We start from the raw sequence: 57671 nt of genomic DNA, 5'->3' as shown, positions 1-57671 counted from the left end.
CGACCGCATCGTGCAGTTCGACCGCCGGCAGCGGCTGCTGCGCGACGAGGCCGGGGTCATCGAGAAATTCGGCGTCCCTCCGGCCGCGATCCCCGACTGGCTGGCCCTCGTGGGCGATTCCGCGGACGGCTTCCCCGGCATTCGCGGCTTCGGCGCCAAGACGGCGGCGGCGGTACTCGCGCGCTATGGCCGCATCGAGGACATCCCCCCGGACGGACGAGACTGGGACGTCTCCGTGCGCGGCCCCGAACGCCTCGCTCAGACGCTGCGCAACGGGTTGGACGACGCGCTCCTCTTCCGCCGCCTCGCGACGCTCGTCCGCGACGCCCCGGTCTCAGCGAGCGTCGATGACCTCGAATGGACGGGCCCCCGCGACGACTTCGACCTCGTCGCCACGATCCTCGACGCCCCGGACCTGGCCCCCCGCGCGCAGCGCATCGCGGCGGCCCTCCGGGAGTCGCCGGGCTAGTCGCCGATCGGGGGGACGGCCTCCATCAGGAGGGCGATCGCGGCTCGCAGGTTCTCTCCGCCCGGCCCCTGGCCCGTGTACTTGCCGAGGCGCGTGATGACGAGGCCGCGCGCGGGGATGAACACGGTGTACTGGCCGCCGGCGCCCGCGAAGGCGCCGTAGTCGTCCTCGATCGGGAAGCCGAGGTCCTTCCACACGAAGCCGCCGCCGTAGACCGGCCGTCCGTCCGTGACCCAGGCCGGGGCGACCTCCATCGCGTAGTCGACGTAGCCCTCGGGGAGGATGCGCTCGCCCTCCCACACGCCGTCCTGCAGGTAGAGATTGCCGAGCCGCGCCCAGTCGCGCGCCGAGCCGAACTCGTAGCCCTGCGTGAGGAAGTTCCCGTTCGGGTCCGTCTCCATGATGAAGTTCCGGATCCCGAGCTTGTCGAACAGGTTGCGCTGCGGGAAGGCGTGATAGTCGTCGCCGCGGCCCTCGACGCCGAGGCGGACCAGGTAGTTCGTCAGCGCCGGGTCGGTGTTCCGGTACCGTCCCACCGTGTTCGGCTCCCACTGCTGCGGGCGGGTGGCGGCCCACTCGAAGGCGTTCTCTCCCGTGTAGAGATAGAGGTGGTCGGGATACCCCATCTCTTCCGTATAATCCGGGTCCTGCGGCGCGACGATCCGGATCCCGCTCGACATGCGCATGATGTCGGCGATGCGGATGTTCTTCCTCTCATCGTCCTGCCATTCCGGGATCGGAGCGCGCTGCCACAGGCCGTATACGCCCTGCTGGATCAGGACGGCCATCATCGTCCCGGTGAGCGACTTCCCCTTCGACCAGCTCTCGAACGGGGTGTGCATGTCGACGCCGGGGCCGTAGCCCTCGCCGATGATCCTCCCCTGGTAGGTGACGACGAAGCCGAGCGTCATCCCCTCCTGGTCCATCGCGATCTGGACCGCCTCCCCGACCTTCTCCATGTCGATCTCGGGCGGATACGGCTCGTCCGGGAGCACGTCCCCCATGGGCCACGGCGTGGTGGCCGGATCCGGGGTCATGGGCTCGACCACGGAGGGCGTGAAGTAGATCGAGTCACGGCCCAGAGGCTGCGTGATGCAGCCCTGGCTGCCGTACAGCTTGGCCGTGCGCGTGATCCCCGAGCCGAGGGTGAGGCTCACGGTCTGCGCCTCCATGTCGACGACGGTGTCGACGACCGCGCCGCGGTGCTGGAAGGGCGCCGTGAAGCCGCCCACGTTCGCCGCCGCGTCGCGCCAGTCGAGTCCGGTGATGAACGTCCCGGAGCAGAGCGTCTTCGCGAAGCCCGCCGTGTGGTGCACGATGGGCTCGCCCGGGGGCGGATCCCACTCGGTCGGAAGCTCGAGCGCTTCCCCGCGCGCGATCAGGCTCTCGTCGGAGCCGTCGCCGGGCGGGACCTCCTGCGTAGACCCCGTGGCCTCGTCGCCGCCGTCCTCCGGCGCGCAGGCCAGAAGGCCGAACAGGGAGATGGAAAGCGCACAGGAGAGGTGCGTCACGAACGTTCGATCGGGGGCGCGGCGCATGGAGTCCTCCGGATAGGGGTCGGCGCTGTCCGGCTGAACGTGCGGCGGACGAGGGAGGCTGACAAGCGGGTCGCCCGGCCCCTCGGCGGAGGCCGGGCGTTCCCGCGGGAACGTGCTACGGCTGCACGATCCTGTAGTCGACGGGCGGCCGGGCGCCCATGAGGTGTTCGACGAAGTAGTCCCAGGTGCGCCGGATGAGGTACGGCTCGCGCGCGTAGCCGTGGTTGCGGTTCGGGAACACGAGCATGTCGAACGTCTTGTTCGCCTCGATGAGGGCGTCGGCCACGAGCAGCGTCATGTTCGGGTGCACGTTGTCGTCGAGCGACCCGTAATGGAGCAGCAGCTTCCCCTTCAGGTTCGAGGCGATGTTCTGGTTCGCCTGCGAGTCGAAGCTGTCCGTCCCGTCCGGGTAGCGCTCCAGCAGCCCCTGGTATTTCTCACCCCACGGAAAGTGGTAGCCCCGCTGGTCGTGATTCCCCGCCCCCGACACGGCGACCTTGAAGAAGTCGGGGAAGCTCAGGATGGCGTCCGTCGAGGAGAAACCGCCGCCGGAGTGGCCGAAGATCCCCACCCGGTCGATGTCGATGGGGTAGCGGAGCGCCAACGCCTTGAGCGCCGACACGTGATCGGGGATCCCGTTGTCCCGCATGTTTCCGTAGTAGCTCTCGTGGAACGCCTTGGAGCGGTACGGCGTGCCCATGGCGTCGACCGCGAAGGTGATGAACCCGAGTTGCGCGAGCGCGTGGCCCTGGCCGCGCGGCCCCGTCGTGAAGCCCGGGGAGCGGATGGGACCGATCTGAGGTCCCGGATAGATGTAGTCGATGACGGGATAGACCTTGCCGTCTTCCATGTTCGCCGGCAGCCAGAGGAAGCCGTACACGTCGGTCACCCCGTCCCGGGCCTTGGCGGAGAACCGCACCGGGGGCTCCCAGCCGGCCTCGAGGAGCGGGCCGATATCAGCCTCTTCGACCGTCATCACGGCACGGCCCGAGCGGTCGCGGAGGACCGTGACGGGGGCCGTCGCGCGCGTGGAGTAGGTGTCCACGAAGTGGCGGCCGTCGGGCGAGACGGTGACGGCGTGGTGCATGTCCTCGGGTGAAAGGAGCGTCACGCCTCCGCCGTCGAGCGAGGCCCGGTAGAGGTGGTGCTGGTAGGGGTCGCGTCCGGGCTCGCGGCCCACGGCGGTGAAATAGACCTGCCGCGCGTCCTCGTCGACGGCCAGGAGCTGGACGACGAGCCAGGACCCCTGCGTGATCCTGTTCTTCATCTCCCCGGTGGCGAGGTCGTGCAGGTAGAGGTGCCCCCAGCCCTCGCGCTCGGAGAACCAGACGAACTCGCGCCCATTGTCGAGCACGCGCCAGTTGTACGGCGTGCGGAGCTGGTTCAGTTCCACCCACGTATCCCCGCTCTCGACGATCACCTTGCGGGCCGCGCCGGTTTCCGCGTCGACCTCGACCAGCGTCTGATTCTTGAAGTCGCGCGAGTGGTGCGAGAACCAGACGCGGCCGCCGTCCGGCGACCACTGGGTGGCGTGCCAGGTCGTGTCCGCGCTGCCGAAGTAGCCGGGCACGGGATCGTAGTCGGCCTTCACCGAGGCGCCGGTCTGGGCGTCGAACACGTACAACTCCCACGTCGGGACGATGGAGTCGCCGGGGAGCGCGTAACGGTAGCTGTGGAGGACCGGGCGACCGGTGGCCGTTTCGAGCAGGTGCAGCGATTCGACCTCCTGCTCGTTGTAGCGGTGCGTGGCGATGCGGCGTCCGTCCGGCGACCACTCGGCTACAGGCGGCGGCTTGAACCCCCTGCGACGGTTCGAGATCTCCGAGCAGCAACCCTCGGGCGCGACGCCGTAGCCCCAGTGCGGCTCGCCATCGGTCGAGAGCTGGCGTTCCTCGTCGGTGTCGGTGTCCCGCACCCACAGGTTCTCGTCACGGGAGAAGACGGCGCGGCCGCCGCCGGAGTACTCGATCTCGTGCGTGGCCTGCGCGACCGAGTCCGGGCCGGTGCAGCGGTAGGCGCCGACGTCGCAGTCCCAGCGCTCGTACGTGTCCGTCCAGAAGCGGATCCCGCCGGAGTCGTTGAATTCGAACTCGTCGAAGGGGAGGTCCGTCGCCTCGTGGCTCCGGTCGGAGGCCTCGGAGAGCGCGGCCGCGAGCCGGTCGTGGTCGAAGGCGGGCGCCCGGGTGCGGGCCGCTGCGTCGACCATGATGAACTCGTGGCCTCCGAACACCTGGTTCCGATACCAGAAGCGGTTCGCGTCGACCCAGCGCGGGGCGACCGTCGCGCCGGAGGTGAGCTTCTCCGCGTTCCAGAAGAGAAACTGTTCCGCGCGTGCGTATTCGCTCGCCGTCACCGCGTCGGGGGCGTGGGGCCGCGACTGGGCGTGAGCTGCTGGTGGCGCGGCAGCGAGCGCGATCGCGGCGAAGGCGGCAAGAACGGCGAGCGCGAGGGATGATGGGGCCGAGATCGAGAGGCGTTTCACGGGATCCTCCTGGGTTTCCTGGCTGGCAGCCCGCGGCAAAGGCCCTGCCGCGAGCCGTTGGGAACAGAATAGATCGAAGCGTTCGCCCGCCGGTAGGGTCGCGGGGTTCGCGGGAGTCGCCGCGCCGTTGCGGACGGCGACGAGGCGGCGCTAGCGTGCCCGCCGACCCCATCCGAGGAGTTTTCCGTGAATGCGACCTCGCCCGCCGTCCGTCCGCGGCGGCTCTTCCTCGCCAGTTGCGTGTCGCTGATCGCGACCTCCGTCACCTTCGCGGTTGTCGGCGCGGTCATGCTTACGCTGAAGAGCGAATTCACGCTCACGAACTACGAGGTCGGTCTCATCGGCGGGGCTGCGATCTGGGGCTTCGCGGTGTCGCAGGTCCTCTTCGCGCCCTTCTGCGATACGCTGGGGATGCGCCGCCTGCTCCGACTCGCCTTCGCGTGCCATCTCCTCGGGGCGCTCGTCCTGATCACGGCCGGCGGCTTCTGGCAGGCGTTCAGCGGAGCGTTGACGCTGGCGCTGGGGAACGGACTCGTCGAGGCCGCCTGCAACCCGCTGGTGGCGGCGCTCTATCCGGACCGGAAGACGGTCAAGCTGAACCAGTTCCACGTCTGGTTCCCGGGCGGGATCGTGATCGGCTCCGTGCTCGCCTTCGGCCTCGAATCGGTGGGGCTCACCGCGTGGCAGCTGAAGATCGGCCTCATCCTCATCCCCACCCTCATCTACGGCCACCTGATGTGGCGGGAGGAGTTTCCGCCGACGGAGGGCGTGCGCGCCGGAGTCGGCATGATGGAGATGTTCAGGGCCACGTTCATGACGCCACTGATGCTCCTGATGCTGTTCTGCATGGCGATCACGGCCTCGACGGAACTGGGGCCGAACCGGTGGGTGCCGCCGGTGCTCGAGGCGGGCGGGATTCCGGGGATCCTCGTGCTGGCATGGATCAACGGCCTGATGGCGGTGCTCCGCTACAAGGCGGGGTTCGCGGTGGAGCGGCTGTCGCCACCGGGGGTGCTGGCAGCCAGCGCGGCGGTCTCCGTCGTGGGACTGCTATGGCTCAGCTACGCGGAGACGACGGCGATGGCGTTCGCCTCAGCGACCGTGTTTGCGGTGGGCGTGTGCTACTTCTGGCCGACAATGCTCGGCTTCGTGTCTGAGCGGGTGCCGCGTTCCGGCGCCCTCGGGCTGGGGATGATGGGGGCGACGGGGATGGCGGTCGTCGGGCTGTGGACGACGCCGTGGATGGGAAGGATCGCCGACGAGGTGGGGCACGAGCGGCTTCCGGCGGTCGAGACGCGGGCGCTCTTCGCCGATGCGGCGGCGGCCTTCGCGGGAGCTGACGAGAGCACCGCGCCGGATCTGGCGGCGGCGGGCGAAGCGGTGGGCGAGGCGCTCGCGGGGGTGGGGCCGGACGGCGCGCTACCGGAGTCGGTCACGGCGAACGCGCTGCGGGCGATCATCAACTCCGGGGGGGATGAGGCGCTGGCGGAGCGAGCCAACGCCATTCTCGGACCGGCGGACAACTACGGGGGACGGGTCTCGTTCCGGTACATCCTTCCGTTCACGGGAGCGCTCATCCTCATCTTCGGTTTCCTCTATTCGCGCGACCGGCGGGCCGGCGGATACCGGGCCGTCCGGATCGGGACGGAGTCGGGCGACGGATGACGCGCCGTCTCAGCTACGGCATGGTCGGGGGCGGGCCGGGCGCCTTCATCGGCGACGTGCACCGGATGGCGGCGGAACTCGACGGTCTGGCGCGGATCGCGGCCGGCGCCTTCTCGTCGGACGCGGAGCGGTCGGCGGCCAAGGGGGCCGAGATCGGGCTGGACGCGGATCGCGTGTACGGCAGCTACGGCGAGATGGCGGCGGCCGAAGCGGCGCGCGTCGGAGACGACAGGCTGGACTTCGTGATCGTCGTCACCCCGAACCACCTCCACTTCGATGTCTCGCGGACTCTCCTCCAGGCGGGCTTCCACGTCGTGTGCGACAAGCCGTTGACGACGGACCTCGGAGACGCGGAGGCGCTGTGCCGGCTCGTGGCGGCGGGGGATCGCGTGTTCGCCCTCACGCACAACTACGGCGGCTATCCGATGGTCAAGGACGCGCGCCACCTCGTCCGCGGTGGGACGCTGGGGGAGATCCGCCGCATTCAACTCGAGTACTTCCAGGGGTGGCTGGCGACGCCGCTGGAGGAGACGGGACACCCGCAGGCGGTGTGGCGCACCGATCCGGCGCGGGCGGGGGTGGCCGGGGCGCTGGGAGACATTGGGACGCATGCGCACCACCTGGCCCGCTACGTGACGGGGCTGGAGGTCGAGGCGCTGTGTGGCGAGCTGACGACGTTTGTGCCCGGGCGGCGCCTCGAGGACGACGCGAGCCTGCTCATGCGGTGGAGTGGCGGGGTGCGGGGGACGCTCACGGTGTCGCAGGTCGCGGCGGGCGAGGAGAACGGGCTCGCAATCCGCGTGTTCGGGAGCGAGGGCTCGATCGCCTGGCGGCACGACGACGCGGAGACGCTGTGGCACCGGACGCCGGACGGGCAAGCGCGGGCCCGGCGGCGGGGGCACGGCTGGATCTCGCCCGAGGCCGCGCGGGCGTCGCGGGTCCCGCCGGGGCATCCCGAGGGGTTCATCGAGGGGTTCGGGAACCTGTACCGTAACGTGATCTCGACCATCGGAGCGCTCGACGAAGGACGGACGCCGGACGGGGCGGAGCTCGACTTCCCCACGGTATGGGACGGGGCGCGCGGGGTTCATTTCCTCGAGCGGGCGGTGGAGAGCGGGCGGCGCGGCGCGTGGGTGGACGCGCGCTACGAACCGCCGGGAGAGCCGGCGGAGCCCGGGGAGTCGACGCGATGAGTGCACGACCGATCACGTTGTTCACCGGCCAGTGGGCGGACATGCCGCTCGCGACGCTCGCCGAAAAAGCGGCCGCGTGGGGCTACGACGGGCTGGAGCTGGCCTGCTGGGGGGACCACTTCGACGTGGTGCGGGCGACGGAGGAGGACGGCTACGCGGCCGAGCAGCGGGACCTGTTGGCGGCCCACGGCCTCGAGGTACACGCGATCGCCAACCACCTCGTCGGCCAGGCCGTGTGCGACCCGATCGACGCCCGCCACCAGCTCATTCTGCCCGAGCGCGTGTGGGGGGACGGCGACCCCGAGGGCGTGCGGCGGCGGGCCGCGGCGGAAATGAGCCGGTCGGCGGCTGCGGCGGCCGCCCTCGGCGTCCCGGTCGTGAACGGCTTCACCGGCAGCTCGATCTGGGCAGCCGCCTACGCCTTCCCCCCGCACCCGCCCGGCTTCGTGGAGGCCGGCTTCGCCGACTTCGCGGACCGCTGGACTCCGATCCTCGACGCCTTCGACGCGGCGGGCGTGAAGTTCGCCCTCGAGGTGCACCCGACGGAGATCGCCTTCGACGCCGCGAGCGCGGCGCGGGCCGTGGAGGCCGTGGCGGGGCACGCCGCGTTCGGCTTCAACTACGACCCCAGCCACCTCGCCTACCAGGGCGTGGACTACGTCGGCTTCATCCTCGAGTTCGGCGACCGCATTCACCACGCGCACATGAAGGACGTGTGGTGGTCCGATACCCCGCGCCGCTCCGGCGCCTTCGGCGGCCACCTCGACTTCGGGCACACGAACCGCGGCTGGGACTTCCGCTCCATCGGGCGCGGGCGCGTGGACTTCGAGGAGGTCCTGCGCGCCCTCGACCGGGTCGGCTACGACGGCCCCCTCTCGATCGAGTGGGAGGACAGCGGCATGGACCGCGAGCACGGCGCCCGCGAAGCGTGCGAACGGCTCCGCGCCATGACCTTCCCCCCCTCCGCCACCGCCTTCGACGCCGCCTTCTCCGAGGACTGATCTCAACGTCGCGACGGGGGCGGAACCCCGGAGACTCGTTGCGGCATGACACGTCATGAGCATAATATACTTATATTATGAGTACGAGACTGCAGGTGGTGATGCCGGAGGCGGAGCTGGATGAGATCCGCGATGCGGCGCGGCGCAACCGCGTCACGGTGTCCGCGTGGGTCCGGCGAGTGCTGCGGGACGCGCGGGAGCGCGACTTGCGGGGTGGAGGCGCCAATGCCGTCCGGGAGACGGGCCCACAGTACGGAGCGGCCGATGTGGGGCTCCTGCGGTTCGTGGATCTCGAAGTGAGGTTGCCGGAGCGCGATCTGGAGGCGGTGCGCAAGCGGTACGGACTGGCCAATTGGTCGGCGGCCGTTAAGGAAGCGGTGTTCCGCCAGTCCTTCGTCCCGATGACGAAGGAGGAGGCACTCGCCATGCAGGGTGTGGGATGGGCGGGAGATCTGGATGAAATGCGAGACGGGAACACGGTCGAGCCCCTGTGATCGTCGACACGTCCGCGTGGATCGAATACCTGCGCTGCACGGAAAGTCCCGTTCACCTTGCTTTGAGACACGCCGTACGGACCGGGAGCGCGATCGCCACGCCCGCTCCCGTGGCCATGGAACTCCTTGCAGGCTGTCGCGACGAAACCGAGGAGTTGGATCTGTTGAAGCTGCTCGGCCGCTTCGAGATCCTGGTCCCCGACTCGCTGGGCCAGTTCCAGAGCGCGGCGCGGATCTACCGCACGTGTCAGCGGGCGGGACGTACGATTCGGTCCCTGGTAGACTGCCTCGTCGCCGCCGCGGCCCTGGATGCGCGCCGCCCGCTGCTGGCCCGGAATCGCGATTTCGACGCCATCGCCCGCCACACGGAACTCGAACTCGTCGTTCCGACGGCGCCGGCATCCCACGCCTGAGTAGGTCGCGCGGCCATTCGAGGCACCCTTCTGAACGCGGCGGAGCTTTTCCGCGGGCTGCTACGGGGGCGTAGGCCCCCAGAGTGCATCCACCCCCATCCGGTAGGGGACCACCAGGCCGTCGCCCCTGCCTTCACCGTCGGGCATGGCGAGGAGCGGCGTTCGATCGGGGTAGGCTTCGATGAGGCGTGCGTTCGCCTCCGGCCCGAGGTCGCGGGTCCACAGTACGCCGGCGCCGCCGAGGCCCGGCAGGTCCCCACGCCACAGGTAGTCGGTGAGGCCGAGACGGCCGAGCCGATCCGAGCCGATCTCCCGCTGGCAACGATCCACGACCTCTTCCGGCCGCTGCGCGCCCACGAGGGCGCCCTCCAGTCGGCACGGATCGAACTGGTTGATGAGCGCTCGCACGCTGTCGAGGCGCATGGGCCGGGCGGCGAGCCGGGCCCCGATCCGGTCCTGCCAGGATTCGTGCACGAACACGAGCGACGGGCCGGGCTCCGTGACCTCGGGGACGGGTACGACGCGGCCTGTCAAGCGCACGACGCGCCCCCACCCCCCAACAGCGAGACCGTAGCCGATGGCGATGAGCACGAGTACGGCCACCGCGTCCGAGAGCCAGTCGCGACGCGCCGCGCGGGCGAGGCCGATCGTCGCGAGCACGAGGAGTGCCGACCAGGCGGGGACGGCTTCGCCGAGCATGCGGGGGCCGACGATGAGGTCGTGATGCCAGTACAGCGCGCTCGCCAGGACGGGTAGCAGTGCCCACGCGGTGAGGATGCGCTCGCCGCGCTCCAGGCGGCGCGCGACGAGAAGGTAGAGTCCGATAAGCGCGGCAACCGGCAGCACCGTACCGAGAAGTTCGCGCCCGAGCGAAATGAGTTCCGTCGACGTGTAGCCGAGCGCCTGCGTAAACCCGTACACGCGGCCCCAGGGGTCGACGTGGAAGCCGAGGCCGTGGCTGGGGCCGGCGGCGGCCGTGTAGCCGAGGGTGAGCGGGCTGCCGAAGAAGCGGGCGTTGAACCAGCCGAAGCCGACCGCGAACGGAAGGCCGCCCAGGGCCCACCAGGCGAAACGGCGCAGAAGCCACGGCCGGTGCAGGCCCGGCTCCTGCCGCGGCGCGGTGAGCCACACGCCGGCCGTCACGGCGGCGCCGATGAGCAGGCCGGAGATGGGGCGCGTCGCGACCATGACGCCCATCGCGCCGCCCGCCGCCAGCGCCCACACGGCCCGGCCCGTCTCGGCCCGGAGCGACAGCCAGAGGGCGAGCGCGGCGAAGGCCGCGACCGTGGCGTGGTTCATGTAGGTCCCGGCGAGGGCCAGCAGCATGGGGCTCGTGACGGCGAGCAGGGCGCCGAGCCGCGCCGCCGCAATCCGGTCCGGCAGCAGGCGCTCGAACGAGAGGACGGAGAAGACGCCGAGCACGCCCATGGTCGCGGCCACCGCGATCCATGGACCACCCAGCTTGATGCCGGCGGCAAGCCATAGGGCGTGGGCCGGCGGATACTGGGACACCCACCCGGCCGCCGTTTGCACCATGAACTGGATCGTCCAGAACTCGGGCATCGCGAGGGGGGGTCCGGAGAGCTTTCCGCCGGCAAAATAGCGGGCCTGCACGAGTTGCACGTTCGCGTCGTTGAAGATCGCGCGTCCATCGAAGACCAGCAGCACAACCGCCGCCGTGAGCGCGGCGCCGAGGAGTCCCATGAACGCGGCCACCGACCATGTGGGCGGACGTGCGATGGCCCGACCGATCCGCGACAGGACGCGGGACACCCTCCCCTTCGCGATCACCCCGGCAAGGATGGCGGCTCCGAGGACGAGGAGGGTCCAGACAGCGGTCGACGCGCCCCACGTGTGCGACCAGTACTCCCACCCCGCGCGGCGCATGGGTACATCGAGCGGCGTGGTGGATCCGTCGGGATCGAGAATCAGAAACACGGGGAAGGCGACAAGCACGACCAGACAGAGTCCCAGGATCCGCCGACCCGCATCGAGGAATACGTTCATGCCGGAGAAGCTACACCCGCGCAGTCCGTCTGTCTGCGATCCCTGGCGGCGCTTGACTCGCACCGCACCCCATCTACCTTTCCCGCCCCGTCGCACACCTCCAACCCGGATCCGTTGTCACTCGCATGTCACTCGTATCGCTGACCGATGTCGTGAAGAGGTTCGGCGAGACCGTCGCGGTCGATTCCGCGACCTTCTCGATCGACCGCGGCGAAGTCGTCGGTTTCCTCGGGCCGAACGGCGCGGGCAAGACGACGACCATGCGGCTTCTCACGCAGTATCTCGAGGCTGATGGAGGCACGATTTCCGTCGATGGCCTGTCCATCGAGGACCACCCCGTCGAACTGCGGCGCCGCATCGGCTACCTGCCCGAGACGAACCCGCTGTACCGGGACATGCTTGCCGGCGAGTACATCACGTTCATGGGCCGGCTGCGCGGGATGAGCGCCGGCGAGATCCGCGCGCGGACCGACGATGTCGTCGCGCAGACCGGCATCGAGGCCGTTTATTTCCGCCCGATCAACCAGCTCTCGAAGGGGTATCGGCAGCGCGTCGGCCTCGCGCAGGCCATCCTCTCGCAGCCGGAGATCCTCATCCTCGACGAGCCGACCGAAGGGCTCGACCCGAACCAGCGCGTCGAGATCCGCAGCCTCATCCGCGACGTGGGGACCGACCGCACCGTCCTCCTCAGCACGCACGTGATGCAGGAGGTGCGGAAGACGTGCTCGCGCGTCGTCATCATCAACGAGGGACGCATCGTCGCGGATGGCTCCGTCGATGCGCTCGTCGCCGGACATGGCGGCGCCCGGGTAATGGTCGAACTCGAGGCTCCCACGGACGCCGCCGGGGAGGCCATGGGCGATCTCCCCTCCGTTGCCCGGACCGACGCCGTCGAAGCGGACGCGGGAGGGCGCGCCCGGTTCGCCGTCGAAGGCGCTTCCGGCCAGGACCCGCGGCCGGACATTTCGCGACTCGCCGCGGCGCGGGGCTGGCCGCTGTGGGAACTGCACCTCGCCCAGGCGAGCCTGGAGGATCTCTTCCACCGGCTCACCGCCGAGAGCGCGGGGCCGGCCGACGAGGCCGGCGACGAGCCCCCCCATGGGACGTCCGACGAGGAGCCGGAAGCCGGCGAGGAGGTGGACGGATGATCGGCCGCATCCTCACCGTGGCGAAGCGGGAGTTCGCGGGCTACTTCGACCACGCGACCGCCTACATCCTCCTCGTCATCTTCCTCGGGATCAACTTCTATTTCTACTTCCAGGAGGCCTACGTCCTGGGCGAGGCTTCGCTGCGGCCGATGCTGTCCCTCCTTCCCTGGCTCCTGCTCTTCTTCGTTCCGGCCGTCTGCATGCGGTCGTTCGCGGAGGAACGGAACGCGGGGACGCTGGAACTCGTGCTCTCGCAGCCGATCCAGGTCGTGGAGTTCCTGCTCGGCAAGTTCCTCGGCGTCCTCTTCTTCCTGCTGGTCGCCATGGCGGGGACGCTGGGCATCCCGCTCGGCCTCACGTTCGGCGCCGACCTTCAGTGGGGTGTCGTCTTCTCCCAGTACCTGGGATCGATGTTCCTCATCTCGGCCCTCATCGCCGTCGGCCTGTGGGCGTCTTCGCTCACGAGGAACCAGGTGACCGCCTTCATCATCGGGGTCACGGTCAGCTTCGCCCTCTACCTCATCGGACTCCCCACGGTCACCCTCTCCCTCCCCGGCCCGCTCGCGGCCGTGGCGGCGCGCCTGGGCGTGCTCGGTCACTTCTCGAACGTGGCGCGAGGCGTGATCGACCTGCGGGACGTCCTCTATTTCGCGGCGCTGGGTACGGCGTTCCTCTCGCTCACGTACTTCTCCGTCATGCGCGAACGTTTGAGCCGCGCGAGGCCGGCGTACGGGCGGCTGCGCGTGGGCGTGCTCGGCCTGGTCGGGATCGCGGTCTTCACCGCGCTGGCGGGCGCGCAGTTGCGCGGCCGGCTCGACCTCACGCCCGGCAAGGTCTACACGCTGTCCTCGCCGACGGCCGACCTGCTTGGCGGCCTCGACGACCTCGTCACGATCAAGCTCTTCCAGTCCGCGGAACTTCCCGCGCAACTCGCGCCCGTGAGCCGCGACGTGGACGATCTTCTCCGGGATCTCGATGCGACCGGTGGCGCCAACGTGAACCTGGTGCGCCTGGATCCCGACGAGGACCCCGACGCCCGGGAGGAGGCGGGGCTCCTCGGCATTCGCGCCGTGCCGTTCCAGATCCTCGCCGATGATGAGGTGTCGTACCAGGAGCGCTACTTCGCGCTCGCGGTCCAGTATGCCGGCGAAAGCCAGATGATCCCCCTCATCCGGCAGACGGCGGACCTCGAATATCGTCTCGCCTCGATGATCCGCGCCCTCACGCGGCCGGAACGTCCAAACATCGGGATCCTGACCGGGCACGGCGAACTGAGTCTCGACGCCGGGCTTCGGCTCGCCCGCGGGCGCCTCGCCCTGGAATACGACCTGATGGAGTTCCGCGTCGACTCGACGACGGCGGCGGTGCCGGACTCGATCGACGTCGTCGTGATCGCCGGCGGCCGGACGCCGCTGGAGCCGGCGGCGGGCGAGAGCCTGAGCCGCTTCGTCGACGACGGCGGGAGTCTCTTCGTCCTGAAGTCCGGCGTGACGGCGGACATGCAGGCGCGGTACGCGGGCCCCACCTTCGATCCGGCGCTCGACTCGCTGTTGCAGGCGCGAGGACTCGGCATCGTTCCGTCGATGGTCTACGATCTCGCCTTCAACGAACAGGTGCAGGTGCCCTCCAGCCTGGGCAGCTTCATCGTGGAATACCCGCTGTGGACGCTCGCCCAGCCGGCCTCCGGGCACGTGATCGTGGACGGCGTGGCGAATGTGCCGATCAGGTTCGGAAGCCCACTCCTCGTCGAAGTGGAGGACAGCACGCAGGTGACCCCGCTCCTCGCGACTTCGGACCTCGGCGGACGGCTGGGGACGCCGCTGTCCATCGACGCGACGCAGGAATGGCAGAGGCTGATCTCGCCCGAAGATGTGACGATGGAGACGCTCGCTCTGGCCTACACTCAGCCGGGCGGCGGCCGTATCGTCCTCGCGGGCTCCTCGTCGCCGATCCACGACGAGACGCTTTCGCAATCGATGTCCGGGCTGGCCGGGATGGTCTTCTTCCAGAACGCGATCGATTGGCTCGCCCAGGACGAGGCGCTGATCTCGATACGGTCCAAGGACCGAGCGCCCCCGCTCCTCCTCTTCCCCAACGAATGGCTCCCGGATCTGACCCGGTACGGGAACCTGGCCGGCGTCCCGCTGCTCTTCGTCCTCATCGGTGTGCTGCGGCTCGCGCGGCGGCGGCAGGTGCAGCAGCGCTCCTTCACCGAGGGAGGGGCGCTCGTATGAAAGCCCGGCAACTGAGGGTCATCGCGATCGTGCTCGGCGTGGCGGTTCTTCTCTACCTGCCCCGGCTGTTCCGCGGCGGCGGCGAGGGGGGGACGCTGGATGTGGGGGACGGCTTCTCCTTCGTGGTGACGGACTCCATCGCGGGCGTGGACATCGTGCTCGCGGACAACGCCGGCACGGTGCGCCTCGAGCGCACGGACGCGGGGTGGACGGTGGACGGGTACGTGGCGGAGGAACCGAAGATCCGCGACCTCCTGGACGTGATCGGGCAGCTCTCCTCGTCGGAACTCGTCGCGCGCAACCCTTCGAATCACGCGAGCCTGGGCGTCGCCGAGGGCGGTCGGCGCATCGAAGTGCGGACGGCCGGCGGCGACGTGCGGCGGTTCCATCTTGGCGACCGCGACACGCGCTCCGGGGGCTACTTCGTGCGTTTTCCCGGTGACGACGTCGTCTACCGACTCGACGGTCCGGCCGGAGGCTACCTGAACCGCGACCGCGACGGGTGGCGCCCGCGCCTGATCGCCTCCGTGGACACCGCCGGTGTACGCGAAGTCTTCATGCGGCGCGGGGACGGGGAGGCCGTGCTGCGCCGGAGCGACGAGGGCTGGCTCGCGGGGGACGCGCCGGCGGATTCGGCGCTCGTGCAGAGGCTCCTCGCCATCCTGCCCTCCGTCTCCGCTTCCGGCTTCCCCACGGAGGAGGAAGAGGCGGCCGTCGACTTCACGCTCGCGGACGGATGGTTCGAAGTGTTCTCCGAAGGGTCCGAGGATGTGACCGGCCGGCGACTCGAACTCTCGATCGTCCTGCTTGAGGACGGGGAACGCGGGGACTGGGTCGCCCGCCTCGCGGACGGAACGGAAGCCTTCCGGCTCTCGAACCTCACGGTGGATCGCCTGCTCCCGGAGGCGCTCGTCCCCGTCCCCTAGCGGGCCACGTCGACGGGTTTGCTCGGCGGCGATCGACGACGGGCCGGGCCAGGTCAGCCGGGTTCGGTCATCGCGCGGAAATCGAGGATGCGGTCGAGTTCCGCCGGGGCGACGAGCCCCTGCTCCAGCACGAGTTCCTTCAGCGTGCGGTCTTCCGCGAGGCTGAGCTTGGCCAGTTCGGCCGCCTTGTCGTACCCGATGACGGGCGCGAGCGCGGTGGCGAGCGCCGCGGTGGATTCCGCGTTCCGGAGACAGCGCTCCTCGTTCGCCGTGATCCCGCGGACGCAGCGTTCGGCGAACTCCACGCTCGCGGTGGAGAGAATCCGGACGCTCTCGAGCAGGTTGTGGGCCATGACGGGGATCATGACGTTGAGTTCGAGGTTTCCGGACTGCCCGCCCACGACGATCGCCGCATCGTTGCCGATGACCTGTGCACACACCTGAAGCACGGATTCCGCCATCACCGGGTTGACCTTGCCCGGCATGATGGACGAGCCCGGCTGCACCGCGGGGAGGTTGATCTCACCGAGCCCCGTGCGCGGACCGGATGACAGCCAGCGCAGGTCGTTCGCGATCTTGGTCAGGCTCACGGCGACGGTTCGCAGGGCCCCGCTCGCCTCGACCACCGCGTCGCGCGCCGACTGCGCCTCGAAGTGGTTCGACGCCTCCACGAACTCGACCCCGAGGATCTCGCCCAGCGCGGCCGACATCCGCGCGCCGAAGTCGGCTGGCGTGTTGATGCCGGTCCCCACCGCCGTCCCTCCGATGGCGAGTTCCGCGAGCGCGGGACGAACGGCCTCGACGCGCCGTATCCCGTGTCTCACCTGGCTGGCGTAGCCACCGAACTCCTGTCCGAGCCGGACGGGCGTCGCATCCTGCAGGTGCGTGCGTCCCGCCTTGGCGATGTGATCGAACTCCTCCGCCTTCGCCGCAAGCGCCGCTCGCAGCTGCTCCAGGGCGGGCAGGAGCTCACGCTCGATCGCGACGAGTCCCGAGACGTGCGTGGCGGTGGGGATCACGTCGTTCGACGACTGCCCCAAGTTGACGTGATCGTTCGGATGGACGGGGCTTCGCGAACCGACGACGCCGCCCAGAAGCTGGATGGCGCGGTTCGCGATGACCTCGTTCGCGTTCATGTTCGTCGACGTGCCGGACCCGGTCTGGAAGATGTCCAGCACGAAATGGGAATCCAGCTCCCCGGCCATGGCCTCGCCGGCCGCCCGTTCGATCGCTTCGCCGAGTTCGGGGTCGAGGAGCCCCAGTTCGCGGTTCACGCGGGACGCCGCGAGCTTGATCGCGCCGAGCGCCTCGATGAAGCGGCGCCCGAAGCGGAGGTGGGAGATGGGGAAGTTCTGGCGGGCCCGCTCCGTCTGCGCTCCGTAGAGCCGGTCGGCGGGGATCGCCATCTTCCCCATGGAGTCCTTCTCTATGCGATGATCCATGCGTAGGATGTCCGTGGGTTTTTCCGGGTGGTTGGGTGGCTAGAACTCGATGAGGTCTCCGATGCGGATCCCGTTGGCCTCGAACCACCCCAGGTTCATCTCCAGCGCATACATGGCGGGCGCGGCCGAGTCGTGGGTTTCCGTGGTCTGCGGTTCCATCTGCTGGATGTCGACGATGCGGCCTTCGCGATCGATGTACGCGATGTCGAGGGGTATGAGTGTGTTCTTCATCCAGAACCCCAGGGTGCGCTGCTCGGGGTAGACGAACAGCATCCCCTGATTCTCCTCGAGCGACTCCCGGTACATCAATCCGCGCTGCCGTTCGTCGGCGTCGTCGGCGACCTCGACCTGAATCTCGATCCCGCCCACTCGGAGCGGGACCAGTTCCAGGGGCTGGGAGACGGCGCCCGTCCCCGTTTCGGCGGCCTGCTCCGCGTCTGTCGCGATGCCGGTGTCGCGAACGCCCGCGTCCGCCGAGCCGCACGCCGACAGAACGGCCGCAAGGGCCACCATCAGTGCGAATCCGTGCTCTCTCAATCGTTCTCTCAGCATGTCAGATCATCGTCATCCGGGTCGACTCCGTTGCGGCTTCCGTCTCCAACTCCGTTGCGGCTTCCGTCCCCGGAAAGAAAACTAGCAGACGAGGTTGGGGTATGGAACGAGGTGGCGGGGGCCGACGGGAGGGGACCACGGGAAGGGGGAGCGGCATGATTCTTCCGGATGTCAGAGCTTCCTTCGGACGGGACGACGCGGCCCGACTCGTTTACCTGCTCACCCGCGAGGGCGAGGATCGGACCCGCCTCGAGGCGCTGGTCTCGGAGCGGGGGATCGACGCGCTGCTCGATCACCCGAAGGCGCCCGGCGCGCTCGCCGCCGAGCCCGGCCTTTCGGCGCTCCCGCTGGCGCTCTTCTCCTACGTGGCGCTGCGTCACAGCCTGCTCGAGGGCGGCGTCGAGTCCCGCCTCATGGCCGACTACGTGACGTCGATCTTCCTCCACTTCGCCAGGGAGGCGCGGGCACACCGGATCGCCGAATACGACGACTGCGAGTACCGCTATCTCGTCGACCTGATGGCGGAAATCGCCGAAGCGGACGGTCGCCGCGGCTTTCTGCTCAGCGCGCACCTCGGCAACTTCGCGCTTTGGCTGTCGGGCCTCTATCCGGACTGGATCTGCACGCGGGAGCGACGCCGAGCGGGACCGGACCTCGGCTACTACGAGGCGATGGGTCAGACCGGCTTCTCGATGGCCGCCGACGCCCCTTTCGCCCGCCGCCAGCAACTCGATGGCTGCTATCGTGACGCCGCGAAGACCTTCACCGCCCTCCGCGTCGCCCTGAACCGCTTTTCGGACCGCTTTCTCACGCCCCGGCCGGCCTCCCCGGTCGATCGCCTGTTGAGACAGGTCGTGGACGACTTCGAGGCGCGCTGGTTGCAGGCGTGACGAGCGCGCTTATCTTCTCACCGCGTTGAGAACACCATGACCACGGACACCCTCACCCCTCGACCGCCTCTCGGCTGCGCGGCCGTGATGCTCGGCCTCTTCCGGGCCGCGCTGCAGGAACATCATCTGCCCGTCACCCATCAGCGGGAAGCGATCTCCCGCGTGCTGTTCGAGTCCGGGCAGCGACTCTCGGCGGACGAGGTCGTGGAACGCCTGCGGGGCGACGGCGAACGCGCGGGGAAAGCGACGGTCTACCGGACCTTGAGCCTCCTGGTTCGCGTCGGCCTCGCGACGGAGCACGACTTCGACGAGGGCTTCAAGCGATACGAGGCGAAGGTGGGCCGGGCGCAGCAGGACCACCTGATCTGCACCGCGTGCGGAGACGTGGTCCGGTTCCAGCGCGATGAACTCAACCGGCTCCAGACGGAGGTCGCCGGGCAGTTCGGTTTCCACGTACTCAGACGTCAACTCAAGCTGTACGGGCTCTGTGCCCGCTGCGACGTCGAATCCGGTCAGGCGATTCGCCAGGTCAGCTAGGAGGTTCCGCTGAGTTCCGCCCATTCGAGACTTTTGAACCTGCTCGCCGAGCGCTCGTTCCGGCTCGGGGACTTCGTACTCGCCTCCGGTGCGCGGAGCGACTACTACATCGACTGCCGGACCTCGACCATGCACGCGCACGGGCAGGTGCTGATGGGCGAGGTCGGCCTCGCCGCCATCCGGGACGCCGGACTCCGGCCCGATGCGGTCGGCGGCCTCACGATGGGTGCGGATCCTCTGGCCTACGCCATCGCCGCCGCCAGTTGGCGCGCGGGGGATCCGATCCACGCGTTCTCGGTCCGCAAGCGCGCCAAGCGACACGGCAAGGGGCAATTGATCGAGGGCTGCTTCGAGCCCGGCGCGCGGGTCGTCGTCGTGGAGGACGTGATCACGACCGGCGGATCCGCCTTCCAGGCGGTCGAGGCGGTGAATCGCGCGCGCGGCGAGGTACTCGGGGTACTCGGCCTCGTGGACCGCGAGGAGGGGGGAAGAGCCACGCTGGAGGGGGCGGGTCTGCGGACAATGGTGCTTTATACGGCGAGCGACCTGAGGGCGGCGGTGGCCGCCAACGGTTCCGCGTCCTGACGCGACCGCACGCCGGCTTCATCGGGAATCAGCGGGAGAGGAAGACGTGTCCGACAAGGATCTTTTGACATTCACGGACGCCGCCAGCGAGCGGATCCGATCGTTCATCGAGGAGGACCCCGCGGAAGGTCTCGCGGTACGCGTGAGCGTCCAGAACGCGAGCCCCATCGCGCCGGAGTACGAGATGGCTCTCATCGAACCCTTCGAGCGGGAAGCGGAGGACGAGTCGTTCGATGCCCCCGGCTTCGAGGTCGTCGTCGATTCGAAGAGCGCCGACATCCTTGCCGGAACCCGCATCGACTGGGTGGAGTCGCTCCAGGGCTCGGGCTTTCATTTCAATAACCCCAACATCCAGCCGCTCGGCTCCGGACCGCTGGACGGGCCCCTCGTCGATCGCGTGCGCCGCGTCATCGACGAGCAGATCAACCCGGGGGTGGCATCGCATGGCGGGACCGTGCGCCTCGTCGACATCCGCGACAACGTCGTCTACGTGACGATGGGAGGCGGCTGTCAGGGCTGCGGCATGGCCTCGGTGACGCTCACGCAGGGGATCAAGCAGATGATCCGGGATGCGGCGCCCGAGATCGTCGACGTGCAGGACGTGACCGACCACGCCGCCGGCAGCAACCCCTACTACGCCTAGCAGTCCGACGACGTCCGACGACGTCTTCGGCTACTTCTTCCTGCGCGGCTTGAGGAAGACGTGCAGCACGGTCGCCACGATCGACATGACGAGCGCGCCGCCGACCGCAGTGACGAGGCCGGCGAGTTCGAACCCCGGGATCAGTGACGCCGCCAGGTAGAACATCAGGCCGTTGAGGACGAAGTAGAACAGTCCCAGCGTCAGGACCGTGATCGGAAAGGTCACGAAGCGCAGGATCGGCCGCACGGTCGCGTTGATGAGACCGATCGCGAGCGCCCCTCCGATAAGCGCTTCCGGACTGTCGACGCGCACCCCGGCGAGGAGCCACGCCGTCGCGTACAGCGCCGCCGCGTTGATCAGCCAGCTCCGGATCAAGCCCATGAATCGCCGTCCGCGACGGCCGCCGACCTCGCCGTCAGAAGCCGGGCGTCAGATTGAACTCCCAGATCCAGCCCTTCTCGGGACGATCGAATGGCCGCACGAAATTGATTTCGCCGATCATGAGGCCGAAGAGGTTGACCCGCGTAAGGAAGCCGGCGCTCGACACCCAGTTCCGATCCTCGAACCCGCAGTTCCCGGCGGGACAGTTCAGGGGCGTCTCACCCGACCACGCCTTGCCCATGTCATAGAAGATGCCGACTTCGACCGGCGGCACGCCCGGGGCCCGGATCACGCCGATCCCGCCCAGGAGGGGAAGCCGCAGTTCCACGTTGCCTACCGCCACGCGGCTGCCGATGAGATTCTCGAACAGGGGACAACTGAAGAGCCCGGCCTGACCGCCGGCGCCCGTGCACTCGGCGACGCCGATGGACCTGTTCCCATACCCGCGCACGAGAGATGGCACCCCGAGATACAGTCGGCCCAGGCGCCAGTCGTCCGATCCGCCGCCCCAGCGGCCGAAGTGAAGCGCCCGTCCGGCCACCGTGAAGGGCCCGGCACGGACGTACCGGCGGACGTCCCCGGTGATCGTGAGGAAGTTGAGCGTTCCCACGGCGGGCTCCACCTCCAGCCGGTAGCGCTGTCCGGCGATCGGACTCGTGCCGCCGAAGATGGAGCTGTCGTATACGAAGGCGACGCTTCCGCTCGCCGTGTAGAGCGACTCCGGCGCGCAGGGCGCCCCCCCGAACGACACGGTCTCCCCCGCACAGTCCGGCAGATCCGTTTCCTCCTGGGCCAGGAGCTGACCCGTGAAGAAGTCGAAGGCGAACTCCTCGATCTCGCCGGAGAAGTCGATCTGGCGTGCCGAGCCGGAGAATTCGACCCGCGAGTTCCGGTTGAAGGGGTAGGCGACGATCCCGGTCACCTCCCGGTTGACCTCGAACCAGCGGAAGTCCCGAAAGACGTTTACGACCCTGTCCCCGACCGGAACCTGCTGGAACCCGACCTGGCGCGTGACCAGCGGCACCTGGCCTCCGATCATCGCCCAGTTCCAGCGGCTGGACCGGTTCTCGTAGCCGGCGAGGAGCGCCGTCCCCTGAACCAGATCCCCGAAGGTCGTATTGACGTGCAGGATGGTCTGCAGCGTACGGTTTCCGAGCAGGTCCGAGAAGAACAGGCTCGCGCCGCCCGCGAAGAAGACCCCGAAATCACTCGCCCCGAAGTTGATCGTGGGCTGAGAGATGAAGTCGAGGGACAACCGGGACTCGAACTCGCCCTCCTCGAAGGTGATCGGGTCGGCCAGGCCGAGGCGGGCGTTGGAGAGCAGTTCCGCGTGCGCGGTCGACAGCCGTTCCCGCGGGGGGATGATCGAGGCGTCGACGCCCACGAGCATCTCGGGCGCCGGCTCCCCGGCCAGGACCTCCGGGTCGTCGATCACATAGATCTCGTAGCTGAACGGGCCACCCTTGTTCACGCTGAACGCGACATCGCCCGCGCCGCGCGCCACGGACACGGCCGGGCTGATGGCCGTGAGTCCGCTCACGCCGGTCCACAGGTCGGTGACCAAGTACCGCTCCCGCGTCTCGAGGTCGAGCCGGTAGAGATTGGCGATCCCGTCGTGGTCCGACACGAAGTACAGGCTCCGGCCGTCCGGAGACCACTGCGGATTGTAGTTCCTGAACTGGTCGTCGAAGCCCGGCAGCGGCTCGATCTCGCCGCTTTCCAGATCCAGCAGCGCGACCTGGTAGGTCCCCGGGACGAGCAACTCCAGATCGGTCGTGAAGCGGTCCGTCGCGAACGCCACCGACCGGCCGTCGGGCGACCAGGCGGGCTGGAGGTCGGCAAACGGGTCCGCCGTGAGCCGCCTCAACTGCCCGGTCTCGACGTTGATCACATACAGATCGGTGAACCCGGCGGAGTGGCCGCTGAACGCGATGTGCGACCCGTCCGGCGACCAGCTCGGCGTGAAGATCGCGCCCATCTGAAACCCCTCGACCGGGATCTCGCTGACGATGTTACCGCTCTCCGCCTCCATGATCGTGAGCAGCGGATTGCCCGTCTTGATGCCGGCGACCGCGAAGAGCCGGCCGTTCGGGTGCCAGTCCCCCGCCGAGTGGATGAACTGGAGGCTCTCGAAGTGCGGGTCGACCGCGTTGTTCGTGAGGCGGCGCTTCACCTCCCCTGTGCGCGCGTCGGCCCCGAACATCTCGATGGAGAAGAGGTCGCTCTGCGAAACGTAGACCATGTCGAGGCCGTTGGGACTCAGCGCCGGACCAAGGTGGAGCTTCCCCTCATCAGGAGGCTCGTACACGACGCGGCGCCCGTAGTCGTCGGGGGAGCGGGTCTCCTGACGCGCGTCCGCGAAATAGGTCTCGAGTTCGCTCTTCCAGCGGTCCGAAAGCTCTCCGATCGGCACCTCGAGGACGGCTTCGATCGCCGCCAGCGCATTCCCCGTGCGCGCGGCGAGGTTGAGAATCCGGCCGATCCGGTCGTCCCCGAACGCGCCGCCGATGTAGGACCAGAACGCGTGGCCGTAGCGGTACGGGAAGTACCGTCGATCAGCGAGTTCCGGAATCGTCGGGAATCCATCTTCCAGATCGAGGGCGTCGCGCATCCACATCGTCGTGAACGGATCGATGGGCCCGATCGAGAGGTATTCGGCCATGCCTTCGATGAACCACAGCGGGAGCCGGATCGCACCGGGCACGTCCAGCCCCGGGCCTCCCGTCCCCTGCCCCGTCATGTCGAACTGGAAGGCGTGCACGAGTTCGTGGCCGAGCAGGTGATCGGTCTCGTGGATCGACACCATCATCGGCATGACGAGCCGCCGCTTCAGGATCTCCGTGAAGCCCTGCGTGCCCTCGTCGATGAACTGGCCGGAGGTGTTCGTCTGCTCGAAGTCCGGATGGTCGGCGTAGAGGATGATCGGCTGGCGCTGGCGGAACTCGTGATTGAGCACGCGGGAGAGGCGGGCGTACCAGCGCTCGGCCAGGCGGCCGACCATCTGCGCGCCGACCGCGCTCTCGTCGTAGTAGTAGATGTCGAAGTGCTGCGTCTTGAGCACCTCGAAGTCGAAAGACTCGTAGACCACCTTGTTTCGGCCGAAGTACCGGCCGGCCTGCCCCTCCAGCACGGCAGCGGCGGGACCCGAGAAGACCGCGAGAGCGGCGAGCGCGACGAGCGCGTGAGTTCTCCGAAGCATACAACCTCCACCAGGAAACCACTGCTTTCGGCCTTCCCGGGTTCCTGGACCCCGGGGGACCGTGCCGCATCGCGGACGGCAAGCAGTCAAGGGGGTGCCGAAAGTTACCCGAGGCACCCGACGTTCGCTATTGCGATCTGCGTCGACACTAGCACGACTGAAGCGCGAGCGAGGTCACGCCCCGGCCGGCGGCCGGTCTCCCCCGGCAGTTCGTGGCAAGACCCCGCGTCAGCAGCGGCGCATGAACCCGCCCAGCGTTTCGCGCGCGCGGCCGGCGGCCGGCTCATCGGCGAAGGGGCCGGCCACGACGCGGTACATGTTTTCGTACGGCTCTATCGAGGCTTCGAACCCTGCCCGCACCACCTCCTGCCGCCTGGCCTCGGCGTTCCGGCGCTCCCGAAAGGAGGCGACCTGGACGACGACGCAGCCGCCTCGCGCGGAGACCGGGGTCGCCGTCCCGATGACGGTGATCCGGACGCGCGCCGTACCGGGCCCGATCATCTCGAGCTCCCTTGCCGCCCCCCGGGACAGGTCCAGGATGCGGCCGGGCACGAAGGGGCCGCGGTCGGTCACGTCGAGGTCGATGGAGCGCCCGTTGTCGAGGTTGTCCACGCGGATCCGGGTCCCGAACGGGATCGTCTGGTGGGCGGCGGAGATGGCATCCATGTCGTAGGTGTTGCCGGCCGCCGTGGTCCGACCGTGAAACGGCTCGCCATACCACGAGGCGATGCCGGTCTGCGTCCAGCCGACGGCGTAGAGCGACGGGTCGGCGGACGGGGTCGGGTCGGCGGACGGCGTGGTCGCGAGCGGGACGGACCACACGCAGGCCTGTCCCGAGAGCGCGGCGGCGAGCGCCACGCCGAGCGCGGCCCTTCGCCGGCTCAGAGCGCGCCCCGCTCCCAGGGTCCCCAGATCGCGAACGTCTGCCCGAGGTTCCCCGGGCCCATCGAGATCGTGTCCCCCTGGAGGTTGATGAAGAGCGTCCGGCCATCGGGACTGTAGCAGGCGCCGGCGAACTCGCGCTCGTTCAGGAGATTCCGCGCGAAGGGGAAGATCTCCCCCGCGGGCGACAATCCCCGGAGGTGCGTCGTGCCCGAGTTGTCCTCGCAGATGAGGATCCCGCCGCGGGGACTCACCGTGACGTTGTCCGGTCCGGAGAGCACATCCTCGGACGGCGACTCGAAGACGAGCGCCAGCGCCTCTTCGTCCGGGACGTACCGCCAGACCTGGCCCAGTTGGGCGTCGCCCCCGTTCGTCGCGAGGAAATAGATGCTCCGATCCGCGTGCCAGCAGCCCTCGAGCCGGGAAAACCTCGCCCCTCCCGCCTCGAACCCCTCCCTCCAGACCGTGGACGCGCTGCGCTCCGCTTCGGGAGGGTCGGGGTTCTCGATCGGCACCCATTCGACTTCACGCCATACGCCCGGCTGCTGGCCGGTGCGGAGATCCACCTGCGGCGCCCCGCGCACGGCGAGCATCTCCAGAACGCCACCATCCCGAAGAACGCCCGGAGTGTGAGGCCGAAAGCGATAGAACCCCGAGCGGCGATTGTAATCTTCCGTCTCGTAGACGAATCCCGTCGCGGGGTCCACCGCGATGGCCTCATGCGTGAACCGTCCCATATCACGTATCGGTTCGGCACGGACCGGTTCGTTCGCATCGGCGGGGACCTCGAACACATACCCGTGGGGCGCGGCCCAGCCACGCCGCTGTCCGAAGGTCGTTTCCTCGCACGTCAGCCAACTGCGCCACGGAGTCGGGCCGCCGGCGCAGTTGATCATTGTCCCCCCCGCGCTCACGAAATCCCGCAGGAGGACCGGACGCCCGTCCGCCTCGATCCGGACTTCCAGCGTCGTGGTGCCCCCGCCCGCGAGGGGATCGTACGCCAGTTCGGGGGGCACGAGCGGCACCGCGAGGCCGGGGGGATCCTGGTCCTCGTGGTTTCGCACCAGGCGGACGACGTCGTCGCCCATCTGGAAGAGTCCCATCCCATCGTGGGCTCGGGGCGTGGGCCGACCGTCAGACATGGGACGGCCCTCCACGCTGAGAGCGACGTAGGAAAACCCCTCGGGGAGGGCGAGTTCCGGGCCCGCCGGGCGCAGGGGTCCATATCCGGCGGATCCGCGAGCCGTCGAGCGCGGGGTCGCGGCCGCCGATCCGGCACACGCGGCGAGACCCGAGAGCGACGGCGCGAGCGCCGCGGCCCCCGCCAGGCGTCCGGCGCGGCGCACGAAATTTCGTCTGTCGATCTTGCTCAGCGGCTCCTCCGTAACGCCCTTTGCGGCACCCTCGGCATGTTGCGGGGTATCAGGTGTGACAGGGTCCGTCGACTTCTTGACCGGCCCCCTGACTAAACGCGAATCGGACGGGGAGTATCCTAAAAGGTCGGTGGATCGCCCGCACCGAGACAGCCGACCGTCGTCGCGCCCGCACACGCGTGCTACTGCCGAGAGAACTATCGCAGACGAGAGGGATCGACATGCAGCACTCGCTCTTGCGCCTTCCGGGGCCTGCTCTGTTTCTGGTCATCGCGAACACCGCCGCGGCCCAGTCGTTCGTCGACTTCTGTCCCGGCGGCGACGAAGCGACGCAGGCGGCCGTGGTGGGCTATGTGACGGATCCGGAGGCGGAGACGATCGTGCCCGGCGCGACCGTGGCCGCGAGCTGGGTGCAGGACGACGAGCGTCAGCGAATCGAGGTACAGACGGACATTCAGGGGCTCTATGCGCTTTGCGGACTCCCGCAGGATACCGAGGTCGCGCTGCGCGCCCTCCTCGGAGACCGGCGCGGCGAAGCCGTTCCCTACACGACCTCCGCTCCGCTGGCGCAGGCGGACCTCTTCATTTCGCTTACGGGGGAGCCCGAGACGAGGGAGGAGGTCGGATCGCTGGCCGCCGGTGGCGGCAGGGGTCAGGCGTTCAGTTCGGAAGTCATCCGCGCGGAGGATCTCCTTCATCTGCCGGAGATGAGCGTGTACGAGCTTCTTCGTCGGCACCAGCTCCTCAGATTCGACCGGCTGAGCACGTTGGGCGAGGTCATCCTCCTCACCTCCGCGACATCGAGCCTCCGCGCGGGCCGGCTGCAGTCGGTCCAGGTGAGGATCAACGAGCGGCGGGAGGTGGATGGCGTTGCGGCGATCCGCGATCTGTCGATCGATGAGGTCAGCCGGATAGAGATTCTGACGCGTACCGAGGCGTCCGCGCGCTACGGTGGAGACGGTTTCGTCGGAGCGATCGCGATTACGACGCGAGGCCGCTAGCGTCGCGTCCTGGAAATCAGGGGAGAGAAGTCGACATGCCGTACTCGATTGCGCGCCTTTCGGCGCCTGCACTGGTGCTCGTGGTCGCGAACTCCGCGGCCGCGCAGTCCTTCACCGAATTCTGTCCCGGAGGGGATCCGGAGACGGAAGCGGCGGTCGTGGGCTACGTGACGGATCCGGACATGGGGACGATCGTGCCCGGCGCGACCGTGGCGGCCAGTTGGGTGCAATACGACGCCCGTCAACGCGTCGAAGCCGAAGCCGGGGCGGAGGGCCTCTACGCGATCTGCGGGTTGCCGCGGGACGCGGACGTCTCGCTGAGGGCCATCTTCGGGGATTGGCGAGGTGTAGCCGTCTCCTACAACACCGCCGTCACGCTGGCCCAGCAGGATCTCTTTCTCTCGCTGACGGTGCAGCCCGAACGGAGGGAAGAGGTCGGATCCCTCTCCGCCGGGGGCAGCCGGAGCCGAATTCTGGGCTCCCAGGTCATTCGCGCCGAGGATCTTCTGGATCTCCCCGAGATGAGCGTCTACGAGCTGCTGCGCCAACACTCCCTCCTCAAATTCGACCGACTGAGCACGCTGGGCGAGGTCATCCTCCTCACGTCCGTGACGTTGAGCGCGTGGGGATCGCACCGGGAGCAGGCGGTGGAAGTGCGCATCAACGAAAGGCGCGAAGGCGATGGCGTGAACGCGATTCGCGAGCTGTCCATCGACGACGTGAGCCGGATCGAGATCCTGACGCGCACGGAGGCTTCCGCCCGCTACGGCGGCGACGGTTACATCGGCGCCCTCGTGATCACGACGCGCAACCGCTAGCCGGACCGGTCACGCGCAACAGACCGCGGCAACGCCCCGCGTCAGGGGACGAGCCTCACGAGGTTCGCCCACGTGGTCCGCTCGATCTCGTCCACCGCCGCGGCCCGCTCCTCGATTCCGACCGCCAGGCGGGCCAGCAGATCGATCTGTCCCCGCGTGGGCGGGCCGTCGCCCATTGAAGCGAATCCCATGAGCCGCGCCAGCTTGCTGTCGATGGCGGTGGGGTTCGCGATCAGGTCCTGGCCGGCGCGCGCCCGGTACTGCACGAGGCGTTCCTCGACGGGGTAGAGTTCGCCGTTCAACTCCGAGAGCGCGGCCCGCAGACGGTCTCCTCCTCCGCCGCGCTCCACGGCCTGCTCGGCCCGGGTGCGCAGATCCCGGATCCTCGCCACGAGTTCCATCGTCTCGGTCAGGCGGTCCCTCGCTTCGAGCAGGAACTCGAACTGTGCGCGCAGTTCCTCGTCCGTCACGTCCACCCTCGGATCGCGCACGACCGTGAACGGCTGCGCAAGCGTGCGGTCGCCGAGATCGAGTTCGACGGTGTACTCGCCGGGCGGCACGCGCGGACCCTGGGCGCTCCCCTGGAAGACGGCGCCGTCGAGCACGTCGGCCGGATCCACGCGCAGATCCCAGACGAAGGTGTGCGCGCCGGCATCGGCGGAGAGCGTCGCGCCTCCGCCGCCGCGGCCGAAGAAGTCCATGCCGGCCGACTCCGCCGCTGTTTCGCTCGAGAATTCGCGGATCAGTGCCTCCCCTTCGCGGACCCGCAGTGTGATTCCGCCCTGCACGGCCTCCGGCAGGTAGTACGGGATGACGACGCCATCCGGCGGATTCGCGCCCGCGGGATCCCCCGCGCCCGGCCGGCCCATGGCCGAGAAGAGGGCGGCGGGTGCGGCGCCCGGGTTGAAGCGGGTCGTGGTCGGCGGACGGAAGAGCCTCGGTTCGGTCGCCACTTCCCCGGCCGCGAACTGATGGAGCAGATCCACGTCGTCCAGGACCCAGAACGAGCGCCCGTGCGTGGCCGCCGCGAGGTCCCCATCACGGAGCACGAGGTCGTGGATGGGGACGACCGGGAGGTTGAGGCTCAGCGGCTGCCAGGAGTCCCCGGCGTCGAACGAAACATGGACCGTGCGCTCGGTGCCGGCGTACAGGAGCCCGGCCCGGCCCGGATCCTCCCGGATGACGCGAGTGAAGTCGTTGTCCGGAATTCCCGTCACGATCCGGGTCCACGTCTCTCCGTAGTCCCTGGTCCGGTACAGATACGGCGCGTGGTCCGAGAGCTTGTACCGCGTCGCGGCGACGTATGCGGTCGCGGGATCGTGAAGCGACGGCTCGAGGATGGAAATCAACGCAAACTCCGGCAGATCCGGGATCGTCACGTTCTCCCAGTTCGCGCCGCCGTCGCGCGACACGTGGATGTATCCGTCATCCGACCCTGCCCACAGGAGCCCCGGCTCCAGCGGCGACTCGGCGAACGCGAAGATCGTCGCGTACCACTCGGGACCGTAGGCCTCCCGCGTGATCGGCCCCCAGTATTCTCCCGTTTCCTCATCTTCGTACGCCGGTGTCGGTTCCAGCGTCCGCGGATCGGCGCGCGTGAGGTCGGGGCTGATGACCTCCCAGCTGTGCCCCTCGTCCGTCGTCCGATGGACGTGCTGCGAGGTGACGTAGAGGACGTCCGGATCGTGGGGCGACGTCATCACCGGGTACGTCCACCAGAACCGGTAGTTGATGTCGGCCGAACCCCAGCCGTAGTGCGTCTCGGGGTTCGGGGAGATGTCCCGCACCTGCCGGTTGCGGTGGTCGTAGCGGTACACCCAGTGATGGTCCCCCGCGTAGACGATGTTCGGATCCTCGGTGTTCACCGCGATGTAGCCATCCTCGCCCCCACCCACCGTGTACCAGTCTTCGATGCTGATGCGGCCGAAATCCGAGCGGACGGGAACGGAGATCGACGTGTTGTCCTGCTGGGAAGCGTAGAGTCGGTACGGCGTCTGGTGGTCGGCCGTCACGTGGTACATCTGCGCCGTCGCCTGGTTGAGAAGACTCGACCACGAGAGGCCGCCATCGAAGCTCACCGCGGCGCCGCCGTCGCTCCCGTTGACCATCCGCCGGGGATTCGCGGGATCGATCCACAGGTCGTGGTGATCCGGGTGCGGCGTGAACACGCGCTCGAAGGTCTCGCCGCCGTCCGTCGACTTCCAGAGGAAGACGTTGAGGACGAAAACGGTGTTCTCGTCTCCGGGGTCCGCGACGATGTGGTGGTAGTACCACGGGCGCTGCAGGAGGTTGGCGTCTTCGTTCACGCGGGTCCACGTCTCCCCCGCGTCATCGGAGCGGAAGATCCCCTTCACCCCGCGCGCCGCGTCGACGATCGCCCACAGACGACTGGAGTTCCGAGGCGAGACGGCGATCCCGATCCGTCCCTTGAGGCCGGAGGGGAGACCGGGGTTGTCGGTCAGCTCGGTCCAGGTGTCGCCGCCGTCCGTGCTCTTGAAGAGTCCGGTACCGGGGCCCGCGCTGCGGAAGCCCCACGGGAAGCGCCTCAATTCGAGGAGCGACGCGTACAGGACATCGGGGTTCGCGGGATCGAGGACGAGATCGATCGCGCCCGAATTCTCGTCGCGGTACAGGACCTTCTCCCAGGTCGCGCCGCCGTCGCGCGTCCGGTACACGCCGCGCGCCTCGCTCGCGCCCCACGCGTCGCCGAGCGCGGCCACCCAGGCGATGTCGGGGTTCTCGGGATGTACGCGCACGCGGGCGATCTGGAGCGTCTCCGCGAGCCCGAGGTGCCGCCAGCTCGCGCCCCCGTCGTCGGAGCGGTAGACGCCGTCGCCGTGGGTGGCGTTGCCGCGGATGCACGTCTCGCCCATGCCGACGTAGACGACGTCGGGGTGGGAACGGCTGACCTCGACGGCCCCGACGGAGCCCGTGCCGATATAGCCGTCGGAGACGTTCCGCCAGTTCGCGCCGCCGTCCTCGGTCTTCCAGACGCCGCCGCCGGCGACACCCTGAAAGAAGACGAGATCGTCCGTGGGGTGCCCGGCCACCCCGAGCACGCGGCCGCCGCGGGTGGGGCCGATCGAGCGCCATTCGAGGAGATCGAGCCACGCGTCGTCGACGGGCTGGGCGTGAGCGCCCGCGGAAGCGGAAGTACCGAGCAGCGCCAGCGCGAGCAGGGTCCGTGCGATTCGGGTCGTCGGTCGGGGTCTGGCCATGCGGAATTCTGCCACGGGTTGCCGTATCCTTCGGGAGTCGTCCAGTGCGGCCGAGCCCCGAATCTTGCGCTCCATCCGCGCGCCGTACAGCGCGGGATGGCGGATGGCGTCGCCGTCCGGGTCCGAGGCCGCATGTTGGCGTTCGGCCAGAGCGCGTGTGAACATGCGGGATGACGACCTTCTCTTCCGCGCGGTTCGCGTTCGGGACGCTGCTCCTCGCCGGCGCGGGGATCCATTCCGCTGCCGCGCCCCGGACTGCCGAGGCGCAGACCGGCCTGTCGGGCCGGACATCCCCGGACACCGTCACTCGGGCGACCCACGAGCGGAACACGGCGTCCGTCGACGTGTTTTCGCGAGTGGAGATACTCGAGACCGGACAGTCGGAACTCGCTTCCGCCCTCAACGAACTCCTGCCGTCCGCCTACTTCCCGCGCCGCCAGGTCGCGGATCTCACGTCGGGGGTTCGGCCCTTCCAGCTGCGTGGGCTTTCACCGGACCACACGCTCGTCCTCCTGAACGGGAAACGCCGCCACGCCACGGCGGTCGTGCACACGCTGGGCGGCGGCGCATTTCCGGGAGCGAGCGGCGTGGACATCAACGCCTTGCCGCTTCAGGCGATCGACCGCCTGGAGGTCGTGCGCGACGGAGGCACGACCCGGCACGGCTCCGACGCGATCGCCGGTGTCATCGACCTGCGTCTCCGGAACACGGTCTCGGCGCCCGAGTTCATCGCTTCCGTCGGGCACCACTTTCCGGATGAATGGGATGACGACGGGCTTCGCTACGACTTCTCGGGGAACTGGGGACTGGGCATCGGCCGGGGCGGCGTCCTGAACCTCACGAGCGCGTTCAGCCAGCGGGACCCGACGAACCGCGCGGGCGCCGATGGCCGCGACCAGATCCTCCCGGGGGACGCGGACTTCGTCGACCGGGGTCTCGTCATCCGAAAACACAACGAGGTGGCGCAGCCGAATCACCTGTGGGGAGACGGCGAGTCCTCGAACTTCATGTTGTTCGCCAACTTCGAACTCCCCCTCGCGGCCGCGCGCGCCGGCCCCGGCGGCGCCGAACTCTACGCGTTCGGAGGCTACAGCCGGCGGCGTGACCGGCACTCGGGCTTCTTCGTGCGTTCGATGGACGACCGCAACTGGCCCGGGATCCATCCGCTTGGCTTTCTGCCGCGCTTCGACGCCGACTCCCGGGACGTTGCTATCGTCACAGGCTTCCGGGGAGGCGGGGAGGATCTGCCGGGAGATGGGTCCGGGACCGACGCCGGGTACGGCTTCGCGGGGGACTGGAGCTGGGACCTGAACGCCCAGTACGGCTCGAATCGGATCGACAACGACCTCTTCGACACGCTCAACCCATCGCTCGGGCCCTGCCTCGAGTCGGCGTGCGCGCCCGGCCCGGACGGGATTCCCGGGACCGCGGACGACCCGGGAATCCCGAACCGGACGCGGTTCTCCACGGGCTCGCTCGAGAACCGCCAGTTCCTTGCGAATGCGGACGTGCGGGGCCGGATCGAGATGGGGCTCGGCGGGGGGCCGGCGAGCGTCGCGCTCGGGGCGACGTTCCGCCTCGACAGCTACCGCATCCTGGCGGGGGAACCCGCGTCGAGGGTGGACGGCTTCCACCCTACCCAGAGCGGCGGCATCGCGCCGGCGGGCTCTCAGCGCTTCACGGGCTTCCGGCCGGAGGAGACCGGGATCTGGCACCGGTCGAGCTTCAGCCTCCACGGTCAGGTCGACGCGCCGCTCCTGCGGCCGCTCCTGCTCTCCGCGACGGGACGCTACGAGCGCTTCAGCGACGTCGGCGGCACGGTCAGCGGGAAGCTCGGGCTGCGCCTGGCCCTTTCCGACGCCGCCGCCTTCCGGGCAAGCACGTCCACGGGATTCCGGCCGCCCGCGCTGAGCCAGTCCCACTACGGACACGTCACGGCGGGGCGTCGTGAAGACCCGGACGAGCCGGGCGCGACCGCCGGGTTCGAGGCGGGGACGTTTCCGGTGGACGCTCCGGAAGCCGGGGCGGTCGGCGCATCGCCCCTCCGCGGGGAGCGGTCGCGCTCCGTCAGCGCGGGGTTCGCGTTCGAGCCGGCCGACGGCCTGCGTTTCACAATCGACGGCTACGCGACGGACGTCGACGACGCGATCCTCCTCTCCAACCCGCTCGCGGAAGGCGCCAGCGGCCTGGTCGATCACCTGCTGGCGGACTTCGCCGCGGAATCGGTCCGTTTCTTCTCCAACGCGATCGACCTGCGGTCGTACGGCGTCGATGCGAGGCTCACATGGGGGCGGCGGCTCGGGGACGCATCACGCCTGGAACTCGGCGCCTCCGCGGGCTGGGGGCAGGTCCGCGGGCGCTGCCCGGAGGGCGACATCGCGGCCTGCGTGGGGGAGAACGAGGCCCTGCGGGACGAATCGTTCAGGATCTACGACGGGTTCGACGTCTTCTTCCTCGAGGAGGGGCGCCCGGACTGGCGCGGCAGGTTCGGGACGAGGTTCACGACCGGCGCTTTCGAGTTCGGCCTGGGGGCGAACGTGTACGGGGCGCAGGAGGAACTGCGCGCGCTCGGCGTCGGAGAGCACCCCCACAGGATCCGACTCCTCGAACCGAAGGTCACAATCGATGCGGGAGTCCATGTCGACGTGGCGCGAGGGTGGCGCCTCACGGTCGGCGGCGAGAACCTCTTCGATTCATTCCCGACGCGCGTGGACGCGTTCGGAGGGATCTTCCCCTACCGCTCGTTCTCGGCGATGGGGTTCAACGGCCGCTACCTGTACGCGCGGCTACAGGTTTCCTAGCAGCCCGTCCTAGCCCGGCCAGGGGGTGCCCTGCTCGGCCGGCACGCGACCCATGCCCATGAACACGAACTTCTGGATCCGCTTCCCGGCGTAGGTCTCCGTCGTGTAGACGTTGCCCCTCGAGTCCGTCGCGATGCTGTGGACGCCGATGAACTGCCCCGGCTGCCGGCCTCCGTCGCCGAAGCTGGTCAGCACCTCCAGCGAGGCGCGATCCATGACGTAGACCCGGTGGTTCGATCCGTCGGCGACGTACATGTACCGCTGCTCCGGGTCGCGCGAGAAGGCGAGGTCCCACGTTGATCCGGCGCCGAGCGTCCGGGGCGCGACGAACGCCTCATCCACGTACGTCCCGTCCGTCCGGAAGACCTGGATCCGGTCGCTCGCACGGTCGCAGACGTAGATCAGACCGTCGAGCGAGGGCTGCGCGCAGTGCACCGGAGTCCGGAACTGCTGCGAAGGGGGCGCGTCCGGATCGTAGAGGGGCGGCGGCGTGTCGTCCGGCGCGTTCCCGTAGGCGCCCCAGTAGCGCTTGAAATCACCGGTCGACGCGTCGAGCACCGCCACGCGCCGGCCGCCGTAGCCGTCTGCGACGTAGGCTTCGTTGGCCTCCGCATCGAAGCCGACCTCCGCCACCCGGTTGAAGCGCGTCTCGCTGCGGCTGTCGGGCTCCATCCCCACCTGCGGTTGCCCGTAGGACGCGAGGAACTCGCCGTCGCGCGAGAACTTGAGGATGTGCGAGTCGCTCGCCCCGTTGCCGCCGATCCACACGTTGTCCATGTGGTCGATCGTGATCCCGTGGTTCGACTCGGGCCACACGTATTCGTCGGACGGGCCTCCCCACGAGTTCACGAGGTTGCCCTCCGGATCGAATTCGAGCACCTCGGGCGCGGGGTTGCAGCACTCCGACATCGGCGGATCGGCGGCGGCGCCCAGTTCGGTACGGGCGTCGATGGAGGCGCGACGATGGATGATGAACACATGGTCGCGGGAGTCGACGCCGACTCCGATCGTGGAGCCGAGGAGCCAGTGTTCGGGCAGCGGTTTGGGCCAGAACGGATCCACCTCGAACATCGGCGCCTCGACGCCCTGTCCCGTCGCGTCGGCCGATCCCGCGTCGTCCATCGCGGCCTGCCCGCACGCGAGCGCAATGACAACGCCGGCCGTCACACCTCCGATGAGGGTTCCCCGCCTGCCGTTCATGCCTGTACCTCCTCGCCGATCCGACCGTCTACCGGTCTACTGGTCGCCGCGCGGCCAGGGCGGCCCCTGGTGCTCGGCCGGCACCGGGCCCATGCCCATGTACACGAACTTCTGGACGCGCTTCCCCTCGTAGGTCTCCGTCGTGTAGATGTTGCCGTTCGAGTCCGTCGCGATGCTGTGGACGGCGAAGAACTGGCCCGGCTGACGGCCGCCGTCCCCGAAGCTGGTCAGGATCTCGAGCGAAGCGCGGTCCATGATGTAGACCCGCATGTTCTTCCCGTCGGCGACGTACATGTACTTCTGATCCGCATCGCGCGAGAAGGCGATGTCCCACGTCGACCCGTCGCCGAGCGTGCGTGGCGCGATCCGCACCTCGTCGACGTAGGTGCCGTCCGTCTGGAAGACCTGGATGCGGTCGTTGGGGCGATCGCACACGTACACGAGGCCGTCGAGCGAAGGCTCGGCGCAGTGCACGGGCGTCCGGAACTGCTGGATGAGCGGCGCGTCGGGGTCGTAGGGCGGCGTTCGCGTGTCGTCGGGCGCGTTGCCGTAGGCGCCCCAGTAGCGCTTGAAGGCCCCGGTCGATGCGTCCAGCACCGCGACTCTGCGGCCGCCGTAGCCATCCGCGAGGTAGGCCTCGTTGGCCGCCGCGTCGAAGGCGAGCTTGGCCACGCGGTTGAAGCGCGTCTCGCTATGGCTGTCGGGTTCGGGGCCCGCCTCTGGCTCACCGTACGAGGCGAGGAACTCGCCGTCGCGGGAGAACTTCAGGATGTGCGTGTCGTTCGGCCCGTTCCCCCCGATCCACAGGTTGTCCATGTGGTCGACGGTGATGCCATGGTTGGAGCCCGGCCACACGTAGTCCTCGGAGGGCCCTCCCCAGGCGTTGACGAGGTTTCCTTCGGGATCGAACTCGAGTACGGGCGGCGCGGCGCGGCAGCACTCGCCAATCGGCGGGTCGGCGTCGGCCCCGCCCTCCGTACGCTCGGTGAGGTTGCCGCGGTGCACGATGAAGACGTGGTCGCGCGAGTCCACGCCCACCCCGATGGCCGAGCCGAGCACCCAATGGTCCGGCAGCGGTTTCGGCCAGAACGGATCCACTTCGAACATCGGCGCCTCGACGCCCTGCCCCTCGCTGGCCTGAGCCCCGTCGTCCATGGCCGCCTGGCCGCACGCCAGCGCGAGAGCGATGCCCGCGACCACACCGAAGATGAGGGTTCGCCGCTTTCCGTTCATGGCCGTCTCTCCTTGCGGATACCGAGTCGCTTCCGAGTCGCCCGATCCTGATTTTTTCCGATTGATTCACGCTACAGATGCCGTCCGCGTTCGTCCAGAGATCGGTCGGGGTCGACGGCGCGGGCCTGCCGCGCCATCGTGCGGGCGGACCAAGGCAGGCTTTTCCCAGTCTCGCGGAGTTCGGGGATCGCGGATGAAGCGATGTAACACACGGCGTCCAACCCGGCGCACGGCGCTTTTGATGGGGTGCGTCCTCGTACTCTACGGCCTGACGAGCCTGGCCGGCGCGGCGCGGGCGGCACCTGAGCGGGAGGCGTCGGATCGCGCGGCCGAGGCGGTCCCTGCCGTGCCGCACGAGATCCCCGCGGACGTCACCGTGCAGGCCTTCGTCACGCCGGAGGGGTCACGTCTCCATTTTCTCGTCCGGGCGCCGCTCGAGGCGATGCGGGACATCGAGTTCCCCCGGTACGGACTCGGGTACCTGGATCTGGAAGCGGCGGATCCGTTCCTCCGCGACGCGGCGCAACTCTGGCTCGCCGACTATGTGACGTTCTACGAGGAAGATCGACGCCTGGAGGCGCCCCGCATCGTGGCGGCCCGCGTTTCTCTTCCTTCGGACCGATCCTTCGCCAGCTACGAGACGGCACTGGCGCACTTCGACGACCCACCGCTCGACCCCGGGCTGCAGCTCCCGTGGCGCCAGGCTCTGCTCGATGTATTGCTGGAGTACGATATCGCGTCGGACGAGTCCCGTTTCTCGATCGATCCGGGTTTCGCGCACCTCGGCCTGCGCACGGTCACGGTGCTGCGCCTGCGGCCGCCGGACCGCCCGGAGCGCGTCTTCCAGTACGTCGGCGACCCCGGACTCGTGCGGCTCGACCCGCGCTGGCACCAGGCCGCGCTGCGCTTCGTGTCCCTCGGCTTCACGCACATCCTGGACGGGATCGACCACCTCCTCTTCCTCCTCTGCCTCGTCATCCCGCTGCGGACGCTGTGGGGTCTGGTCCCGGTCATCACGTCCTTCACGATTGCGCATTCGATCACGCTCATCGCCTCCGCCTTCGGGATCGCGCCCCGCGCGCTCTGGTTCCCGCCGCTGATCGAGACCCTCATCGCGCTCTCGATCGTCTACATGGCGCTCGAGAACATCGTCGGGGCAAAGCCTCGAAAACGCTGGCTGCTCGCGTTCGGATTCGGGCTCGTGCACGGGTTCGGCTTTTCGTTCGCGCTCAGCGAGTCGCTGCAGTTCGCCGGCGGACACCTGCTTACGTCCCTGCTCGCGTTCAACGTGGGCGTGGAACTGGGACAGCTCGTCGTGGTCGCGGTCGCCGTTCCGGTGGTCGAAATGCTGTTCCGCAAGGTGGTGGCGGAGCGGATGGGGACGATCATCGGGTCGGCGCTGCTGGCGCACACCGGCTGGCACTGGATGACGGACCGGGGCTCCGACCTGCTGGCCTACCGCTTCACGTGGCCCGCCTTCGACGGAGCGCTGGCCGCCGCGCTCATGCGCTGGGGGGCGCTGGCGCTGATCGTCGTGGGCGCGGCGTGGGCGATCAGCGGACCCTTCGGCCGGCTGGCGGCGAAGGCGAAGGGGGGTGGCCGGGCCGCCCTGGTGGAATAGTCCGCTTCGGCGCGCGCAGCTTGCCCGTTTTGCCGTTGGCGTCCCATCGTTTTTGCCCGACATGGTATAAATGGCGCGGACCGGAAGGACAGGAGGACGGATGCAAGGCGCAAGGCGAATCGGACTCATCGCGGTACTCGCGCTTACGGCGGTCATTTCGGGCGCCGACGCGCTCGCGGCGCAGTTGACGGCGCCGAACCCGTACAGGGCCATGGACGGCTGGGGACAGCTTCCCGACGGACGCTCGTGGGGCGCCACCAGCGCCGTCTACCCGGCCCCGGACGGTGAGCACATCTGGGTGGGCGAGCGGTGCGGCGCGAACCTGTGCGTCGAGAGCGACGTCGACCCGATCCTGCTCTTCGACACCGAGGGGAATGTCGTGCGGAGCTTCGGCTCGGGACTCATCGCGTGGCCGCACGGAATGTTCGTCGAGGAGGACGGCAGCGTGTGGGTGGCCGACGCCGTGGGATACGCGCCGGTGCCGGAGGGCTGGGGACACGTCGTCTACAAGTTCAGCCCCGAGGGCGAGGTACTGATGGTTCTGGGCGAGAAGGGCGTGGCGGGGGACGGCCCGAACCACTTCAACAAGCCGTCGGACATCCTCATCGCGCCCGACGGCAGCATTTTCGTTGCGGACGGGCACGACGCGGGCGGCAACAACCGCATCGTGAAGTTCGCGCCCGATGGCACGTTCCTCATGGAGTGGGGACGCGCAGGGACGGCGAACGGGGAGTTCCGCGACCCGCACGCGCTCGCGATGGATTCGCAGGGACGCCTCTTCGTCGGCGATCGCGGCAACAGCCGCGTCCAGGTCTTCGATCAGGAGGGGAACCACCTGGAGACCTGGCACCAGTTCGGACGTCCGAGCGGGCTGTTCATCGACGAGGAAGATGTCCTCTACTCGACGGATTCCGAGTCGAACGCGCGCCGCAACAAGGGGTGGCTCCGCGGCATCTACATCGGAGACGCGGCGACCGGTTGGGTGACGACCTTCATCCCGGACCCGGAGCCGAATCAGGATGCGTCCGGCACAAGCGGCGCGGAGGGGATCGCGGTCGACGCGCACGGCAACCTCTACGGGGCCGAGGTCGGACCCCGCCAGATGAGAAAATACATCCGGCGCTAGTGTCGTATCCCACTAGCGGAGTCGGCAGCAACCAGCACGGGAGTCGGAGATGAGACGCACGATAGGCTTCATGGCCCTCCTGTTCGCGTTCGGCGCGAGCGGAGCGGCGGCGCAGGATGAGAACATCAGTTTCTTCATCACCAGTTCGAATCCGGGGGACGGCGCGGATCTCGGCGGTCTCGAGGGCGCGGACGCGTACTGCGAGACGCTGGCCGAGGCGGCGGGCCTGCCCGACCGCATGTGGCGGGCCTACCTCAGCACGACGGGCGCGGGCGGCGTGAACGCGCGCGACCGGATCGGAGACGGGCCGTGGTTCAACCACGCGGGCACGATGATCGCCCGGGACGTCGAGCACCTGCACAGCAACGGCCCGAACCTGACCAAGGCCACGATCCTCACGGAGAACGGCGATGAGGTGAACGGCCGGGGCGACCAGCCGAACCAGCACGACATCCTCACCGGGTCCCTGATGAGCGGCATGGCCTCGGGAGCGGACGGCGACACGACGTGCAGCGATTGGACGTCGAGCGGCGAGGGCAGCGCGCTCGTCGGACACCACGACCGAGTCGGAGGCGGACAGAACCCGACATCGTGGAACGAGGCGCACGGGTCACGGGGCTGCAGCCTCGAGGATCTGCGCGGGACGGGCGGCGACGGGCGTTTCTACTGCTTCGCCACGGACGGACCGGGCGGCGGGAGCGCATTCGCGCTACGCCAGCGGGCGAACTGAGCCCGCCTGGCGAACACGTTCTTTGATGTCCTGATCGTCGGCGGCGGGCCGGCCGGCTGCGCCGCCGCGGCGTCGCTGGCGCGGCGCGGGCATGATGTCGCGCTGATCACGCGGCCCGCGCCGCCGGCGAAATGGCTCGCCGAATCGATTCCCGGCTCGGCGCGGAAGCTCCTCGAGCGCGTGGGAGCGCTGGACGCTCTCGACGCGGCGGGCCTCGTGCCGAACGAAGGCAACACCGTGTGGTGGGCCGGGATGCCCCGCCGGGAAGAACGGTTCGAGACGCCCGAGCGCGGCTTCCACGCGGATCGGGCGGCGCTCGAGGCCGCCTTTCACGGAGTCGTGCGCGGGGCGGGCGCGCGCCTCGTGACGGACGGGCCGGTGGTCGAGACGACCGTCGAGCCCGATGGCTGGCGCGTCGCCACCTCGACCGCGCGCTACCGGGGCCGCTGGGTGCTCGACGCCTCCGGCCGCGCCGGGGTGCTCGCCCGCCGCGGGCTCCGCACGCGCGAACGCGGGATCGCCACGCTCGCGCTCGTCGGCCGCTGGACCTCGGGCCGCGGCCACGCTCCGCCGGACCCCGGCTGTACGCTGATCGAGAGCTATCGGGACGGGTGGGCCTGGTCGGTGCCCACATCGCCGCGTACCCGCTGCGTCACGGCGATGGTCGACCCGCGCCGCACGCACCTGGCGCGCGAGCGGGGCCTTGACGGCATGTGGCGCGTTGAACTGGCCAAGGCGGCGCGGCTCGGTGAGCGCCTCGAGGGAGGTCGGCTCGACGGGCCCGTGCGGGCATGTCCCGCGTCGCTCTACGGCGCAACCTCGCATGGCCGGCCGGGCCTGCTCCTCGTCGGCGACGCCGGCTCCTTCATCGACCCCCTCTCCTCGTACGGCGTCAAGAAGGCGCTCGCCTCTGCCTGGCTCGCCGCGATCGTGGCGCATACGGGGCTCGAGGACGATGCCATGGCCGGCCCTGCCTGCGAGTTGTACGACGACCGGGAACGCGAGGTGTACCGCACCTACCGGGCGCTGTCCGTCCCCTTCTTCGAGCAGGCCGCCGCCGCAAACGACCACGCCTTCTGGGAGGTTCGCCTGGCCGCGGCCCGGGAGGCGGGCGCGGACATCCCGGAACCCGCCCCCGCGCCCGGAGCGCCCGCCCTGCCGGAACCGGGAGACCGATCCCTCGCCGAACGCCGGGCCGACGCCTTCCTGGCGCGCCCCGAGGTGCGGACGGCGTGGGAGACGATCCGCTCGCTGCCGGCCGTGCATCTCCGCCCGGCGCCGGGACTGTCGAGCGTGCGCCACCCCGCCGTCGTCGACGACCGGATCTCTCTCGAGGCTCGACTCGTCTCCGACCGACTCCCGGACGGCGCGCGCTACGTACGCAATGTCGACCTCCGCCGGCTCACGGAGATCGCGCCGGACTCCGACCAGGTCCCGGACCTGTTCGAGGCGTACAACCGGCGCGGGACGGCGGTGCCGCTGCCGGACTTTCTGGCCGCCCTCTCCTTCGCCGTGGGGGCAGGTTTCCTCGAGCTGGCCGACTCGTGACGGGCGGCCGGGGAGCGCGCGGACAGCCCCTTTCGGGGTGGCGCGGGCGCAGCGATTGGCGCACAATTGACCGGTTCGGAATGGAGGATGGATGAGACGCGAAGCGACGACGCGACGGGCACTTGACCGACTGCCGGCGGCCGGAATGGCCGTCGGTGCGCTGGTGTTTCTCGGCGCGCACACGCTTCCTCCGGTCCCGGGCATGCCCTCGACTTCGGCCGCCGACCTCGATTCGGCTCCGTTCGCCGGCACCGCGGGAATCCCCGCGCAGGCCGACGATGAGGGCTATCCGATCGACCACGAGATCATCATCCGCCGCTGTCAGCGCTGTCACGAGCGCGATGACGAAGGGCGGATGACGCGGATCTCCTACGAGCGGAAGACGCCGGAGGGGTGGCAGACATCCGTGCGGCGCATGGTCGCGCTCAACGACGTCTCCCTCGGCCCCGACGAGGCGCGCGAGGTCGTGCGCTATCTCTCCAACCGGCAGGGCCTCGCGCCCGAGGAACTCGAACCCGGCCGCTTCGAGGTCGAGCGCCGCCTCATCGAACACGTCTACGAGGCGGACCGCGATGTCGAGAACACCTGCATCCAGTGCCACAGCATGGGCCGCGTCATCACCCAGCGGCGCACGCGCGAGGAGTGGGAACTCCTCATGGCGACGCACCGCGGCCTCTACCCGCTCGTCGACTTCCAGGGTTTCCAGGGCGGGGGCGACGGACCTCAGCCGGTGGACGAGGCGATCGACCACCTCGCCGATGCCTTCCCCCTCGATACGCCCGAATGGTCCGCCTGGTCGGCCTCCATGCGCACGCCGCGCCTCGCCGGCACCTGGGCTCTGGCGGGGTTCGAGCCCGGGAAGGGGCAGATCTTCGGCACGGTCGAGATCTCCGTCGGCGACGCGCCGGATGAGTTCCGCTCCCGCGCCTCGTACACCTACGCGGAGTCGGGGCAGGAGGTGAGTCGCAGCGGACAGGCCATCGTCTATACCGGCTATCAGTGGCGGGGACGGTCGAATCCCGGCGGAGCGGACGAGTTGCGGGAAGTCATGACGGTGGACCGCGGCTGGCAGGCGATGACGGGCCGCTGGTTCTCGGGCGCCTACGATGAGTTCGGCCCCGACGTGAAGCTCACCCGCGCGAGCGGCGGCCCCGTCGTCTCGGGCGTCCATCCCCGGGCGATCCGCACCGGCGCCTCGTCGACCGAACTCCGGGTCCACGGCGTCAACCTCCCGGCGAGTCCCGACGCGACCGATTTCGATTTCGGACCGGGCGTCCGGGTCGAGTCCGCGACCGGCGGCGATGGGAGCCAGGTCACGCTTCAACTCTCCGTCGATGACGATGCTGCGGTCGGCGGGCGCGACCTCTTCGTGAGCGGTGTGAGCCTGGCGGGCGCGATCCAGGTCCATGACGGCGTGGACCGTCTCGAGGTGACGCCGCGCGCCGGCATGGCCCGGATCGGCGGCGCGAACTTCCCGAAGGGCTATCAGCCGTACGACGCGATCGGGTGGGACGACGGCCCGGACGGCGAGCCGAACACGGAGGACGACCTTCGGCTCGGGCGCGTGCCGGTGACGTGGAGCATGGAGGAGTACACGGCCACCTTCGACGACGACGACATCCAGTACGTCGGCGCGCTGGGGTCGGACGGGATCTTCACCCCGGCCATCGACGGACCCAACTCCAGCCGCAAGGGCAACCGAAACAACATCGGCGACGTGTGGGTCGTCGCGACCTACGCGGGTCCCGGCGGGGCGGCGGCCGGCGCCGGCAGCCTCCGCGCCCGCGCCCACCTCATCGTCACGGTGCCGCTCTATCTCAAGTTCGACCCGTGGCAGGGCGTACCGGCGGAAAGGCTGGTTCCATGATCAAGCCCGTCGGCCAACTGGCGCTGCGCGAATTCCACGCCTTCGAGGCGGCGGGCGAGCGGTTCCTCTATCTCGTCCCCTCGGCCGGCATCTTCCGGATCGACGCGGCGTCCTCCGCGATCCTCGACCTGCTCAGCTACGGGCCACGCGCGCCGGGCGAAGTCGTGAACTCCCTCTCGGACCGGTATCCCGTCGACCGCGTGCAGGACGGGTTGCTGGAACTCCAGCAGATCCGCGCCATCGGCGAGGCGGGGGCGCCCGTCGACCAGGTCGTGAACGACCTGCCGCCCGACGGTTTCCCGCTCACGACGATGGTCCTCAACGTCACGAACAAGTGCAATCTCGCGTGCACCTACTGCTACGAGTACGGCGAAGACAAGATCGTCGACACCACTTGCACGGACGACCCGAAGTTCATGGGGGATGAGACCGCGCGGGAGAGCGTGGAGTTTCTCCTCAAGGAATCGGGACCGCTCGAGGTCGCACACCTCACCTTCTTCGGAGGCGAGACGCTGCTCAACTTCCCCGTGCTCCAGGACACGGTGGCCTACGCCCGCCGCCGCGGCGAGGAGGAGGGGAAGCGGATCGAGTTCAGCCTCACGACGAACGCGACGCTCCTCCGCCCCGATATCATCGAGTGGCTGGCGGACAACGAGATCGGCGTGACCGTCTCCATCGACGGACCGAAGGAGATGCAGGACCGCATGCGCGTCTTCCACAGCGGCAAGGGCTCCTACGAGACGGTCCGGCCGCGGATCATGGAACTGCTCAAGCGGCACAAGTCCCGTCCGATCGGCGCGCGCGTGACCCTGACCCGCGAGAACCTCGACATCCACCGCATCTACCGTCACCTGACGGAAGAGATGGGGTTCTGGGAGGTGGGCTTCGCGCCGGTTACCACTTCCTCCGGGCGCGACTACGAAATCGAAGACGAGGGATACGACCGCATGCTGCGCCAGTTCGGCGAGTTGGCGCGTGACTGGCTGGACCACGCGGTGGAGAACCGGCACCACGGTTTCTCGAACGTGAAGGACACGCTGGAGGAGATCCACAAGGGCGTGAGCAAGGCCTATCCGTGCGGGGCCGGGCTCGGGCTGATGGGCGTGACGACGGGGGGCGACGTCTCGCTCTGCCACCGCTTCGCCTACTCGAACGACCACAGCTTCGGGACCGTCGCCGAGGGGATCGACCGGGAACGGCAGAAGGATTTCCTCGAAGATCACCACATCAAGAACAAGACGGACTGCCATACATGCTGGGCCCGTCCGATCTGCTCGGGCGGCTGCTATCACGAGGCGTACACGCGCACGGGAGAGACGGCCGCGCCCAACCTGCACTTCTGCACCTGGGTGCGGACGTGGACGCATACGTGTCTGGAGATCTACGGAGAGTTGTCGGAGCGGAACCCGGAGTACCTGGCCCGCTTCGACCATTGACGCGGCCGGGCGCCAGTGCCGTCACTGGCCCGGCCGACCTTCGCATGCGAGGGGGGAAGCCGTGAAACACCTGAAGCCGATCAACCAGAAGGCCGGCCGTATCGAGGCCCAGGTGGCCCGCGAGGAGATGGACGTCGTGGGGCTCGAGAGCAGGCCGGAGGGGCCGCACATTCCGCTGGGATGCTCGCTGGTCTTCTCCCCCGGCTGGGAGGTGGACTCGACCGGCGGCACCGCCGGGCTGTGCCAGCCGGTGGAACGGGATCTGTTCGACTGCCACCTCGCCTGCTTCTGGCCGGCGCACGTGCCCGACCAGCTCAACCACTCGCCGGACTGGACGTCGCAGTGCGCGTCGGCGCAGAAGGACTGGCGGAAGCTGGACCTCGTCTTCCCGTGATCCGACGGATGCGGGGCATCGTCGCCGTGGTCGCGTTCGCCTGCGCCCTGACGGGAGTTCGGGCGCTGGAGGCGCAGGGGAACGGCCGCAACGCCCACTGGTACATGGGCAACTACAGCAACGAAGTGATCGTCTGGGACGAGGCCACCGAGGAGGTCGTGGACCGGATCCCGGTCAAGCGTGCGATCTCCCTTCGTCTCGACGTCTCCGAGGACCGGTCGCGGCTCTACGTGATGGATCCGTTCTTCGAGACGATCGAGATCATTGCGCTCCCTTCCAAGGAGTCCATCGGAGAGTTCACGCTGAGCGAAGGTGCGACGCGCACGTGGATCCGCTCCTTCCAGATCCACCCGAGCCAGGAATGGATGGCGATGTTCGTGCAGAGCCGCACGAAGCTGGCGGACCGGTACGAGATCGGCGAGCCGACCATCCTTCGTCTCGACCTCGACACGTACGAGGTGACCGACACGATCCCGTGGCCCGGCGAGGAGCCGCGCCGGTTCGCGAACTTCCGCTTCTCCCCCGACGGCGACCTCCTGTACATGTTCGCGGACGACCTCGTCGCGCTCGACTCGGAGACCTTCGAGGAAGTCGACCGCTGGGATATCTCGGAGCCGCTCGAGCCGGGGCTGGGCGAGATGCGGCTGCCGTTCGGCGAGAGCCCGTACCAGGAGGAGGACGGCGTCTACACGGGCCTCTTCCGCATGACCGATCCGCTTCAGAACCGCCGTCTCATGGGCATCGCGACCGTGGATCTGGCCGGGCAGGACGTGGAGTTCCACCCTATCGGCCCCGATGAGGGCGTGTCGTTCGTCCTCTCTCCGGACGGGACGAAGGGATACGGGCTCAAGTCCGAGATCGGGCACTACGAGATGTGGAAGTTCGATCTCGAGGGCCGGCGGGTCGCCGGGCGCACGACGTTCGCGGGGCGGCCGCGGATGGCGCTGATGCCGAGCGCCGACGGCACGAAGCTCTACATCTACAATGCCGGCAGCACGATCGACATCTACGACGAGGAGACGTTCGAGTTCCTGCGCACGGTCACGCTGGACGCGGACATGACGAGCGTCGTCGTGGTGCCGGATCCGGGCTGATTCCGACGCCCGCTCCGGCACCTGATCCCGTGAGATCCCGGTGATCCGGGACCCGCACCTTCGCCGAGCCCTCGCCTACGTTCGACCGTACGCGGGGGCTTTGCTTCCCGTGGTCCTCCTCTCCACGGCCGGGACCGCGCTCGGGCTCGCGCTCCCCTACCTGTCGAAGGCGATGATCGACGACGCGATCCTGGGCGGGGACTTCCCGCTCCTGCTCAGGATCGTCGGCCTCTTCATCGGGATCACGATCCTCGGCTTCGGGGCGAACGTCGCGAGCGGGATGCGGTACACCCGGGTGTCGGCGGGCATCCTGTTCGACATGCGGCTGGCGCTCTACCGCCACCTGCAGAGGCTCTCGCCGCGGTTCTACGCGCGGACGCCGTTCGGGGACATCGTCTCGCGCATCAACAGCGACATCGGCGAGATCCAGCGGGTGACGGCGGACGCGGCGCTCGGGCTGTTCGGGAACGTGCTCGTCCTGATCGGGACGGTAGGGATGCTCATCTATCTCGACGCGCGGCTCTTCCTGGCGGGGCTCGTCGTGCTGCCGCCGAGCCTGTGGGCGCTGGTGCGGTACCGAAGCCGGCTCGAGGGGCGCGTGACGCACCTGCGGGAGCGGAGCGCAGACATCGGGAGCTTCCTCATCGAGACGCTGCAGGGCGTGCGTACGGTGGTCGCGTCCAACGCCCAGGAGCGCGAGGCACAGCGGTTCGGGCGCCACAACGACCGGTTCGTGCGGGCCCTGCTGTCGATGCGCCGGTATACGTACCTGGCGGGAGGCCTGCCCGGGGTCCTGCTTCAGACGGGGACGGCCGCCGTCTTCCTGTATGGGGGCTACCGGGTCATCACGGAGGCGACCACGCTGGGGACGTTCGTCGCGTTCATGGCGTACCAGATGCGGCTCCTCTTCCCGGTACAGGCGCTGATGGGACTGTACGCGAACCTCGCGAGCGCGCGGGCGTCGCTCGTGCGCGTCCATGAACTGTTCGACACGCCGCTCGAGGTCGTGGAGGCCGATGGCGCGGAGCGGCTGGGGCGGGCTTCCGGGACCCTCGTCCTCGAGGACGTCCGGCTCGGTTTCGGGCGGGGCGGCGAGGTGCTGGAGGGCGTGTCGCTCGAAGTGCCCGCCGGACAGGTTATCGCGCTCGTCGGCGCGAGCGGGAGCGGGAAGTCGACGATCGCGGACCTCCTGTCGCGCCAACTCGATCCGGACGGCGGGCGAGTGCTGCTCGATGGGCGGGATTTGCGTGCGCTCGCGCTGGCCGACGTGCGCCGGAACGTGGCCGTGGTGGAGCAGGACCCGTTCATCTTCCACGCCTCCATCGCCGAGAACGTGCGCTACGCGAAGCCCGACGCGACGGATCTGGAGGTCGCCGGCGCGCTCGCGGCCGCGGCGCTCGATGGGTTGATGGCATCGCTTCCGGAGGGGGCCGCGACGGTCGTCGGGGAGCGGGGCCGGCAGCTCTCCGCCGGGGAGCGGCAGCGGGTGGCGGTGGCGCGGGCCTTCCTGGCGGACCCGGCGGTGCTCGTGTTCGACGAGGCGACGGGGGCGCTGGACCCGGCCTCGGAGGCGCAGGTGCTGGAGGGCTACGCGGCCCTGATGCGGGGGCGGACCACCGTGCTCATCACGCACCGCCCCGAACTGGCGCGGCGAGCGGAGCGCGTGGTGGTGCTCCGCGACGGGCGCGTCGCGCAGGATGGCCGGCCGGCGGAACTCGACAGACGACCGGGTGCGTTCCGCGCCCTGTTCGCCGGGTGACCGTGTCGCCCGTGGACCGGCCGACGCGACCGCCTTCGGAGCCAGCCGCGGCACCGGAGGTCGTGCGGATGAGCGCGGAGCCGCTGCGGAGCCGGACCGGCCGCGGGGTCTCCATCGCGGTCGTCGACAGCGGGGCGCACCCGAACCATCCTCACCTGGGACTCCTGGCGGGCGGGGTCGCGTTCACGCCCGACGGACGCGAGCGCGATGACCTGACGGACCGGCTGGGCCACGGGACCGCCGTCACCGCGGCCATCCAGGAGAAGGCGCCGGGCGCGCGGGTCCACGTCGCCCGCGTCTTTCACGACGAGCTGGCGACGAGCGCCCGGACACTGGCGAAGGCGATCGACTGGGCCGCGGAGCGCGGCTGCCGGCTGGCCAATCTGAGCCTCGGAACGCCCCGCCGGAGCCGCATCGAGGTGCTGCAGCCCGCCGTCGAACGCGCCGCACGGGCCGGAACGCTCGTCATCGCCGCCTACTCGCACGAAGGACAGCTTCAGTTCCCGGGCAGCCTCCCCGGCGCGCTCGGCGTGTGCCTCGACTGGGACCTGCCACGGCACCGCGTCCGCATCGGTCGCCGCGATGGGCGGCGCGTCCTGTACGCGTCGGGCTACCCCAGGCCCATCCCGGGCGTCCCGCCGACCCGCAACCTCAACGGGATCAGCTTCGCGGTGGCGAACGCAACCGGCATCGTCGCCCTCGCGCTCGACCTCCTCCCTGAAGCGCGCCGCAGGGCTGACGCCTTGGCCGCGCTGGAGCCGCTGGCCGCGGTCTGACGTTCCCGCGGGGCTGTATTCCACAGAACGCTCGCATCGTGTAGGAAGGTCTCACAGCATCCATAAGTTACCTGCTTCTATTGACTTGTCGCGGAGTACCGGTGGCGCCGTCATCCCGGACGAGCTAGCTCCGTCCCCTTGCATCTCCCACCATGTGGTGTGTATTATGGTGGGTATGACGCTCCCGCGACGACCCCCGAAACGCAAGCCGCGAGGCAGGCACCCCCACAACGCGCTCTCTTCGGCCTTCGTCCGCAACGTGAGCGAGGCCGGACGGTACTGCGACGGCAACGGCCTGTACCTCGATGTCCGCCCCTCCGGGAGCCGGGGCTGGATCCAGCGCCTCACGATCCGGGGCCGCCGCACCGAGCTCGGGCTCGGCGGATACCCCCTGGTTTCTCTCAAGGAGGCCCGGGAGAAGGCGTTCCTCAACCGGAAGCTCGCCCGCGAGGGCGGCGATCCGCTCTCCGAGAAGCGGCGGGCCGAGTCGATGCCCACCTTTATCGAGACGGCCGACAAGGTCTGGAGGCAGCTTCGGCCGGGCTGGCGCTCGGACCGGCACGCGCAGGTCTGGCTGAACAGCCTGGAGCGCCATGTCTTCCCCCGCATCGGCGAGATGCCGGTCTCGGAGGTGACGAGCGCCGACGTGATCGGGATACTGGCTCCGATGTGGCACGAGAAGCCGGCGTTGTCGCGGAAGCTGCGCCAGCGCATGCGCGCGGTCATGGAGTGGGCCGTGGCCATGGGTCTCAGGCCGGACAACCCGTGCGACCGGGTCGGCCCGGTGCTCGGAGTGCAGGGGAACCGCACGCAGCACCTCCGGGCGCTGCCTCACGGCGAGGTGGCGGAGGCGATCCGGACGGTTGAGGCGTCGGGCGGGCGGCCGGTCGTGAAGCTGGCCTTCGAGTTCCTCGTGCTCACGGCGACGCGCTCGAACGAGGTCCGCGGGGCGGCTTGGAGGGAGATCGACGTGGAGGAGGCGGTGTGGACCATCCCGGCTCCGCGCACGAAGGGGAACCGTGAGCACCGGGTTCCGCTTAGCGGCCGCGCGCTCGGGATCCTCGATGAGGCGCGACGGATCGGCCGGGGGGACGCGCTCGTGTTTCCGGGCGTGCGGGGAAAACCGCTCGGGCGCACGGCCATCTGGCACCTGCTCAAGTCCTGCGGGGTCGAGGCCGTGCCGCACGGGTTCCGGTCGAGCTTCCGGGACTGGGCGGCGGAGGAGACGGACCATCCGCGCGAGGTGGCCGAGGCGGCGCTCGCGCACAAGGTCCGCAATCAGGTCGAGGCGGCCTACCGCCGCACGGACCTGTTCGAGCGCAGGCGACGGCTCATGGCCGACTGGGCGGCCTATCTGGCCGGTTGAGGACCGCTCATGGAACCACTCTTCTCCCCGGAGAAGCGTGCGTTGGCCTTCCCGCGAGGGATTGCTTGTAGGGAGCGATCCGCCGGGAGGGTGGGGATGGCCGTGCACATCCCGACCCTCCCCGATGCCATACCGGGCTTCGAAACAGGCGGGTCCTCCCGGCCACGGCCCGGAGAGCCGGATCGGCAGCGGCAATCCGCAGATCGTGGCTCAACCCCAAGCCGTCCGGCGACTTGCGGAATCCGCGTTCCGTACACTTGGGCGGCGTTTCCCTGCACACGCGCCTAGATGTCAAATGCGCACCTCCGGATCGGCAACGAACTCCGCCCAACGGCGATTTCGGCGCAACTCGACGAGCCGGGTCGAGGCAACCGCCGCTCAGCGTCGGCGCCGGCGATCGATGCCGTGCGCGCCGAGCGCCTTGCGATCGCCCTTCGAGCCCGGTCGCAAGGCGGTGACGGCCGATGCTGCCAAGTCCCGCCCCCGCGGGCCGATCCTGTAGAGCTGCCTTCCGCCTCGATCCGTCGGCCGCGCCAATCCCGCATTGACGAGAGACTGGATCGCCCGTCCCGCCCGCACCGTCCGGCACCGGAGCAGCCGCCGTACGCCGGCCACGCCGAATGGCGAACCGTCGGCGAACTCGAACAGCACCCGCTTGGCGTCGTCCGTCATGCGCCTTCACCCGAGCCGCGCTCCCGGGCGGCGAGCCGCTCGGCCTCGTCCGCCGCAGACTTGACCGAGCGGAACCCCGGTCCCGCCCGGTCGGTGCCCGTCGAGACCTCACGGGAGGAGGGCACCACGTACCACCGATCCGCGCGGTCGTCCTCGCCGTCCATGTAGTGGCCGCGTTCGAGACGATACCCGACCGACTCGGCGCGGAACCGGTGCGCCCGCAGAATGACGCCTTCGTCGAACTTGTTCATCGGCTGTCCCTCCGCGTTCAAGAGAGCGCCCGCGAAGAGGCCGGGTCAATGGCATGTTGCGGATCGCGGCCTCCGGGCGTCGGCCCACGGCGAACCGGACGAGCCCGGCGAATCTCCCTTCCTAAGGGGATCGTAAAGAAAGGTGTAGGGGATTATTCTTCCGAACTGCTGATCGGACACGACTCTATTTCGGTGCCATCGGGCGGAAAATTGATGATGACTGCGCCATCGTAACCCGTGGTCCGCAGGTACGCCCGTGTCTGTGCCTTGTGCGACGCGCTAATGCGGGTACCGGCCTTTAGTTCGACGGCCAACCGGTAGCCATCCAGTTCAATATCGAAATCGAGCCGCTGAAGCCCAATGGCGCGATCGCGATACATGATCTCGACGTTGCGCTCAATGCTGTACCGAAAACCCTCGACATCGGCCACCGTGTCCCTGAACTCGACCGCCATCGCCTTCTCGTACACCGATTCGGGATAGCCGCCGCCCAAGACGCTGTACACCGTCTCAGCCGCCACTACCGCAAGATCATGTGCTTCGCTCACGAACCCTCTCCTGTTGGTTTGTTGGTCCCTTGACCCGAGTGAACAAGAGCCGCCCCAGCGCCTGCGGCGTAGCGCCCTCGACACCCGGCGCTTCGGATGGCACGGCCATACTTCGCCTGAAGCTCGTCCTTCGTCGGCGCCGGCTCGCGAGACTCTTACTTCTTCTTGTTCAATCCGACTCCGTGATTCATTAACTTGGTAGGGTGGAAAGGCGAAAGGAAGGTGACCCACATGCTCGTGAATGGGAGGCTGACCCGAATCGGTGTCACGCTGCTGACCGCGTTGGCGGCATCCGCGACGGCGAGCGCGGGATTCGCTCAGGAGGTCATCGAACTTCCGGGCGAGGACCGCTGGCTGGAGACCGACTTCGAGGAGGTCTACCGTGTCGGTGCCGTTCTTGGCGAGGCGTGGCAGGAGTTCGGCACGATCGGCCGCGTGGGGTTCGACGAGGCCGGGAACCTCCATGTGTTGGACCGGCTCGCCGCCCGGGTCGTCGTCGTGAACCCGCAGGGAGACTTCGTTCGCGAATTCGGTCGCAGAGGCGAGGGTCCGGGCGAGTTCCAGTCGCCCCTGGACATGGTGGTTACGCGCGACGGCAGGGTCATCGTCGCGGACATGGGACATCGCACCTACCACATCTTCGCTCCCACCGGGGACCTCGACCGCACGGTACGCATGGCACGCGTCACGATGGTCCGGAAAATGGACGCCGAGGTCGGTGGAGAGTCTCTCATCAGGGGTGCGGAAGTGCTTGGCTCTGCGTATCGGGCCGTGCCGGGCGAAACCACGATCGCCTTCCCCGACCCGCGTACGATCGAACGGATCCTCCTCACTGGGGACGAGGCAGCGGTGGAGACCGCGGTCGAGGTCTGGGGCCCTGCCTACACCAAGCCGAGGGAACGCCTGCTCGGCGGGGGGCCGCGGAAGATCGTCAGCCGTGGCCCCCGGAGAGGGTTCGAGCCGGAGCTCTTCACGGGTGTCCTCCCCGGTCGTCGGATCGCTTTCTCGGACTCTTCCGCGTACACGATCAAGATAGCGGACCGGGATGGCCGGATCAGTTCGACGCTGACGCGGCCCTTCGCGCCCGAGCCCGTTACGGAATCCGTGATGCAGGCGGAGAGGGACCGCAGGTTGGGGGATCTTGAGGATCGCCCCGAACGTTCGGTCCGCCCGTCGTCCGGTGGCGGACTGGTGGTATCCGGGGGTGGCGGGCCCCGTGCGCGCGAGCGGATCGAAACGCTTGAGTTCGCCGGAGAGGTTCCCGTCGTGCGAGACCTGCGTACGAGTTGGAACGGCCGCATCTGGGTTCTGCGGCGGGGCGACGAGCCTGTCAGCGACGGGCCCATCGACATCCTTGCCGCGGATGGCCGCTACCTCGGCAGCTACCGCACCGGGGCGACGCCGCTCCCCGACGCGTTCGGACCGGGTGGGCTGGCGGCCTTCATCGAACGGGACGAACTCGATGTCCAGACGGTGGTCGTGAAACGACTCCCGCGTGCAGTCAACTGACTCCTCACTCCCTTCCGGCGGAGGAGCCCATGCAGATGACCATCGGAGCCGGCTCGGCTTGGCGCACCGGTTTGTTCGAGCGTCGGCGACGGCTCATGCCCGACTGGGAGAGCGTATCTCGCGGGCCGGAGAGCGGTGTCGGCGGCCGCACGCTAAAGCCTCTGGGCTACGTGCTCAGCCACTCGCATCCATCCTCCGAGACCAAGTACATCAGAATCGAAGTCCGAAGCGTTTCCGAATCGTCGATTCTCCGGTCCAGGACGAACAGCGTGTCGCCCCGGAAGGTCTCCATCGGCCGCATCTCGAAGTCGCGAGGCACGAGGGTGTCCACGCACGCCCGTGAGAGGTCCGGCGAAAGGACTCCGACCCACACCTTGGCGGTGAGCACGGGCATCGGCTGCATCCGGAGGGCCGTCTGATCGTGGTGGGTGAACACGAAACCGCCGCCGGGAAGCGGGAATAGTTGACGGAGTCGCGAACTGCCCTCCAACTGCTCGCGGTACGGCATGTGCTCGATGTCGATGCGTTCCCGGAGGTCGGCCGGAACGCCCTTCCTCCTCGCCACCGGGATGTCCAGCGTGTCCACCACCTCGCCGCGCAGGTTCAAGACGAACATCTCGTCCAGCCCGGACCAGCCCTGCACGAACCGTCCGGCGGCGTACGCGAGTGAACCGAGCCGGAAAAGGCTCGCATACGACCAGTTGTCGCTGTTGAGCGACGCGACGTACTCCGCCGGGAGTCCGCCCATGCTGGTGAACTCGTCCGTGGTCGGCCGCCACCGCGTCAGGGATGTCTCACGCCGAATCTCGAAATCGGTCATCCAGACATCCCGGCCGATCACCGCCGGGGGAGTCAGTCCGCCGAGCGCGGGAAAGTTCACACCTCGAAGGCTCTCTCCGGTGTTTCGGTCGAAGATGTTCACCCGCCGCGACCTTGTGGTCTGTGCGGCCACGGTCGAATCGTCGAGCACCATCGGAGTTCTGGGTCCGCCGTCAAACTCTCCCGGCCCCTCTCCCGGCCGTCCGTACACAAGCATCAGGTTGCCGTCTCTGCGGAACCTGAGGAGCTTTCCGGAGAAGATGTCCGGTATGTAGAAGGATCCGTCGAATGGGTCGACGACCGGCGTGTACGGATTGCCGATGTACAGTGAGTCGGCTTCCCGCAGCAGGATGCTGTCGATGGGAACCAGAGCCGGTCCAGCCGCGTCTGCGGAGAAGACACGTTCTCCGGGTTCGGGGCCGCAACCGTGGATCAGGATCATCCCGACGAAGGCGATTGCTCTTGCACCGCCTGTTCGCATTCGACGATGGGCTCGAACGTCTGCCCTTGCCGTGACCGCCAACCGAGCCCGAGCGGGCCGCCGTCTCCGAGGCGCCGGCGTGTCTCCGGCGTTTCTTGCCCCTCCGGCTGCCCGTTGGCCCGGCGTCCCTCTCGACACGCTCCGCCAGTTCATTGCCGCAACCAACACACTTCGCCTCGCTGGGGATCCTCCGGCGACTTGGAACATGATCCCAACCTAGGAAGACGGAACCAGATTCACGACCCGGAGCACCCTCACGAAGGGTATCCCCGGTTCGTTCACTTCGATGAACGCCATCAGGCCAGCCGGGCCGAAGGCGTCCGGGATTCGGAACTCGTCCGCCCGCAGAATGGCCCACGATCGACGATCTCAGGTCTCCGAGGGGTACGGGTCGGGTCGCAAGCGGGCTTCGCAGAGCGCACCACCGTCGTCCTCTCCGTCGGCGAGACTGGCGACCACGAGGCCGGGCAGCTTGCCCGAGACGGCCCGGTCGAGGCTGTTCCGGGCGATGCCCGGAGAGGCGTTTCGGGCGGCTCCGCCGAGGGCTGGCTGACCCACGTTACGGTGGAGCAGCCAGCCGACCCCGTGTTGAACACGGGAGGCTGGCAAGGGGGGCTCCGCTCCCCTGTGACCCCTTTGGACTTCCGCCACCGCTGGTGGGGCGGCGGCGGGCGGGAGCCGCCTCCAGAACCTCCTCCGCGTCCGTCCCGACGGCTGTTATCCGACGGTCGGGTCGAACAACGCAGCCTGCCCCCGCTTGCTCATCTGGTGTTCCGTCCTACGGCGCGCGTCAGCTTGAGGGCCGTGCCGGTGAAGCTGTCGAGTTCGATACCCGTCACCTTGCCGTTCTCATCAAACGTGACTGCGGTGGGTCCGGTGTAGATCAACCCAACGTCAATCTCGCCTCCGTCCACCGTTCCGTAGAGCATGTCGATATGCAGGGGGAGTTCGATCTGGTCGGTCGGCATGACGGTGAGATGACCGAAGACCCTGAAAGACTGGCCGGTGATTCTGCTCTCGTCGCAATGACCGGCCGTCCCGTGCGTCCATCCCTCAACGGAACCACTCGTCTCCACGGGGCCGGGAATCGTGATCGACACGGTCCCGGTGATGTCGCCGTACTGGTCGAGTGCATCGACCATGTTGGCCTGCCTGAGCTCGAACCGAACGGAAATTGCGTCGCGCACCGTGCCGGCCCATGTGCCGCTCAGGTCGATTGGCACGATCCCGGGCGGACCGCCGCCAAGACATTCGCCGCCGTCGGTGATGTGGGAGCAGCCCGGCAGGAAAAGCACCGTGGCAGCCGCGAATAGCGCCCCGCGGCCCCTCATGCCTCGATAACCGTCACGCCGACCGTGCGAGTCACCGACCGGCCCCGTGGTTGCTGGTCGTCGTCACTGCCATCGCCATCGGGCTCGGTCGCGACTATGGCAACGGTGGCCGTGCCCGGCGACCGCGGGTCGAGGGTCAGCGAATACGAACCTTCCTCGACGGCCATCGAAACCGCCAAGACCGTCGTGTCGGAAGACGTGGCGGTGAGCGTCAGGGGGTCGTCGTCCCAAAACAGGTTCTCGGCCTTCGAGATCGTCAGCGCCTGGCCCACGGTCAGCACTTGGTCGGGAAGTTCGACGGCTGATGCCCCCGGAGGCTGGTTCAGTGGGGGATAGCCGTTGATGATGACCTGCTCGCAACCCCCGAGCACGAGCGCGGCCAGCGCCATGGACGTGTACTGCCGGATTATCTCCATCGGCTGTCGTTCTTCCTTGCGATTCGTGGTGATACTCGACCGCCCGTCTTCGCCTCGCCCACCCCGATCCGTCTCTTCCAGAGAGGGCGCTTCGGTGAAGGTGACGGTGTACCGGAGAGTTCGCGGCGAGTGTCGCCCTTCGATAAGGAAATCCCCGTCAACCTCGCGAAGGGAATCGCCGATCAGGGCGACGACGGGGACGTTCACCCATCCCGAGTCGGCGACGGATTTGACGCGGCCCGCGCGGCGATTCTGACGATGCGCTGATCCGCCCGGCCCCGCAGTCACGCAAGCGCCGCCCGCCCGTCGCCGCGGCGCGTATTCCGGGAGTCCCTTCGCCCCCCATCTAGCTTGGCCGGACCGGAGCCTGTCGCAACTTGATGGACGCCCGCTCGCGGGCGCGCATCCACAAGGCGGACGAGGCGCAGACGAACGAGCCCGCCCAAGCCCAATAGCCGACCGCCAGATCGCCCGAGGGAATCCAGTAGAGAAGGTTCAGCACCGCCGCGCCCGTCACGCACCAAGTCAGCCACCGGAGCTTCGCGCGACGGACGCGACGGGTCACGAACAGCGCGAGGAGCATCAGGACGCTGCTGAGCGCGCTCATCGCTTCGCCCGGGTTTCCCCATTCGAGGGCGAGGAGAAAAGCCTCCCAGCCCCAAAGGTGCCCGGACGTGTCGCCGACGGCGGGCAGAACCCAGGACGCCGCGAACATCGCCCCGCCAACCCGAAGCAGGTGCCGCCACCTCGGCTTGCCCGCCTTGGCGAACTCTCTTGAAAGCGTCTTCGGCTCGCCGATGGCGTACCGGGCCAGCGCAAACGCGCGAGCGGGAGTCAGGGCTTTGTCCAACTCCAATTCCAGATCGACGTGCGCCCGCAGGTGGTCCTCCAACTCGTCCACCTCGCACGCTGACAGGCCCCCGCCGCGCGCCATGTGAACGCGCCAGTCCCGAAACGCCGCCTCCAGATCAAACATGCGCTCCTCCCCAAGCCGCTTCGAGCGCCGTGGTCAGCGTCCGCCAACTCGCCCGGTCGCGCGACAATTGGCGCTTTCCCCGGTCGGTCAGCCGGTAGTACTTCCGCCGCCGTCCCGCATCGGTCAGCTGCCAGCGGCCCGCGATGAGACCGTCCCGCTCCAAGCGGTGCAGGACCGGATAGAGCATTCCGTCGGACCAGTCCACGCTTCCACCCGATAGGACCTTCACCTGTTTGAGCATCTGGTAGCCGTAGCTCTCCCCGCCCGCGAGGATGGAGAGCACCATTGGGCGCGACGAGGCGGCGATCAGTTCCCTGTAGACCGCTGCGGTCATGTGGTTGTCTCCCATACCTTGATTAGCCATATACATTGCACAACAAGGTATAGAATCGGATCGACCGGTGCAACCTCGGGAGACTCGGAGTCGGGGGCGGCTCCCAGATCGACCCGTCGGCGGTCGCCCTGCCGCAAAACCGGCGACCGGGGCTCTCGCCCGCGATCTTCGCGCATCAGCGCGGGCTTCTCGGGGTCGAAGGGGCGGAGCCCCTCGCCAGCCGCAGTGTTCAACACTGCGTGTGCTGTATGTGGACGCCCCCGGTTGGGCAAGCGTGGATTCAGAACCGAGT

General features: G+C 68.8%; 49 protein-coding genes (1 of these 49 running past the window's edge). 28 read left to right on the top strand and 21 right to left on the bottom strand.

Annotated features, from left to right (window positions below):
* Positions 1-469: the 3' portion of a 5'-3' exonuclease H3TH domain-containing protein gene (locus RN901_RS06175; protein WP_310757033.1), read on the top strand. Its footprint begins 422 nt before the window's first position; 469 of the gene's 891 nt are visible here — the last part of the coding sequence; its start codon lies beyond the left edge, outside the window; its stop codon occupies positions 467-469.
* Here RN901_RS06175 and RN901_RS06170 read toward each other — a convergent pair.
* Both RN901_RS06170 and RN901_RS06165 read right to left on the bottom strand, forming a co-directional pair.
* Entirely contained in the window at positions 466-2007 is a 1542-nt protein-coding gene (locus tag RN901_RS06170) for a serine hydrolase (protein WP_310757031.1), read from the bottom strand. The genes RN901_RS06175 and RN901_RS06170 overlap by 4 nt on opposite strands.
* Before the next feature lie 115 nt (positions 2008-2122).
* Positions 2123-4489, bottom strand: a complete 2367-nt coding sequence (locus tag RN901_RS06165) for a DPP IV N-terminal domain-containing protein (protein ID WP_310757029.1) — start codon at positions 4487-4489, stop codon at positions 2123-2125.
* A gap of 186 nt (positions 4490-4675) precedes the next feature.
* On the opposite strand from RN901_RS06165, the gene RN901_RS06160 reads away from it, so the two are divergent.
* From RN901_RS06160 to RN901_RS06140, 5 genes are all read left to right on the top strand, one after another.
* The gene (locus RN901_RS06160; protein WP_310757027.1) at positions 4676-6154 is read left to right on the top strand and encodes an MFS transporter; all 1479 of its coding nucleotides are present in this window, start codon (positions 4676-4678) and stop codon (positions 6152-6154) included.
* A complete protein-coding gene (locus RN901_RS06155; RefSeq protein ID WP_310757025.1) occupies positions 6151-7347 on the top strand; it encodes a Gfo/Idh/MocA family oxidoreductase in 1197 nt (398 codons plus the stop codon). Before RN901_RS06160 ends, RN901_RS06155 begins: the two co-directional genes overlap by 4 nt.
* Positions 7344-8348 (top strand): sugar phosphate isomerase/epimerase, encoded by a 1005-nt coding sequence (locus RN901_RS06150; RefSeq protein ID WP_310757023.1) that lies wholly within the window; start codon positions 7344-7346, stop codon positions 8346-8348. Before RN901_RS06155 ends, RN901_RS06150 begins: the two co-directional genes overlap by 4 nt.
* 77 nt (positions 8349-8425) lie before the next feature.
* A complete protein-coding gene (locus RN901_RS06145; RefSeq protein WP_310757021.1) occupies positions 8426-8842 on the top strand; it encodes a hypothetical protein in 417 nt (138 codons plus the stop codon).
* A complete protein-coding gene (locus RN901_RS06140) occupies positions 8839-9255 on the top strand; it encodes a PIN domain nuclease (protein ID WP_310757019.1) in 417 nt (138 codons plus the stop codon). The genes RN901_RS06145 and RN901_RS06140 overlap by 4 nt, the downstream gene beginning before the upstream one ends.
* A 60-nt stretch (positions 9256-9315) precedes the next feature.
* Here RN901_RS06140 and RN901_RS06135 read toward each other — a convergent pair whose 3' ends face one another.
* The gene (locus tag RN901_RS06135) at positions 9316-11262 is read right to left on the bottom strand and encodes a hypothetical protein (RefSeq protein WP_310757017.1); all 1947 of its coding nucleotides are present in this window, start codon (positions 11260-11262) and stop codon (positions 9316-9318) included.
* A gap of 125 nt (positions 11263-11387) precedes the next feature.
* Between RN901_RS06135 and RN901_RS06130 the strand changes: the two genes are divergently transcribed.
* Genes RN901_RS06130 through RN901_RS06120 form a run of 3 tightly spaced genes read left to right on the top strand, consistent with a single transcriptional unit; the run spans position 11388 to position 15570 of the window.
* Positions 11388-12410 (top strand): ATP-binding cassette domain-containing protein, encoded by a 1023-nt coding sequence (locus RN901_RS06130; RefSeq protein ID WP_310757015.1) that lies wholly within the window; start codon positions 11388-11390, stop codon positions 12408-12410.
* Positions 12407-14644 carry a Gldg family protein gene (locus tag RN901_RS06125; RefSeq protein WP_310757013.1) on the top strand — a complete coding sequence of 746 codons (2238 nt, stop codon included), beginning with the start codon at positions 12407-12409 and terminating at the stop codon, positions 14642-14644. Before RN901_RS06130 ends, RN901_RS06125 begins: the two co-directional genes overlap by 4 nt.
* Entirely contained in the window at positions 14641-15570 is a 930-nt protein-coding gene (locus RN901_RS06120; protein WP_310757011.1) for a DUF4340 domain-containing protein, read from the top strand. Before RN901_RS06125 ends, RN901_RS06120 begins: the two co-directional genes overlap by 4 nt.
* Before the next feature lie 53 nt (positions 15571-15623).
* On the opposite strand, the gene RN901_RS06115 is transcribed toward RN901_RS06120, so the two are convergent.
* Both RN901_RS06115 and RN901_RS06110 read right to left on the bottom strand, forming a co-directional pair.
* Complete coding sequence (locus tag RN901_RS06115; RefSeq protein WP_345782358.1) at positions 15624-17021, bottom strand: class II fumarate hydratase; 1398 nt, start codon at positions 17019-17021, stop codon at positions 15624-15626.
* Positions 17022-17051: 30 nt separating this feature from the next.
* Positions 17052-17564 carry a DUF192 domain-containing protein gene (locus RN901_RS06110; RefSeq protein ID WP_310757007.1) on the bottom strand — a complete coding sequence of 171 codons (513 nt, stop codon included), beginning with the start codon at positions 17562-17564 and terminating at the stop codon, positions 17052-17054.
* A gap of 155 nt (positions 17565-17719) precedes the next feature.
* Between RN901_RS06110 and RN901_RS06105 the strand changes: the two genes are divergently transcribed.
* The 4 genes from RN901_RS06105 to RN901_RS06090 are packed head-to-tail and all read left to right on the top strand — an operon-like array spanning position 17720 to position 20219.
* Positions 17720-18454, top strand: coding sequence for a hypothetical protein (locus tag RN901_RS06105; RefSeq protein WP_310757005.1), 735 nt, complete (start codon positions 17720-17722; stop codon positions 18452-18454).
* A 36-nt stretch (positions 18455-18490) separates the two neighbouring features.
* Positions 18491-18991 carry a Fur family transcriptional regulator gene (locus RN901_RS06100; protein WP_310757003.1) on the top strand — a complete coding sequence of 167 codons (501 nt, stop codon included), beginning with the start codon at positions 18491-18493 and terminating at the stop codon, positions 18989-18991.
* 33 nt (positions 18992-19024) lie between these two features.
* Positions 19025-19576: an orotate phosphoribosyltransferase gene (gene pyrE / locus RN901_RS06095; RefSeq protein ID WP_310757001.1), complete on the top strand. Its 552-nt coding sequence runs from the start codon at positions 19025-19027 to the stop codon at positions 19574-19576.
* Between the two features lie 46 nt (positions 19577-19622).
* Positions 19623-20219: an iron-sulfur cluster assembly accessory protein gene (locus RN901_RS06090; RefSeq protein WP_310757000.1), complete on the top strand. Its 597-nt coding sequence runs from the start codon at positions 19623-19625 to the stop codon at positions 20217-20219.
* Between the two features lie 30 nt (positions 20220-20249).
* Here RN901_RS06090 and RN901_RS06085 read toward each other — a convergent pair whose 3' ends face one another.
* The 4 genes from RN901_RS06085 to RN901_RS06070 all read right to left on the bottom strand — a co-directional run bounded on the left by RN901_RS06085 (position 20250) and on the right by RN901_RS06070 (position 26027).
* Positions 20250-20600, bottom strand: coding sequence for a phage holin family protein (locus RN901_RS06085; protein ID WP_310756998.1), 351 nt, complete (start codon positions 20598-20600; stop codon positions 20250-20252).
* A 34-nt stretch (positions 20601-20634) separates the two neighbouring features.
* Positions 20635-23799, bottom strand: a complete 3165-nt coding sequence (locus tag RN901_RS06080) for a BamA/TamA family outer membrane protein (protein WP_310756997.1) — start codon at positions 23797-23799, stop codon at positions 20635-20637.
* A 228-nt stretch (positions 23800-24027) separates the two neighbouring features.
* Positions 24028-24657 carry a septal ring lytic transglycosylase RlpA family protein gene (locus RN901_RS06075; protein WP_310756996.1) on the bottom strand — a complete coding sequence of 210 codons (630 nt, stop codon included), beginning with the start codon at positions 24655-24657 and terminating at the stop codon, positions 24028-24030.
* Between the two features lie 23 nt (positions 24658-24680).
* Complete coding sequence (locus RN901_RS06070; protein WP_310756994.1) at positions 24681-26027, bottom strand: alkaline phosphatase PhoX; 1347 nt, start codon at positions 26025-26027, stop codon at positions 24681-24683.
* 248 nt (positions 26028-26275) lie between these two features.
* On the opposite strand from RN901_RS06070, the gene RN901_RS06065 reads away from it, so the two are divergent.
* Together RN901_RS06065 and RN901_RS06060 are read left to right on the top strand one after the other, a co-directional pair.
* On the top strand, positions 26276-27055 hold the full coding sequence (locus RN901_RS06065) for a hypothetical protein (protein WP_310756992.1): 780 nt from the start codon (positions 26276-26278) through the stop codon (positions 27053-27055).
* 35 nt (positions 27056-27090) lie between these two features.
* Positions 27091-27873, top strand: coding sequence for a hypothetical protein (locus RN901_RS06060; RefSeq protein ID WP_310756991.1), 783 nt, complete (start codon positions 27091-27093; stop codon positions 27871-27873).
* A gap of 41 nt (positions 27874-27914) precedes the next feature.
* On the opposite strand, the gene RN901_RS06055 is transcribed toward RN901_RS06060, so the two are convergent.
* The gene (locus RN901_RS06055; protein WP_310756990.1) at positions 27915-31091 is read right to left on the bottom strand and encodes a hypothetical protein; all 3177 of its coding nucleotides are present in this window, start codon (positions 31089-31091) and stop codon (positions 27915-27917) included.
* 170 nt (positions 31092-31261) lie between these two features.
* Here RN901_RS06055 and RN901_RS06050 point away from each other — a divergent pair, with 170 nt between their 5' ends.
* The gene (locus RN901_RS06050; protein ID WP_310756988.1) at positions 31262-33892 is read left to right on the top strand and encodes a TonB-dependent receptor; all 2631 of its coding nucleotides are present in this window, start codon (positions 31262-31264) and stop codon (positions 33890-33892) included.
* Positions 33893-33901: 9 nt separating this feature from the next.
* Here RN901_RS06050 and RN901_RS06045 read toward each other — a convergent pair whose 3' ends face one another.
* Together RN901_RS06045 and RN901_RS06040 are read right to left on the bottom strand one after the other, a co-directional pair.
* A complete protein-coding gene (locus RN901_RS06045; RefSeq protein WP_310756986.1) occupies positions 33902-35092 on the bottom strand; it encodes a hypothetical protein in 1191 nt (396 codons plus the stop codon).
* 36 nt (positions 35093-35128) lie between these two features.
* Positions 35129-36325, bottom strand: a complete 1197-nt coding sequence (locus RN901_RS06040) for a hypothetical protein (RefSeq protein ID WP_310756984.1) — start codon at positions 36323-36325, stop codon at positions 35129-35131.
* Between the two features lie 241 nt (positions 36326-36566).
* Between RN901_RS06040 and RN901_RS06035 the strand changes: the two genes are divergently transcribed.
* The 11 genes from RN901_RS06035 to RN901_RS05985 all read left to right on the top strand — a co-directional run bounded on the left by RN901_RS06035 (position 36567) and on the right by RN901_RS05985 (position 50042).
* Positions 36567-37946: a HupE/UreJ family protein gene (locus RN901_RS06035; protein WP_310756983.1), complete on the top strand. Its 1380-nt coding sequence runs from the start codon at positions 36567-36569 to the stop codon at positions 37944-37946.
* A 100-nt stretch (positions 37947-38046) separates the two neighbouring features.
* On the top strand, positions 38047-39072 hold the full coding sequence (locus RN901_RS06030; RefSeq protein WP_310756981.1) for a peptidyl-alpha-hydroxyglycine alpha-amidating lyase family protein: 1026 nt from the start codon (positions 38047-38049) through the stop codon (positions 39070-39072).
* 49 nt (positions 39073-39121) lie between these two features.
* The gene (locus RN901_RS06025) at positions 39122-39802 is read left to right on the top strand and encodes a hypothetical protein (RefSeq protein WP_310756979.1); all 681 of its coding nucleotides are present in this window, start codon (positions 39122-39124) and stop codon (positions 39800-39802) included.
* Positions 39803-39808: 6 nt separating this feature from the next.
* On the top strand, positions 39809-41350 hold the full coding sequence (locus RN901_RS06020) for an FAD-dependent oxidoreductase (protein ID WP_310757064.1): 1542 nt from the start codon (positions 39809-39811) through the stop codon (positions 41348-41350).
* Between the two features lie 91 nt (positions 41351-41441).
* Positions 41442-43217 (top strand): quinohemoprotein amine dehydrogenase subunit alpha, encoded by a 1776-nt coding sequence (peaA, locus tag RN901_RS06015; protein ID WP_310756977.1) that lies wholly within the window; start codon positions 41442-41444, stop codon positions 43215-43217.
* Positions 43214-44653: a quinohemoprotein amine dehydrogenase maturation protein gene (peaB, locus tag RN901_RS06010; protein WP_310756975.1), complete on the top strand. Its 1440-nt coding sequence runs from the start codon at positions 43214-43216 to the stop codon at positions 44651-44653. Before peaA ends, peaB begins: the two co-directional genes overlap by 4 nt.
* Positions 44654-44714: 61 nt before the next feature.
* The gene (gene qhpC, locus RN901_RS06005; protein ID WP_310756973.1) at positions 44715-45047 is read left to right on the top strand and encodes a quinohemoprotein amine dehydrogenase subunit gamma; all 333 of its coding nucleotides are present in this window, start codon (positions 44715-44717) and stop codon (positions 45045-45047) included.
* Positions 45044-46141, top strand: coding sequence for a hypothetical protein (locus tag RN901_RS06000; RefSeq protein WP_310756971.1), 1098 nt, complete (start codon positions 45044-45046; stop codon positions 46139-46141). The genes qhpC and RN901_RS06000 overlap by 4 nt, the downstream gene beginning before the upstream one ends.
* A gap of 40 nt (positions 46142-46181) precedes the next feature.
* On the top strand, positions 46182-47900 hold the full coding sequence (locus tag RN901_RS05995) for an ABC transporter ATP-binding protein (RefSeq protein ID WP_310756969.1): 1719 nt from the start codon (positions 46182-46184) through the stop codon (positions 47898-47900).
* 68 nt (positions 47901-47968) lie between these two features.
* Positions 47969-48676, top strand: a complete 708-nt coding sequence (locus RN901_RS05990; protein WP_310756967.1) for a S8 family serine peptidase — start codon at positions 47969-47971, stop codon at positions 48674-48676.
* Between the two features lie 175 nt (positions 48677-48851).
* Positions 48852-50042 (top strand): integrase arm-type DNA-binding domain-containing protein, encoded by a 1191-nt coding sequence (locus RN901_RS05985; RefSeq protein WP_310756965.1) that lies wholly within the window; start codon positions 48852-48854, stop codon positions 50040-50042.
* A gap of 378 nt (positions 50043-50420) precedes the next feature.
* Here RN901_RS05985 and RN901_RS05980 read toward each other — a convergent pair whose 3' ends face one another.
* From RN901_RS05980 to RN901_RS05970, 3 genes are all read right to left on the bottom strand, one after another.
* On the bottom strand, positions 50421-50714 hold the full coding sequence (locus RN901_RS05980; RefSeq protein ID WP_310756963.1) for a hypothetical protein: 294 nt from the start codon (positions 50712-50714) through the stop codon (positions 50421-50423).
* On the bottom strand, positions 50711-50965 hold the full coding sequence (locus RN901_RS05975) for a hypothetical protein (protein WP_310756961.1): 255 nt from the start codon (positions 50963-50965) through the stop codon (positions 50711-50713). Before RN901_RS05975 ends, RN901_RS05980 begins: the two co-directional genes overlap by 4 nt.
* 152 nt (positions 50966-51117) lie before the next feature.
* Positions 51118-51513, bottom strand: coding sequence for a GxxExxY protein (locus RN901_RS05970; protein WP_310756959.1), 396 nt, complete (start codon positions 51511-51513; stop codon positions 51118-51120).
* A 231-nt stretch (positions 51514-51744) separates the two neighbouring features.
* Here RN901_RS05970 and RN901_RS05965 point away from each other — a divergent pair, with 231 nt between their 5' ends.
* A complete protein-coding gene (locus RN901_RS05965; protein ID WP_310757062.1) occupies positions 51745-53022 on the top strand; it encodes a 6-bladed beta-propeller in 1278 nt (425 codons plus the stop codon).
* Between the two features lie 166 nt (positions 53023-53188).
* Here RN901_RS05965 and RN901_RS05960 read toward each other — a convergent pair whose 3' ends face one another.
* From RN901_RS05960 to RN901_RS05935, 6 genes are all read right to left on the bottom strand, one after another.
* Positions 53189-54322 carry a hypothetical protein gene (locus RN901_RS05960; protein WP_310756957.1) on the bottom strand — a complete coding sequence of 378 codons (1134 nt, stop codon included), beginning with the start codon at positions 54320-54322 and terminating at the stop codon, positions 53189-53191.
* A gap of 369 nt (positions 54323-54691) precedes the next feature.
* On the bottom strand, positions 54692-54931 hold the full coding sequence (locus tag RN901_RS05955) for a hypothetical protein (protein ID WP_310756955.1): 240 nt from the start codon (positions 54929-54931) through the stop codon (positions 54692-54694).
* A 152-nt stretch (positions 54932-55083) separates the two neighbouring features.
* Positions 55084-55617 (bottom strand): hypothetical protein, encoded by a 534-nt coding sequence (locus RN901_RS05950; RefSeq protein WP_310756954.1) that lies wholly within the window; start codon positions 55615-55617, stop codon positions 55084-55086.
* 32 nt (positions 55618-55649) lie between these two features.
* Positions 55650-56276 (bottom strand): hypothetical protein, encoded by a 627-nt coding sequence (locus tag RN901_RS05945; protein WP_310756952.1) that lies wholly within the window; start codon positions 56274-56276, stop codon positions 55650-55652.
* A 139-nt stretch (positions 56277-56415) separates the two neighbouring features.
* A complete protein-coding gene (locus tag RN901_RS05940; protein ID WP_310756951.1) occupies positions 56416-57045 on the bottom strand; it encodes a hypothetical protein in 630 nt (209 codons plus the stop codon).
* The gene (locus RN901_RS05935) at positions 57038-57379 is read right to left on the bottom strand and encodes a PadR family transcriptional regulator (RefSeq protein ID WP_310756950.1); all 342 of its coding nucleotides are present in this window, start codon (positions 57377-57379) and stop codon (positions 57038-57040) included. Before RN901_RS05935 ends, RN901_RS05940 begins: the two co-directional genes overlap by 8 nt.
* Positions 57380-57671: the final 292 nt, after the last annotated feature.

Source organism: Candidatus Palauibacter soopunensis (genome assembly GCF_947581735.1).
Taxonomy (GTDB): Bacteria; Gemmatimonadota; Gemmatimonadetes; order Palauibacterales; family Palauibacteraceae; genus Palauibacter; species Palauibacter soopunensis.
The sequence above is the reverse complement of the archived record's forward strand: the minus strand, read 5'-3'. Positions and strand labels throughout refer to the sequence as shown.

Coding starts and splice junctions, on each gene's coding strand:
- RN901_RS06170 (WP_310757031.1), bottom strand. CDS start 2,007: ATGCGCCGCGCCCCCGATCGAACGTTCGTGACGCACCTCTCCTGTGCG.
- RN901_RS06155 (WP_310757025.1), top strand. CDS start 6,151: ATGACGCGCCGTCTCAGCTACGGCATGGTCGGGGGCGGGCCGGGCGCC.
- RN901_RS06150 (WP_310757023.1), top strand. CDS start 7,344: ATGAGTGCACGACCGATCACGTTGTTCACCGGCCAGTGGGCGGACATG.
- RN901_RS06145 (WP_310757021.1), top strand. CDS start 8,426: ATGAGTACGAGACTGCAGGTGGTGATGCCGGAGGCGGAGCTGGATGAG.
- RN901_RS06135 (WP_310757017.1), bottom strand. CDS start 11,262: ATGAACGTATTCCTCGATGCGGGTCGGCGGATCCTGGGACTCTGTCTG.
- RN901_RS06130 (WP_310757015.1), top strand. CDS start 11,388: ATGTCACTCGTATCGCTGACCGATGTCGTGAAGAGGTTCGGCGAGACC.
- RN901_RS06125 (WP_310757013.1), top strand. CDS start 12,407: ATGATCGGCCGCATCCTCACCGTGGCGAAGCGGGAGTTCGCGGGCTAC.
- RN901_RS06120 (WP_310757011.1), top strand. CDS start 14,641: ATGAAAGCCCGGCAACTGAGGGTCATCGCGATCGTGCTCGGCGTGGCG.
- RN901_RS06110 (WP_310757007.1), bottom strand. CDS start 17,564: ATGCTGAGAGAACGATTGAGAGAGCACGGATTCGCACTGATGGTGGCC.
- RN901_RS06105 (WP_310757005.1), top strand. CDS start 17,720: ATGATTCTTCCGGATGTCAGAGCTTCCTTCGGACGGGACGACGCGGCC.
- RN901_RS06100 (WP_310757003.1), top strand. CDS start 18,491: ATGACCACGGACACCCTCACCCCTCGACCGCCTCTCGGCTGCGCGGCC.
- RN901_RS06085 (WP_310756998.1), bottom strand. CDS start 20,600: ATGGGCTTGATCCGGAGCTGGCTGATCAACGCGGCGGCGCTGTACGCG.
- RN901_RS06080 (WP_310756997.1), bottom strand. CDS start 23,799: ATGCTTCGGAGAACTCACGCGCTCGTCGCGCTCGCCGCTCTCGCGGTC.
- RN901_RS06065 (WP_310756992.1), top strand. CDS start 26,276: ATGCAGCACTCGCTCTTGCGCCTTCCGGGGCCTGCTCTGTTTCTGGTC.
- RN901_RS06060 (WP_310756991.1), top strand. CDS start 27,091: ATGCCGTACTCGATTGCGCGCCTTTCGGCGCCTGCACTGGTGCTCGTG.
- RN901_RS06055 (WP_310756990.1), bottom strand. CDS start 31,091: ATGGCCAGACCCCGACCGACGACCCGAATCGCACGGACCCTGCTCGCG.
- RN901_RS06050 (WP_310756988.1), top strand. CDS start 31,262: ATGACGACCTTCTCTTCCGCGCGGTTCGCGTTCGGGACGCTGCTCCTC.
- RN901_RS06045 (WP_310756986.1), bottom strand. CDS start 35,092: ATGAACGGCAGGCGGGGAACCCTCATCGGAGGTGTGACGGCCGGCGTT.
- RN901_RS06040 (WP_310756984.1), bottom strand. CDS start 36,325: ATGAACGGAAAGCGGCGAACCCTCATCTTCGGTGTGGTCGCGGGCATC.
- RN901_RS06035 (WP_310756983.1), top strand. CDS start 36,567: ATGGGGTGCGTCCTCGTACTCTACGGCCTGACGAGCCTGGCCGGCGCG.
- RN901_RS06030 (WP_310756981.1), top strand. CDS start 38,047: ATGCAAGGCGCAAGGCGAATCGGACTCATCGCGGTACTCGCGCTTACG.
- RN901_RS06025 (WP_310756979.1), top strand. CDS start 39,122: ATGAGACGCACGATAGGCTTCATGGCCCTCCTGTTCGCGTTCGGCGCG.
- peaA (WP_310756977.1), top strand. CDS start 41,442: ATGAGACGCGAAGCGACGACGCGACGGGCACTTGACCGACTGCCGGCG.
- peaB (WP_310756975.1), top strand. CDS start 43,214: ATGATCAAGCCCGTCGGCCAACTGGCGCTGCGCGAATTCCACGCCTTC.
- RN901_RS05990 (WP_310756967.1), top strand. CDS start 47,969: ATGAGCGCGGAGCCGCTGCGGAGCCGGACCGGCCGCGGGGTCTCCATC.
- RN901_RS05985 (WP_310756965.1), top strand. CDS start 48,852: ATGACGCTCCCGCGACGACCCCCGAAACGCAAGCCGCGAGGCAGGCAC.
- RN901_RS05980 (WP_310756963.1), bottom strand. CDS start 50,714: ATGACGGACGACGCCAAGCGGGTGCTGTTCGAGTTCGCCGACGGTTCG.
- RN901_RS05975 (WP_310756961.1), bottom strand. CDS start 50,965: ATGAACAAGTTCGACGAAGGCGTCATTCTGCGGGCGCACCGGTTCCGC.
- RN901_RS05965 (WP_310757062.1), top strand. CDS start 51,745: ATGCTCGTGAATGGGAGGCTGACCCGAATCGGTGTCACGCTGCTGACC.
- RN901_RS05960 (WP_310756957.1), bottom strand. CDS start 54,322: ATGCGAACAGGCGGTGCAAGAGCAATCGCCTTCGTCGGGATGATCCTG.
- RN901_RS05940 (WP_310756951.1), bottom strand. CDS start 57,045: ATGTTTGATCTGGAGGCGGCGTTTCGGGACTGGCGCGTTCACATGGCG.
- RN901_RS05935 (WP_310756950.1), bottom strand. CDS start 57,379: ATGACCGCAGCGGTCTACAGGGAACTGATCGCCGCCTCGTCGCGCCCA.